This window comes from Thalassobaculum fulvum (assembly GCF_014652915.1).
Lineage (GTDB): Bacteria > Pseudomonadota > Alphaproteobacteria > Thalassobaculales > Thalassobaculaceae > Thalassobaculum_A > Thalassobaculum_A fulvum.
Map to the genome: position 1 here is coordinate 280,335 of NZ_BMZS01000009.1, position 54,936 is coordinate 335,270.

Sequence of the window (54,936 nt, forward strand, 5' to 3'; positions counted from 1 at the left end):
GGACGACATGACGCGCCTGCTCGGGCAGATCGTCACGCTGCTCGGCCAGTCGTCGGGCCATCGCCACGTGTTCGTCTCGGATCTCGAGTGGATGGTGCTGCCGGCGCTGATGGCCAGGCAGGCCCGGATCTGGCGGCGTCAGACCGAGAGCGGCGCGGTTCCGGTGATCTACGCGTCGTGGGCGCTGGTCGACACCGCCGTGGAGGCGCGCCTGCGGCAGGGGCAGATGCGTCTCAAGCCGAACGAGTGGCGTTGCGGCGACCGGCCCTGGCTGATCGACATGGTGGCGCCGTTCGGCGGGACCGACGCGGCGCTCACCGAACTGGCGGACCAGCTGTTTCCGGGCAAGACGCTGAATGCCTTGGTGAGCAGCGCGACCGGCGGCTTCACGGTCCGGGAGATTCGAGGCAAGTCTCCAGAAAAGTGATCATATGAGATGATCACCCGACGAATGTCGTCATACTTTTCGGGTGCTCTCCGATTGACAACCGGCGGTCCCGGCAAGGATGATCCCCGAACCGAAAAATGAAAACGGTTACACGGGGAGGAATTCGATGCGCAGAACGATCGCTGCCGCAGTGGCAGCGCTGGCCATCGGGCTGACCGGTGCGGCGGAAGCGAAGACCCTGAAGCTGCAGGCCAGTTCGGCGCCCGGCGACTGGGCGCACCGCTTCATGACCGAGGGCTGGCAGCAGAAGGTCGGCGTCATGAGCGGCGGCTCGCTGATGGTCGAGGTGCTGCCGACCAAGGCGGTGGTACCGCACAAGGAGACCATCGACGCGGTCGCCAACGGGATCCTGGACGGCGACCTGAACGCCGTCGCCTACTTCTCGGGGCGGGACCCGGCCTTCGCCCTGATGGGCGACCTGATCGCCGGCTACGACACGCCCGAAGAGGTCCAGACCTTCTGCATGGAAGGCGGCGGCAAGGAGATCCTGCAGAAGCTGTACGACAAGTACGGCGGCGGCAACATCCATGTCGTCGGCTGCGGCCCCTACGCCAAGGAGGCGCTGGTCGCCAAGGTTCCGATCCACGGCGTCGACGACTTCAAGGGCGTCAAGATCCGCTCGCCGGAAGGGCTTGCCGCCGAGGTCTTCAAGCGGGCCGGCGCCACGCCGGTCTCGCTGCCGTTCTCCGAGGTCTACACCTCGCTCGAGAAGGGCATCGTCGACGCCGCCGACGCCTCGGCCTACGTCAACAACGACGCCTCCGGCATGCACAAGGTGGCGCTCTACCCGCTGTATCCCGGCATCCATTCCATGGCGATCCTGCAGTTCGTCGTGAACAAGGACGTCTGGAACAAGCTGACCGACGCCGAGCGGACGATCCTCGAGACCTGGTACGTCGCCGCCTACGTCACCATGCGGCGTCAGGCCGACCTCCAGGACCGCGACCTCGCCGCCCGGGACAAGGCCGCCGGCAAGCTGACGGTCATCGACTGGTCGAAGGAAGAGCGGGCCAAGTTCCGCAAGATCGCGGTGAAGGCCTGGGAGGACTACGGCGCCAAGTCGCCGCTGGCCAAGGAAGCGCTCGACGCGCATCTCAGCTTCATGAAGAAGACCGGCCTCCTCGACTGAGGCTGCGTCCACCTGGCGTGACGGGGAGCCGGATTCCGGCTCCCCGTTCGACTCCGTGAAATCCGGTCGACTTCGGAGACCTCCATGGTCCGTTCCGTCACCTCGTCCATCGACACGTTCAGCCGATTCTCGGGGCTGGCGGTCGGACAGTTCTATCTCGTCTGCGCCGCGGTCACGATGTACGAGGTGATCGCACGGTACTTCTTCCACGCGCCGACGCAGTGGGCGTTCGAGATGGTCATGGTGCTGTGCGCCACGGCCTGGATGCTGTCGGTCGGGTACATCACCCAGCATGGCCGGCACATCGGCATCACGGTCTTCTACCTGATGGCGTCGCCGCGTACGCAATGGCGGTTGGACCTGTTCGCGCTGGTCGTCGGCGTCGTCGCGCTGTTCCTGCTGGCCGGCGACGCGATGGTCCGGTCGCTGGACTCCATCGACCTGGTCGAACGCGCCGGCAGCGCCTTCAACTCGCCGGAGCCGATGATGCTGAAGACCGCGCTGATGCTCGGCGCGGTGATCTATCTGGTGCAGCTTCTGGTCAACCTCCACAAGCACGTCGAGACCCGGATTCCCCGGCTGATCGTGGCGGTGATCGGCTGCCTGCTGGTGGCCCGGCTGCTGGTTCTGGTGATCGGGCACTACACCGGCGACACCGGCCTCTTCGGCTGGCTGAACGAAGCCGTCGCCTCGCTGGGCGAACTGCTCAACCCGCGGCAGGTCCTGAACCTGCGGGACTACGACATCGGCACCGTCAGCATCGGCATCGTCGTCGCCCTGATCGCGCTGATGATGACCGGCATGCCGCTCGGCGTCGTCACGCTGATCGTCTCGATCGTCTGCGCGCTGCTGTTCTTCGGCCCGCGCGGCCTGTACCTGGTTTCGACCAACGCCTACGGCCTGCTCGAGAACTACCCGCTGATCGCGGTGCCGCTGTTCGTGCTGATGGCGTCGCTGCTGGAGAAGGCCGGCATCGCCGAGGACCTGTTCGACGCGATGTCGATCTTCGCCGGCAACCTGCGCGGCGGCGTCGCGGTCCAGACCGTGGTTGTCGCGGTCATCATGGCCGCGATGTCCGGCATCATGGGCGGCGAGATCGTCATGCTCGGGCTGGTGGCGCTGCCGCAGATGCTGCGGCTCGGCTACGACCGCAAGCTGTCGATCGGCGTGATCTGCGCGGCCGGCTCGCTCGCCACCCTGATTCCGCCGAGCGTGGTCATGATCGTCTATGCGCTGTCGGCGCAGGTGCCGATCGGCGATCTGTTCATGGCGGGCGTGTTCCCCGGACTGCTGCTGGCGGCCTTCTATATCGTTTTCGTTCTGGTCCGCTGCACCCTCGACCACTCGCTGGCGCCAACCGCCCGGGAGGCGGCGGCGCGCCGTGGCGAGACCGTCGAGCTGTCGTCGAACCGCACCTTGGCGGTGATCCTGTCGATCCTGCTGATCGTGTGCGTGATGGGCTCGATCTACGGCGGCATCGCCTCGGTCACCGAGGCGGCCGGGGTCGGCGTGGCGGGCGCCGTGGTGGTCGCGGCCGTGCGGCGGCGCCTGACCTGGTCGATGCTGCAGGTCGCCGTGACCCAGACCATGTCCACGGTCGGTACCATTATCTGGCTGATCCTGGGAGCCGTCAGCTTCGTCGGGATCTACAACCTGGTCGGCGGCGGGGACTTCATGCGCAGCCTGTTCACCGGCCTCGACCTGCCGCCGCTCGGGGTGATCCTGGTGATGATGGGGATCCTGGTGATCCTCGGCACCTTCATGGAGTGGATCGCGATCCTGTTCATCACCGTGCCGATCTTCGCGCCGGTGGTCGAGACCATGGCGCCGGAGCTGGGACTCGACCCGGATGCCGCCAAGCTGTGGTTCGGCGTCCTGTTCGTCATGAACATCCAGATCTACTTCCTGTCGCCGCCGTTCGGACCGGCCTGCTTCTGGCTGAAATCGGTGGCGCCGTCGTACATCACCCTGCAGGAGATCTTCGTTGCGGTGCTGCCGTTCATCGCCCTGCAGATCGTCGGCCTCGGCCTGGTCATGGCGTTCCCGGAGATCGCGCTGTGGCTGCCGCGGGTCCTGAGCGGCTGATAGGAGACGAACCGATGTCGCACGATTCCTCCGAGGGGCGCGACGACAGCGCCATGTTCGGGGTCTGGCCGTCGCTGGTCGGCCTCGGCTTCGCGGCGCTGATCATGGCCGCGATGTTCAGCCTCGCGACCGGGTTCCGCTGACCGGCGTCAGGGGTGCCGGCGGACGAGGTCGTCGAACCCGACGATCTCGCCGGCGATCGCGCTGGCGGCGACCGTCGCCGGGCTGGCCAGCCACACCTTGCCGGGCCCGGACCGGCCCGGGAAGTTGCGGTTGATCGCGCTGATCGTGACCTGGTCCGGCCGCCGCGACAGGCCGGGGCCGCAGCCGGCGCAGGCTCCGCAGGCCGGCTGCAGGATCTCCGCCCCGACCCGACGGAACGTCTCGGTGTAGCCGCGCGCCCGGCAGTAGTCGCGGACCGCGACGGTGCCGTACTGCAGGAAGAACCGCACACCCGCCGCCACCCGCAGGCCGCGGCGCGCCGCCCAGTCGAGGACCTCGAAATAGGCGTCGAAGTCGGCGCGCTTGCCGGCCGTGCACGAGCCGCCGTAGGCGAGGTCGACGCGGACCGGCGCCTCGAGACCGTCGACCGGCACGCCGTTGCCGGGATCGCCGGGCCGGGCGAGCATCGGGGCCAGGGTCCCGCAGTCGACCGTCACCACGCCGGCGTAGCGGGCATCGTCGTCGCTCCGCATCCACGGTTCCGGCACGAAGTCGAGGCCGCGCCGCTCGTTCAGGAAGCGGACGGTCTCCGCGTCCGGCGCCACGATCCCGCTCAGCCCGCCGAGTTCGGCGGTCATGTTGGTGAGGGTGGCCCGCTCGTCGGTCGACAGCCCGGCGACAGCCGGGCCGGCGAACTCGAACATCTTGCCGACGCCCAGCCCGGCCCGGAGATCCGGCTGCGCCAGCAGGTGCAGGACGATGTCCTTGGCCATCACCCCGGGGGCGAGCCGCCCGGTCAGCTCGATCCGCAGGGTCTCGGGGACGACCAGCCGGGTCAGCCCGGTGGTCAGCGCGGTCGCCATGTCGGTGCTGCCGACCCCGTAGGCGAGGCAGCCGAGGGCGCCGTTGTGCGGGGTGTGGGAATCTGTGCCGGCCAGCAGCTGGCCGGGAAGCGCATAGTCCTCGATCATCACCGCGTGCGAGATGCCCTCGGAGCCCTCCTCGCCGACCAGATAGCCGTGGTCCCGGATCCCGTACTCGGCGACGAACGCCCGGTGGCCCTCGGACATCCGGCGGATACCGGCCAGGCGCTCGGCGCCGGCGCCGACCTCGGGGCGGTGGGCGTAGGAGTAGTGGTCCTCGAACGAGACGATGCTCGCCGGGTCGTGGAGGACCAGCGGCCGGCCGAGGGTCTCGTGCAGCATGTGGGCGCACATGGCCGTGTAGATGTCGTGGAAGTACCGCCAGTCGGGGCGCACGAACCCGGCCGAACCCGGATGCGGGTCCCAGGCGTCGTCCACGGTCGAGACGGCGTGGCGGGCGATGATCTTCTCGACCAGGGTGCGCGGCCGGTCGGCGCAGGCGGCAACCGGCCGAAGCCCGGCGGCGACCGACCGGCCGTAGCGCAGCAGGCCGCCGGCCCGCAGGATGCCCGCGGTCAGCGGGTCGCGGTCGGCCAGCAGCTCGTCGACGGGAATCGGTTCGCCGGACCGAATCCGCGGTAGCAGGCCGAGATCGGTCGAGGTGAACAGCCCGAGATTGTCGGCGTTCTGCCGGTAGATCCGCTCGAAGCTCTCGGCGATCACCAGGCGGATGCCGGCCCGCAGCTCGGCCAGTGGGCTGTGTTCGCGCGACGATCCCTTGCCGTACCGCTTGCCGCCGACGATCACCTCGAAACCGCCGCGGCGGATCGTGTCGCGGCCGATCGGCCGGCGCCCGCCGGTCTCGAAGCCGACATGGGCATGGCGGCCGAGCTCGTCGTCGTAGTGCACCAGAACCGGGATCGGGGTGATCTCGTCCGTCGAGATGTCCGCCCGCAGGGGGCCGGCCGACCGTTCGTCCAGGTCGCTGCCGGCCAGCTGCCGGTCGACCGCGGCGGGATCGACGCTGAGGTAGAGCGTGCGCCCCGTGAAGTGCAGGCTGGTCAAGGTCGTTCCCCCGATCCGGCGGCGGCCGATGCCGTTGCCGTGCGTCTGCCGAGTATAGGGCGGGGCCGCGGCGCGGGCAGCCGGGCCTGCCGGCATTTCGCACCTGCGAACGCAGCCTTGATCCAAGTCAACGCACCGCCCTACCGCCGCCTCTAAGTTGCCGCAATGCCCGCACCCGCGGGCGTTCCGGCTTATATTGGGGGTGTTTGACCATGCGAGCGAGTGACAGCACCATCAACGTGCTGGGCCTCGATTGGGCGGTCGGACTTCTGCTCGGTGTCGGCGCCGTCGTCAGTCTGTTCCTGATGGCGGGCGCACCGACCTGGGAGTTCGGCTTCCATGGAGCCCTGTTCTTCGCGTTCTTTGCCGGCGGCTGCTTCCTTCTGGTGAAGCGGCACTACGACTTCCGGGAGGGCCTGATCGGCGCCCCGAAGGCCGTGGACGGCGTCGCCTACAACGACGGACCGATCCGGCTTGCCGTCATCGCCGCGGTGTTCTGGGGCCTGGCGGGCTTCCTGGTGGGCGTCGTCATCGCCTTCCAGCTGGCGTTTCCGGCGCTGAACTTCGACCTGCCGTGGACCAATTTCGGCCGGTTGCGCCCGCTGCACACCTCGGCGGTGATCTTCGCGTTCGGCGGCAACGTCCTGCTCGCGACCTCCTTCCACGTGGTCCAGCGCACCTGCAAGGCGCGGCTGGCCGGCGAGCTGGCGCCGTGGTTCGTGGTGTGGGGCTACCAGCTGTTCATCGCGCTCGCCGGTACCGGCTACCTGCTCGGGATCACCCAGAGCAAGGAATACGCCGAGCCCGAGTGGTACGTGGACCTGTGGCTGACCATCGTCTGGGTGGTCTACCTGCTGGTGTTCCTGGCCACCCTGTGGCGCCGGCGCGAGCCGCACATCTTCGTGGCCAACTGGTTCTACCTGGCCTTCATCGTCACGATCGCGATGCTGCACATCGTGAACAACCTGGCGCTGCCGGTCTCGCTGACCGGCCCGAAGAGCTACCAGGTGTTCGCGGGCGTCCAGGACGCGCTGACCCAATGGTGGTACGGCCACAACGCGGTCGGCTTCTTCCTGACCGCCGGCTTCCTGGCGATCATGTACTACTACATCCCGAAGCGCGCCGAGCGGCCGGTGTACTCCTACCGGCTGTCGATCGTGCACTTCTGGGCGCTGATCTTCCTGTACATCTGGGCCGGCCCGCACCACCTGCACTACACCGCGCTGCCGGAGTGGTCGCAGACCCTCGGCATGACCTTCTCGGTGATGCTGTGGATGCCGAGCTGGGGCGGCATGATCAACGGCCTGATGACCCTGTCGGGCGCCTGGGACAAGCTGCGCACCGATCCGGTCCTGCGGATGATGGTGGTGTCCGTGGCGTTCTACGGCATGAGCACCTTCGAGGGCCCGGTCATGTCGATCAAGGCCGTGAACTCGCTCAGCCACTACACCGACTGGACCGTCGGCCACGTGCACTCAGGTGCGCTCGGCTGGGTCGGGTTCGTGAGCTTCGGCGCCCTGTACTGCCTGGTGCCGATCATGTGGAACCGCAAGCGGCTGTACTCGCTGCGGCTCGTCGAGTGGCACTTCTGGGTCGCCTCGATCGGCATCGTCCTCTACATCACGGCGATGTGGGTCTCGGGCATCCTGCAGGGCTTGATGTGGCGGGCCTACGACAGCCTGGGCTTCCTCGAGTACTCGTTCGTCGAGACCGTCGAGGCCATGCATCCGTTCTACGTGATCCGGGCCTGCGGCGGCCTGCTGTTCCTGGCCGGCGCCCTGATCATGACCTACAACCTGGTGCGGACCGCCCGTGGCGACGTGGAGAGCGAGGCGGGCGAACCCGCAGCGGCTCCGGCTGCCGCCGGCGCGGTGGGAGGCTGAGCCAATGGCAGTCATGGACCATCACGGCAAGATCGAGCGCAACTCGATCCTGCTGACGGTGCTGGTGCTGATCGTGGTCTCGATCGGCGGCATCGTGGAACTGGCGCCCCTGTTCTACCTGGAGAGCACGATCGAGAAGGTGCAGGGCATGCGTCCCTACACCCCGCTCGAGCTCGCCGGCCGGAACATCTACATCCGCGAGGGCTGCTACAACTGCCACAGCCAGATGGTGCGGCCGTTCCGCGACGAGAACGAGCGGTACGGCCACTACTCGCTGGCGGCCGAGAGCATGTACGACCGGCCGTTCCAGTGGGGCTCCAAGCGGACCGGGCCGGACCTGGCCCGGGTCGGCGGTCGCTACTCCGACGAGTGGCACCGTGCCCACCTGGTCGACCCGCGCTCGGTGGTGCCGGAGTCGATCATGCCCGGCTATCCGTTCCTGGCCGAGCGTGAGCTCCGGTTCGGCGACATCGCCGCCGACCTGAAGACCAACGCGGTTCTCGGCGTGCCGTACGACCAGGCCATGATCGAGGCGGCGGTGAACGACGTCCGGATCCAGGCCACGGTCGACGCCGACGGCGTCGAGGACTTCCAGGCCCGGTATCCCAAGGCCCAGGCCCGTGACTTCGACGGCGATCCGGCGCGGATCACCGAGCTGGATGCGCTGATCGCGTATCTGCAGATGCTCGGCACGCTCGTCGACTTCTCGGTCTACGAGCCGACCGCTGGCGACAACGCACGGTGAGGAGGCGGACATGACCTATCACGACGTCTCCGTGTTCGCGCAGTCCTGGGGCCTGGTGTTCCTGGTCGCGCTGTTCATGGCGGCCTGTGCCTACGCGCTCTGGCCGGGCAACCGCGCCCGGTTCGAGCGGGCCGCCCGCCAGCCGCTCGAGGAGGATTGATCGATGGCGCACGTCGCTGACAAGGACCCCGTCAGCGGGGTCGACACCACCGGCCACGAGTGGGACGGCATCAAGGAACTGGACAACCCGTTGCCGCGCTGGTGGCTGTGGGTGTTCTACGCCTGTGTCGTCTGGTCGATCGGCTACTGGATCGTGATGCCGTCCTGGCCGCTGGTCTCCAGCTACACCAAGGGGGTGATCGGGTTTTCGCAGCGCGAGAACCTGATCGAGGAGATCGCCGCGGCCAAGGCCGACCAGGCGCAGTGGCTCGACCGGATCAAGACCGCCTCGGTCGAGGAGATCCGGGCCGATCCGCAGCTGCTGGAGTTCGCGATGGCGGGCGGCCGGTCGGCGTTCGCGGTGAACTGCTCGCAGTGCCACGGCCAGGGTGCCGCCGGCTCCAAGGGCTATCCGAACCTGAACGACGACGCCTGGCTGTGGGGCGGCACGCCGGAGCAGATCCTGTTCACGATCACCCACGGCATCCGCAATGCCGACGACCCGGACGCCCGCTGGTCCGAGATGCCGAAGTTCGGCAAGGACGGGCTGCTGGACGCCAAGCAGATCGGCGACGTGGTGGAGCATGTGCTGGCGCTGTCCGGCCAGGACCACGACGCCGCCCGGGCGGAGGCCGGCAAGGCGGTGTTCGTCGAGCAGTGCGTGGCCTGCCACGGCGACGACGGCAAGGGCAACATCGAGCTCGGGGCGCCGAACCTGACCGACTCGATCTGGCTGTACGGCGGCGACCGTGCGGCGGTGACCGAGTCGGTGGTGAACGCCCGCTTCGGTATCATGCCGGCGTGGGGGTTGAAGCTCGACGAGGCGACCCTCAAGCAGCTTGCCGTCTACGTCCACGCGCTCGGCGGCGGGCAGTAGGGCGGCGGGCAGCAGACTCAGGCCCTGTGAGGAACGTGCCATGAATCTCGTGGAGCTGGCGAAGGCGGCAGAGGTCGGCGGGTCCCCCGTCGAACAGTCCGACGCCGCCGCGGTGAACCGGAAGGAGAACCGGCCGCTCTACAAGGGGCGGGAGCCGATCTACCCGAAGCTCGCCCATGGCACGTTCCGTCGCCTGAAGTGGATCGTGATGGCGATCGCCCTCGCGATCTACTACGTCACCCCCTGGATCCGGTGGGATCGCGGTGCGAACCTGCCGGACCAGGCGGTGCTGATCGACTTCCCGGCCCGCCGGTTCTACTTCTTCTTCATCGAGATCTGGCCGCAGGAGGTCTACTACCTGACCGGCCTGCTGATCCTGGCGGCGTTCTCGCTGTTCCTGATCACCGCGCTGGCCGGCCGGGTATGGTGCGGCTACGCCTGCCCGCAGACCGTCTGGACCGACCTGTTCATCATGGTCGAGCGGATGGTCGAGGGCGACCGGGCCGAGCGCATCCGTCTCGCCAAGGCCCCGATGTCCGCCGGCAAGCTGGGCAAGCTCGTCCTGAAGCACGGGATATGGCTGCTGATCGCGATGGCGACCGGCGGCGCCTGGGTGTTCTATTTCGCCGACGCACCCGCCCTGCTGCGCGACCTGGTCACCCTGCAGGCCGTGCCGGTCGCCTACATCACCATCGGCATCCTGACCTTCACGACCTACAGCCTCGGCGGGCTGATGCGCGAGCAGGTGTGCACCTACATGTGCCCGTGGCCGCGCATCCAGGCCGCCATGCAAGACGACGAATCGCTGATCGTCTCCTACAAGGACGATCGCGGCGAGCCGCGCATGCCGTTCCGCAAGGGCCAGGACTGGTCGAAGCGCGGCGACTGCATCGACTGCCGGCAGTGCGTGGCGGTCTGCCCGATGGGCATCGACATCCGCGACGGCCAGCAGCTCGAATGCATCGCCTGCGCGCTGTGCATCGACGCCTGCGACGACGTCATGGTCAAGATCGGCCGGCCGAAAGGGCTGATCGGCTACGACACCCTGCTCAACCACGACCGGCGCAAGCGCGGCGAGGCGACGCGGGTGCGATGGCTGCGGCCCCGCACCGTCCTGTACGCCGGCCTGATCGCCGTCGTCGGCCTGATCATGCTGATCGCGCTGACCACGCGCTCGACCCTCGACGTCAACGTCCAGCACGACCGGAATCCGCTGTTCGTGAAGCTGGCCGACGGTTCGATCCGCAACGGCTACACGGTCAAGATCCTGAACAAGGAGCACGCGACCGCCCATTTCAGCATCGTCTTCGACGGCCTGCCGGCGCACGAGGTGTCAATCGTCGGGTACGAGCCCGGCCGGACCACCGGCATCGAGGTCGCGCCGGACCGCCTGGCCGCCTTCCGGGTGTTCGTCGCGGTACCGGCCGATTCCTTGAAGTCCGACCTGACCGATATCAATGTGGTGGTCCGCGACGAGGACAATGATCGGGAGGCACGCAGCTCCTCCATCTTCCGGGGACCCGAGAAATGAGCATGCTTCCCGTGTCCGGCGATCCGCTTCCCGGGACCGGCGCCGCCGGCGGCTTCCGCATCACGGGCCGGCACGTGCTGGCCGCGATGCTGGTGTTCTTCGGCATCGTCATCGGCGTCAACGTCACCTTCGTGCACCTGGCGCTGAGCAGCTGGACCGGTCTGACCGACCACCAGAGCTACCGCAGCGGCATCAGCTGGAACCGCACGCTCGAGCGCGATGCGGCGCAGAAGGCGCTCGGCTGGACGGCCGCGGTCGACAGCCGGTTCTCGGGCGACGCGGTCGCGGGCGGCCGGCCGTTCGAGGTGACGGTGACGATCCGCGACCGCGACGGGCACCCGGTCACCGGCCTCGCCTTCGCCGGCGAGGCCCGGCATCCGGTTCTGGAGATCGACGACCGGTCGCTGACCTTCGCGGAGGCCGGCGGCGGGGTGTACCGGGGGACGGCGGTTCTGCCGTCCGCCGCCGACTGGGAACTGATGCTGGTCGCGACCCGCCCCGACGGCTTCGAGTATCGCATCGAGACCGTGGCCGCGGTCCGCTGACGGAGGCAGGAATGGCGCTGGAGGCTCCCGCGAACGACACGTCGATCGGGGGCGCATGCTGCTCGATCGGCGGGCTTGCCGGCCCGGCGGCGCGGGCGGCGACCGGCGCCGATCCGCGGGCCTATGTCGCGGTCGGCGACGACGGGGTCGCCCGGCTCGACGCCGTGGTCGAGACCCTGGAGTGCCCGTCCTGCGTGCCGTCGATCGAGGGCGTGCTCGGCCGCCTCGACGGCGTGCTCGCCGCCCGCGTGAACGCCAGCCAGCGCCGCATCCACCTGGAGTGGGACCCGAAGCGGGTCGATCTCGACCGGATTCTCGGCGGGCTCGACGATCTCGGCCACCGGATCGCCGCCTACGACGCCGGGCGGCTCGGTGGCAAGGGGGTCGACGAGATCGGCCGCGGCCTGTTGCGGGCGCTCGCCGTCGCCGGCTTCGCCTTCGCCAACGTCATGCTGATCTCGGTCGCCGTGTGGGCCGGCCTCGCCCAGGACATGGGGCCGGGCACCCGGGCGTTCCTGCACTGGATCTCGGCGCTGATCGCCATGCCGGCGATCGTCTATGCCGGCCGGCCGTTCTTCCGCTCGGCCCTGGGCGCATTGCGCGCCGGCACCACCAACATGGACGTGCCGATCGCCATCGGGGTGTCGCTGGCGACCGCGATGAGCCTGCTGGAGACCACGCGCAACGGCCCGCACGTCTACTTCGACGCGGCGCTCGGCCTGCTGTTCTTCCTGCTGATCGGCCGGTTCCTGGACCGCTCGCTGCGCGGCCGGGCGTTCGCCGCCGCCCAGAACCTGCTGGCCTTGCGCTCGGTCAGCGCGACCGTCATCGGCCCCGATCGCCGTACCGAGGTGCGTGCCATCGAGGCGGTCCGTCCGGGCGACGTGGTGGCGGTGGCGACCGGCGAGACCGTGCCGGTCGACGGCAGGGTCGTGGCCGGCCGGTCCGAGGTCGACGCCGCCCTGGTGACCGGCGAGAGCCTGCCGCAGCCGGTGGCCCCCGGCGCGATCGTGCACGCCGGCACCGTCAACCTGGCGGCCCCGATCGAGGTCGAGACCGCGGCCGCCGGCGCCGGCACCCTGCTGGCCGAGATCGCCGCGATGATGGACCGGGCCGGCCAGGCCAAGGCGCGCTACGTCCGGCTGGCCGACCGGGTCTCGCGGATCTACGCGCCGGTGATCCACGCGGTGGCGCTGGCCGCGTTCGCCGGCTGGATGGCGCTCGGCGGCGCCGACTGGCGAGAAGCGCTGATGATCGCGGTGGCGGTACTGATCGTCACCTGCCCGTGCGCCCTCGGGCTCGCGGTGCCGGCGGTGCAGGTCGGCGCGGTCGGCCGGCTGCTCAAGCGCGGCGCCTACGTGAAGAGCGGCGACGCCCTGGAACGGCTGGCCCGGGTCGATACGGTGGTGTTCGACAAGACCGGCACCCTGACGCTCGGCCGGCCGCGGCTGGAGGGTATCGACGGGGCCGCGGATACCCTCTCGGTCGCCGCCATGCTGGCGCGCCGCAGCACCCATCCGCTGGCGCGGGCGCTGGTCGCCGCCGCCGGCGAGGGGCCGGCCGCCGAGACCGTGCGCGAGGAGCCGGGCTGCGGCCTGGAGGCCGAGATCGACGGCGTGCCGGTCCGCATGGGCCGGCGCGACTGGGTCGGCGGGATTCCGGCCGCGGTTCCGCCGCATGCCGGTCCGGAGATCTGGCTGCGCCGGGGCGACACGGCGCCGGCGCGGCTGCGGTTCGTCGACGCCCAGCGCCCGGACGCGGCCGAGACGGTCGCCGGGCTCAAGGCGCGCGGGCTGACCGTGCTGCTGCTGTCCGGCGACCGGCTGGCGGTGGTCGACGACCTGGCCGACCGGCTCGGCATCGCCGACCGCCGCGCCGGGTGCCTGCCGGGCGACAAGATCGCCGTGCTGGAGCGGCTGGCGGCCGAGGGCCGCCGGGTGGCGATGGTCGGCGACGGCCTGAACGACGCGCCGGCCCTGGCCGCCGCCTTCGTCTCGGTGTCGCCGTCGACCGCGGCCGACGTCAGCCAGACCGCGGCCGACGTGGTGTTCCGCGGCGACGCCCTGTCGCCGGTGCTGGAGGCCTACGACGTCGCCCGCAAGGCGGACGCGCTGGTCCGCCAGAACGTCGGGATGGCGTTCGCCTACAATCTCGTGGCGGTGCCGCTGGCGATCGCCGGCATGGTGACGCCGCTGATCGCCGCGATCGTGATGTCGGTGTCGTCGCTGGCGGTCACCGGCAACGCGCTGCGCGTCCAGCGCGGCCGCTGAACCGAGGGGAGGTTGCCATGGTCGCCCTCGTGTACCTGATCCCGGCCGCCCTGCTGCTCGGCGGGTTCGGACTGGTCTGCTTCCTGTGGGCCCTGAAGACCGGGCAGTTCGAGGATCTCGACGGCGCCGCCTACCGGGCCCTGCACGACAGCCACGACGACCGCTACAAGGACGACCGGCTCGACTGACCGGCGGGGCCGGTCCTATGTGTGGCCCGGATGCGCCGGTACGTCTACTTGCCGCGCTGCCGGGACCACTCGATCAGGTACAGGACCCCCCAGATCGGCACCACGATCATGGCGCCGACCAGCACGTAGGACACGATCTCGCCCAGCGACCGGCTGACCCAGTTCAGCAGCGCGTCGAACCGCTCGAACACGCCGCGCAGGAGCTCCAGCGGCGTGATGTCGAGGACCGACAGCCCCCAGCCGACGAAGAACGAGATGATCAGCAGCTTGACGATCGTGCCCGGGGTGATCTTCGGCATGGACGCGGTCCGCGGAATTGAGGCGCTGGGGAGGGTCATAGCAGGCGGCGGCGGGGTCTGTCTGCATTCCGCCGGGGCGGGGGCTGCCCGGCACCGTCCGCCGCATCGACGGCGGAAGCCTGCCGGGCGATGCCTCGACCGTCGAGCGCCGGCGACCGGGAACGCCGGTGCCGGCCGTCAGGCGCCCCAGGTCCGGAACCGGCCGCAGTCGATGTGCACGAAGTTCGACCGCGTGTACCTGCCGACCCCGCCGAGCCGCAGGTCCATGGCCGCTTCGGCCACGGTCTTGACCCGCTTGCCCGGCACCCGGATGTCGATCGCCATGCCCTGCAGATGCAGGCTGCGCTTGGCCACGCCCGAGCTGTTGGCGCGCAACAGGGCGTTGGAGCGGGGCGAGCGATAGCCGCAGACGATCCCGACGCGGTCGGTGATGCCGAGTTCGACCGTCAGATCGTGCAGGAAGTCGAGCACTTCCACCTCGATCGGGTGGACCGAGCCGTCCCGGTGGTCGCGCAGGAACCGATTCATCTTGGCCAGCGCCTCGGGCAGGTACCGGCCGTTCTGATGGTAGACGATGTCGACCACCTCGCCGGTATGGAGGTGGCGGAGATTCAGCCGCCGCCGGACCAGCGCCGCCGGCATCCGCGGTTGCGCCTGAGCCACGCCGCCGAGCCCGGCGACCAGAGCGGCGGCCCCGAGGCCGGTGAGCAGCGAGCGCCTGGACGTCATACGGTGGTTCCGTTGCGGTTCCGCTCGATCATCGTCTCGAACTCCTTTCGGTCCGGTTCCGGGGCGACCGGGTCACAACCCGAGAGCCTTGGCCAGCAAGGCGTCGCGGCCGTAGACGTCGTCGCGGAATTCTACCGTTCCTCCCTCGCCGATCCAAGCCGTGAGGTAGGCGAGGTGCACGGGCACCGGTTTGCCGAGGTTGACGCGGGTGGTCGCCCCGGCCTCCAGGATCGCCTTGATCCGGCCCGCGTCCTGGCCGTCGGCCTCGAGCAGGGCCTCGGCCAGCGCCAGCGGCCTCTCCAGTCGGATGCAGCCGGAACTGAACGTCCGCACCGGGCGGTGGAACAGGGCACGGGCCGGCGTGTCGTGCAGGTAGACGTCGAATCGGTTGGGGAACATGAACTTCACCCGTCCCAGGGCGTTCTGGTCGCCCGGGCGCTGGACCAGGCGATAGGGAAAATTGCCCTTGCCGACGCGCGTCCAGTCGACGGCGGCCGGGTCGAGCTTCGCCGAGGCCTCCTGCCAGCCCTTGAACACATCGTAGCCGCCGGCCGGCAGGAAGCCGGAATCCTTGCGGATCTTGGGCAGCAGGTCCTCGATCGCGATCTTCGGCGGGACGGTCCAGGTCGGGTTGAACTCCAGGTAGCGGATCCGGTCGCTGAAGGTCGGGGTCTCGCGGTACTGCCGGCCGACGATGACCCGCATGGTCAGCCGGGTGGTGCCCTTCCTGACGTAGTCCAGGACGAAGCCGGCGAGGTTGACGAACACGTGGTCGTCGCCAAGTTCGTCCGGGATCCAGCGGAACCGCTCCATGTTGAGCTCGATCTGCCGGATCCGTTCCTCGACGGTCACGTTGAGGGCGGCGATCGTCCGCTTTCCGATCGCGCCGTCGGGGATCAGGCCGTGGCGGCGCTGGAACGCCCGGACCGCGATCTCGAGGGTCGGGTCGTAGTGGTTCGACGGCTCGTCCGGAAGCGTCAGGTCCCTGGTGGCGGCGAGCCGCCGGCGAACCGCGCCGACCCGCGGATCGGTCATGCCGGGTTTCAGCGTCTCGCCGGGCGCCACCGTGTTCCAGCCGCCGGCGCCCTCGATCGTCCGGTACTCGGCGAGCAACCGGCGAAGACGACGGTAGATCGGATTGGCGGGCGCCAGGTCGGCGATCGTCCGGGCCGGGTCGGGCGCCGAGGCCACGGCTTCGAGCAGCGCCTGCGCGTCGACGTCGCGCCGGTAGACGAACAGGTCCGGGTCGGCGCGCTGCGGCGCGATCCGGCCGGTCTGCAGGTCGACCAGGTAGTTCACCAGCGACGCCGTGACCGCCCGGTCGAGGTCGCCGGCGGATTCGGCTTCGGCAACGGCGTAGTCGTCCGCCGCGAGGGCCTCGCGGCCGGCGTCGTTCAGGGCCTGCACCACGGCCTCGCCGCGGGCGTTGAGGGTCGGTGGGGTCTGCTCCTCGGTCCAGGCCGGGGCGTCCCCCCGCGCGGCATGGAACGCCGCGACGATCCGCTCGGTGTCGAGATCCTGGGTGCGGGCTCCGGTGGTCGGCAACAGGGCGAGCGCCAGCGCCACGACGATCGCCCGCCCCATGCTGATCGGTCTTCCGGTCATGATCCTCCCGGTGTGCCGGTCGCGCGGCCCATCATTCCCGTCGCGGGGCTAACCGGCGTCCGGTTCGACCCCGTCGATCACCTGACGATAGGCGTGCCAAGTAGCATGGCCGAGCAGCGGGAAGGTGACAATCAGGCCGACATACAGGGTCACGATGCCGACCGCCGTCATCACCACGATCAGCCAGCCCCAGACCAGCATCGGCCAGAGGTTGGCCCGCACCGCGGCGACGCTGGCGATCATCGCGCTCACCGCGTCCATCTCGCGCACCATCAGCATCGGCACTGCGAACGCCGCGACGGCGAACACGCCGACGGCGATCACGCCGCCGGCGGCCGAGCCGACCGCCAGCATCCCGAGGCCCTCCGGCGTGAAGAACACCAGCTGGATCGACTGCTCGAAGCCCGGGAAGTCGCTGAGCCCGAAGAACAGCGCGTAGACCAGCTGGGCGATCCGTATCCAGGCCAGCAGCATCAGCATCAGCAGCGCCCCGAGGAAGGCGAGCTGGGCCGGCGAGCGGGTCTTCACGAACAGTGCGGGGCCGAGCCCGACCGTCTCGCCCGTGGCCAGCCGGCGGCTGGTCTCGTACAGGCCGACCGCCAGCATCGGCCCCACCAGCATGAAGCCGGCGGCCATCGGCATCAGCATGTACTGCATGTCGAGATGGAACAGGCTCCAGGTCAGCACCCCGCTGATCGCGGCGAACAGCAGGCCATAGGCCAGGCTGACCTGCGGGACCGCCCAGAGGTCGCGCCAGCCGGCACCGAGCCAGGCCCATGGTGCGTCGGGCTGCACGGTGTGCACCGCCGGCTCGGCGGCGGCACGACGCACGGGTATCGACTTCGCCTTGGCCATGCTTCCCTCCCTGGACCGGTCTACACGCCGACTCCCGAATCCATCAAATCAGACCGCTGTGCCCTGCGTTGGATCAATTCTAGCGTCGGATTTTGGCCGGACGGCGGAGCCATGGGCCCCGAGCGACGATCTTCGGCAATTCGGCGACCGGTTGCCAGCCCCGACGCGGAATCCCGGCGAAGGCACGTGGATACCGCGCCTGCTGTGTCCTTTGGGGAACAACCGGTTTTCGATTCGGAGGCTTTCCCCGTGTCTGGATTGGACTTTTTCGCTAAGTGCTGCATATTTCCCTGCGTGCCGACGGCCGGTTGGCCGGCGGTACGGCGGGAGGCGGGTTTCGCGTTCCCGATCGGATGTCGGGGGCCTGCCGTCTCAGAAACGAGGCGTGACAGATCACGAGAAGGAGACGCGCATGTTCACCAGAATGATCGGTGCCACCAAGCTGGCAGTGGCCGGCGCTGCGCTGCTCGGGTTGAGCGCGTGCGCGGGCTTCCAGCTCGAGAACGCCAAGGGCCTCTCGCCCTCCGGCGATGCGTTCAGCGCCGCGCTGTACAAGGAGTACATCCTCCTTTCCGAAATGGAGTTCGCCGAGGGCGACTACGCGGATTCCGACGAGTTCGCCGCCCGTGCGGTCGCGTCCGCCAACGGCAACCCGCCGGCGCCCGAGGAGCTCAGCGCCCGCAATCTTCCGGGTGCGGCCCAGGGTGAGCTGGCCGAGGCCCGCCGGATGCTGACCGAGGCTCTGGCCGCCGGTGCCGGCGCCGCCAATCCCGAGGCTGCCGCCATGGCTCAGGGCGGCTTCGACTGCTGGATGCAGGAGCAGGAAGAGAACTTCCAGCCGAAGGACATCATGTGGTGCAAGGACCGCTTCAAGGCGGCGATGGCCAAGCTGACCGTTCCGGCTCCGAAGGCCGAAGCGCCGAAGCCGGCGATCACCTTCGCCAACTTCACGGTGTACTTCGACTTCGACAAGTCGAGCCTGACGCCGGAGACCCAGTCGACCCTGATCGACGCGGCGAACGCCGCCGACGACATGGGCGCCGGCTCGATCACCGTGTCGGGCTATGCCGACCGCTCCGGTCCGGCCGCCTACAACATGAAGCTGTCGCAGCGCCGGGCCGAGGCGGTGGCCACGGAGCTGACCACCCTGATCGGCGCCAACGCGCCGGCCATGACCCTGCAGGCCTTCGGTGAGACCCAGAACAAGGTGGTGACGCCGGACGGTGTGAAGGAAGCCAAGAACCGCCGGGTGAAGATCGAGATCCGCAAGTGATCCCGACCTGAAACCGGTCGTGTGATCGGCGGGGCGGATGGGCGACCATCCGCCCCGTCGGCTTTTCGGGGCCCTGTTCTGTCGCCCTGTGGTGTTCTGTCGCCCTGTGGTGCTCTGTCACCCTGTGGTGCTCTGTCACCCTGCGGTGCCCGCCGCGCAGCGGCGGGCCACCAAGGACTACTGCAGGCGGCCGCGCTGCGGCGGCGGGTCGTCGAACTGCGGCTTCTCGGCGACCGGCGACGCCTGGTGATGGATCAGCTTCCAGCCGCGGGCGTCGAGCGCGAACAGGTTGGAGGCGACCAGGGTGCCTTCCTCGATCAGCTCGTAGCAGTACACCTGCGCGAAGTCGCCGTAGAGCAGGACCCGCGGCTGCCGGCATTCGATCGCCGGCGAGGCCGGGTTGCCGAACAGCCCGATCCAGCTGTCCATCACCGCTTCGCGGCCGAACAGCGGCTGCCAGCCCGGGTGGATGCACGACACCGGCAGGTGCCGCGACCACAGCTCGTCCATGCCCTTGAGGTCCTTGAGAGCGAAGGCGAGGTAGAACGCCTCGTTGGCGAACAGTACGGCCGCTTCCTGGCTCATCCGCTTCCTCTCGCCCGGTGGCCGCGCCCCGCGTCGGCTCCGGTGGCGGGACGCTAGCACGTTCCGGGAGAAGCGTCAGTCGGCACCATTGCCGGGCCGCGTCAGCCGGCGACCGGCGGCGGCGCCCAGCCGCGGACCCCGGGGTCGATCCGGAACAGGTCGCCGGCCTGCGGGTGCGCGGTCCGGTCGAGGCCGATGGCGGCCGTAGTCACCACCAGCCGGTCGAGGCCGGGGCCGGCGAACGCGCATTTCGTGACCTGCGGGGCCGGCAGGGCGATCGCCCGGTCGCGGCCGCCGTCGGCGCGGAACCGGGTGATCCGGCCGCCGCCCCAGTGGCAGACCCACAGCCCGCCCTCGGCGTCGGTCGCCATGCCGTCGGGGTAGCCGTCGCCGTCGCCGAACCGCACGAAGGCGCGCCGGTTCGACAGCGTGCCGTCGGCCGACAGGTCGAACGCCCAGACCGTCCGGCCGACGGTGTCGGTGTGGTACAGGGTGGCGCCGTCGGGCGAGACCGCCGGCCCGTTGGTGACGACGTAGGGGCCGTCCTGCGGGCTGGCCGACGGGCCGTCGGGGGCGAGCCGCCACAGCCGGCCGGTCGGCCCGGCCTCGGAATCGTCCATGCTGCCGAACCACAGCCGGCCGACAGTGTCGGTGGTGGCGTCGTTCAGCCGGTTGTCGGGCCGGTCGGCGTCGACCGCCAGCCACGGCCTCGGATCGGATCCGGGCGTCCACAGCGCCAGCCCGGACTTGAGGCCGAGCACGAAGCCGCCAGCCGCGCGCGGCACCACGAAGCCGACCCGCTCGGGCATCGGCCAGCTTGTCGTCGCGCCGTCCGACCAGCGCCAGCGGTGCACCGCCGGCTTCTTGATGTCGACGAACCACACGCAGCCGTCGGCCGGGTTCCACAGCGCCCCCTCACCGAGGACGGCGCCGAGCGGCCAGACGGTCTCGACCGCCGCGGGCATCGCCTCAGTAGGTCCCGCGGCCGCCCGAGCAGTCGAACACCGCGCCGGTCGAGAAGCTGGCCTCCTCCGACGCCAGCCAGGTCACCAGGGCGGCGATCTCCTCGACCAGGCCGAACCGGCCCATCGGGATCTTGCTCAGCATGAACTGGGTGAACTCCGGGGTCATCTGGTCGAAGATGTCGGTCTTCACCGCCGCCGGGGTGACGCAGTTCACGGTGATCGGGGTGTCGGCCAATTCCTTGCCGAGCGACTTGGTCAGCCCGATCACCCCGGCCTTGGCGGCCGAGTAGGCCGGCGCCTTCGGGTTGCCTTCCTTGCCGGCGATCGAGGCGATGTTGACGATCCGGCCGTAGTTGCGCGCCCGCATGTAGGGCACGACTGCCCGGCAGCACAGGAACACGCCGGTCAGGTCGATGTCGATGACCCGGCGCCAGGCGTCGACCGGGTACTCCCAGGTGGTGGTGTTCGGGCCGGTGATGCCGGCCGAGGCGACCAGGATGTCGATCCGGCCGAACTCGCGCTCGACCTCGGCCGCGGCCCGGTCCACCGCCTTGTCGTCGGTCACGTCGACCACGGCGGTGTGGATCCGCTCGTCGGGCAGGCCGAGCGCCGCCTTGCTCTCGTCCAGCTTGGCGCCGTCGGCGTCCCACAGGCTGACCGACCCGCCGCTCGCCGCGATGCGCTGGGCGATGCCGAGGCCGATGCCGCGCGCGCCGCCGGTGATGATGGCGCTGCGGCCGGAGAAGTCGTAGGCGACCATTGGAAGTCTTCCTCTCAGATCAGGCCGCGGCGGGCCAGGTTCCGCATCAGCGCGCCGGCGCCGAAGGTCCAGGGCGGGATCCGGTCGGCCCGGCCGACCCGGTTGACCAGCGCGCCGAGCCTGGCCGAGCGGATCGTCACCACGTCGCCGAGCTTGTGGGTGAAGCCCTGGCCGGGGGCGTCGCGATCCTTGGTCGGGGCGAACAGGGTGCCGGTCATCAGCACCAGCCCGTCCGGGTACTGGTGGTGCGGGCCGATGGCGTGGGCGGCCAGGTCGGCGACGTCGCGGCTGATCCGCTTCATCGACGAATGGCCGTCGAGCACGAACCCGTCCTCGCCCTCGACCCGCAGGTCGAGCTCGGCACTGCGGACGTCGTCCAGGCCGAAGCCGTCGTCGAACAGCCGGATGAACGGGCCGAGCGCGGCCGAGCCGTTGTTGTCCTTGGCCTTGCCGAGCAGCAGGGCGCTGCGGCCCTCGACGTCGCGCAGGTTGACGTCGTTGCCGAGGGTGGCGCCGGCGATCCGGCCGTCGGCGGCGATCGCCAGTACGACCTCGGGTTCGGGATTGTTCCACGACGAGATCGGGTGCAGGCCGACCTCGGCGCCGACCCCGACCCCGGCCAGCGGCGGCGCCTTGGTGAACACCTCGGCGTCCGGCCCGATCCCGACCTCGAGGTACTGCGACCACATGCCCCGCTCGATCAGGGCGTCCTTGAGCTGCATGGCCTCGTCGGAGCCGGGCACGATCTTCGACAGGTCGAGGCCGATCTGGCCGACGATCTCGCCGCGGATGGCGTCGGCGGCCGAGGCGTCGCCCTTGGCCTTCTCCTCGATCACCCGCTCCAGCATGCTCTCGGCGAAGGTCACGCCGCAGGCCTTGATCGCCTGCAGGTCCGACGGGCAAAGCAGCCAGGGCTTCGACGGGTCGCGCCGGTCGTGGGCGGAGTTGGCGAGGATCTCGCCGACCGTCCCGACCTCCTCGCCGGCCGCGTCGCGCGCCAATGCCGCCGCGTCCGGGCGGTTGATCAGCTCGGAGACGGTCGGGACGGCGGCGCTGATATCGACCACCCGGTCGCCGCGCAGGGCGACGACCGACGGACCGTCGGCATCGGGCCGCCAGACCCGGCCGACCAGGGTGGCCTGCCGCCGGTCCTCCGGCAGGCAGGCCTCCACGGTGAGGTTCAGCTCGGCCATCGCCGTCAGTCGGCGACCAGCTTCTGGGTCTGCTCGCCGAGCCCGGCGATGCCGAGATGCATCTCGTCGCCCGGCTTCAGGAACACCGGCTCCGGCTTGATGCCGAGGCCGACGCCCGGCGGCGTGCCGGTCATGATCACGTCGCCCGGATGCAGGCTGAACATCTGGCTGAGGTAGTGGATGATGTGCGCGACCGGGAAGATCATGGTCTTGGTGTTGCCGGTCTGCATCCGCTTGCCGTTGACGTCGCAGAACATGTCCAGGTCCTGCGGGTCGGCGACCTCGTCGGCGGTGACCAGCCACGGGCCGATCGGACCGAAGGTGTCGCACGACTTGCCCTTGGTCCACTGACCGCCGCGCTCGGCCTGGAACTCGCGCTCCGAGACGTCGTTGGCGACACAGTAGCCGGCCACGTAGCTCAGCGCGTCGGCCTCGGAGACGTACTTGGCGGTCTTGCCGATGACCACGCCGAGTTCGACCTCCCAGTCGGTCTTCTTCGATGCGCGCGGGATCCGGACCTCGTCGTTCGGACCCTGCACGGCGCTGGTCGCCTTCATGAAGACGATCGGCTCCTTCGGGATCGCCGCACCGGTCTCGGCGGCGTGGTCGGAGTAGTTCAGGCCGATGCAGATGACCTTGCCGATGCCGCCGACGCAGGCGCCGATGCGCGGGCTGCCGTCGACCTTCGGCAGGCTCTCGGGGTCGACGCCCTTCAGCTTGGCGAGGCCGCCGGCCGCCAGGGTGGCGGAATCGATGTCGGAGATCACGCCCGACAGGTCGCGGATCGCGCCCGCGGCGTCGAGCACGCCCGGCTTCTCCTGGCCGCGCGGGCCATAGCGCAGCAGCTTCATGGTGTTTCCCCCTGATTGCAGGTGTCTTGCACGGATCGCCGGGGGCCGCGGGCGCGGACCGGCAGGTCGCGCCGAGCCTCGCAAGCGGGGGGATTTTCGTCAAGCCGCGGAAGCGGGTCGGGCGGCGCCGGGTTCTCAGGTAATCATACGGATCGCCCGCCGCCGCTCGGCGCGGCCCGGGCGCCGTGTCGGCTGCCCGGACCGGAGCCGGCTGTCGTGCTCAGCCCCTGGTCGCGGTCGGCACGGTCGGAACCGAAGCCGCCGACGGCGCGTCCATGTCCGCCAGCCGGTCAGCACACAGCTGGGCTGCGCCGGCCACCACCCCATCCACGCCGGCCAGCGTCACCCAGCCGCCCTTGGCGATGAAGTCGTCGCGCGACCAGGACTGTTCCTTCTTCAATTTTGCCAGAGAGGTCGCGAAACCGTCGCTGCTCTTGAAGTTTGCGACGCAGATGTCGGCGGCGAGCTGCATGCGGCCTTCGGTGCGGGCGCTGTCGGCCATCTTGGTCGCCGTGCCGTTGGTCATCCAGCCGCCGACCGTGAAGCCGAGAACCATCGTGAGCACCGCGCAACCGGCGCAGGTCCAGAACCACAGTGTTTTCGAGGGTTGGAAATCATTCCACTTGCTGAACATCGGTGTGTCTCCTTCGTGAATATAATTTGTGATTTAGTGCGTTCTCGAGGCTATCAATAACAGACATTGTTCTGGAAGTCGAATTATAGAAAAAGTAAAAACAAAAGTATCGGAAATTTAGTGTTTGAATTCAGCGTGATGGATTGGGAAATATTTTTTTGGGACAATTTTGACCGATGGCGGCAGGGACGGAGATAACGCGGTCGATCGGCGGTGAATACGGCCGGCTGAACCCGTTCGGATCCACGAATTCCACACGAAACGAGCGCTGGCCTGCCGTGGCTCGGGCGATATGATCGCATTGGGCGATCATTGATCGGGGTGGCGATGACCGACGACAATCTTCACGTTCTCCTGCGCGCCCGGCCGGCTCCGGCGGTCACCGCCGGCCTGTTCGAGCCGGTGGCGGCGCCGATTCCGACGGTCGGCGAGGGGCAGTTCCTGATCCGCGTGGTGTGGCTGTCGCTGGAGCCGGCAATGCGCGGCTGGATCGCCGAGGCGGCGAACTACTCGAAGCCGGTGCCGCTGGGCACGCCGATGACCGGGTTCACGGTCGGCGAAGTGGTCGAATCGCGGCACCCGGACTACCCGGTCGGCACCGTCGTGCAGGGCCGGCAGGGCTGGCGGCGCTATGCGGTGTCCGACGGCACCGACATCGACCGCATCGTCGACCCGGCGGTGGCACCGATCTCGACGGCGGTGTCGGTGCTCGGGATGAACGGCGCCACCGCCTATGTCGGGCTGGTCGACGTCTGCCAGCCGCGGGCCGGCGAGACCGTGGTGGTGACGACCGCGGCCGGTGCCGTCGGCTCGATGGTCGGGCAGATCGCCAAGCGGCTCGGCTGCCGGGTCGTCGGGGTCGCCGGCGGGCCGGACAAGGTGCGGGCCTGTCGCGACGAGTTCGGCTACGACGCAGCCATCGACTACAAGGCGACGCAGGATCTCGGGGCGGCGCTCGACGGGGCCTGCCCGGACGGCGTCGACTGCTTCTTCGACAATGTCGGCGCCGAGCAGTTCGACCGGGTGCTGGAGCGGATCAACGTTGGCGCGAGGATCGCGATCTGCGGTACCATCGGCATGCCGTCGTTCCCGTTGCCGACCGGACCGCGGCCGAACCGGCAATTGCTGATCAAGCGCGCGCGGATGCAGGGCTTCATCATTCTCGACCACTACGATCGCTATGCCGCGATCATCGACCGGCTGACGCAGTGGCACCGGGCCGAGCCGTTCCGCTGGCGCGAGGACGTGACCGACGGGCTCGAGAACGCCGGCGCCGCACTCGAGCGGCTGCTGGCCGGGCGCAACGCCGGCAAGGCGCTGGTGCGGGTGGGGCCGGACCCATGAGCGCCAGGCCGATCCTGTACGAGCGCGCCGGCGCCGACGGCCTGTGCCCGAGCCCGGTGTGCTGGCGGACCCGGATCGCCCTCGCCCTGAAAGGGGTCGAGGCGGAGCGTCGGCCGATGCGGTTCGCCGATGTCGAGCAGTTGGCTGCGACCACCGGCAGCCGGACGGTTCCGGTACTGGCGGTCGACGGCAGAATGATCGTCGACTCCAACGCCATCGCCGCCCATCTCGACACCATGGCGCCGTCCGGCCCGCAGCTGATGGCCGGCGATGCGGCGACCGTCGGCGCCGACCTGGAGCGCGAGCTCGGGGCCCGGATCGGGCCGCTGGTCGGTGCCGACTTCCTGCGCCGGCTGCTGCCCGAGGACCGGGACTACTTCAAGCAGAGCCGGGAGGCTCGGTACGGCCGCAGCTTCGAGGAACTGGAGACGCTGCGGGCGGGCCTCGAGCTCGATCTGGCGTTCTCGCTCGGCCGGCTGGAGCCGCAGCTCGAGGCGAATCGCTACCTCGGCGGCGACGAGATCGCCTGGCCGGACATCGTCGTCTACAGCTACGTCGCCTGGATCGCCTTCGCCTCGCCGCGCTCGATGCCGGAACTCGTGAACCCGGTCCGCACCTGGTTCGAGCGGCACGACGCCGAATGGCGGGCGATCTGCCTCGAGCCCGCGATCCCGGGAGCGCCGGACGCGGAGCCGGCGCCGTGACCGACGCCGCCACGCCGGGGGGCTCGACCTCGGACATCGCGGCGCTCGGGATCGACTGGGGGACCACGTCGTTCCGGGCCTATCGCCTGGGCCGCGACGGAAGCGTTCTCGAGACGCGGCGGGCCGAGGCCGGAATCCGGGCGATCGACGACGGCGACTTCGAGGGAGCGTTCGAGCAGCTGGTCGGCGACTGGCTGGACGCCTCGCCCGCGGTGCCGGTGGTGCTGTCGGGCATGATCGGCAGCCGCCAGGGCTGGCTGGAGGCGCCGTACCTGGCGTGCCCGGCGGCGGTGGCGGACCTGGCGGCGGCGATGGTGCCGCTCGAGCTGATGCGCGGCCGGCGGGCGTTCCTGGCGCCGGGCCTGTCGACCCGCAGCGCCGAGGCTGTCCCCGACGTGATGCGCGGCGAGGAGGTGCAGATCCTGGGCGCGGTCGACCGGCTCGGCGTCGAGCGCGCCACGCTGTGTCTGCCGGGCACGCATTCCAAGTGGGCCCGGGTCGATGCCGGCCGGGTGGTCGGATTCTCGACCCACATGACCGGCGAGGCGTTCGAGGCGCTGCGCCGGCACACCATCCTGGGAGCGACCATCGAGCACGCCGCCTGGGACGACGCGGCGTTCCTGTCGGGCATCGACCGTTCGGGCGATCCCGGCGGCCTGCTGCACCATCTGTTCGGGGTCCGGGCAGCCGGGCTGTTCGGCGAGCTCGATCCGGCCCGGTCCGGGGCGTTCCTGTCGGGGCTGGTGATCGGGCACGAGCTGCGGGCGGCCGCCGGTGCGCCGGGCGGCAATCGGGGCGACGACCCGGTGATCCTGATCGGCGAGCCGGGGCTGGTGCGGCTGTACGGCCAGGCGCTCGGCCGTCTCGGCGTGGCGTCGCGCGAGGGCCCGCCGGACGCCGCGGCGCGCGGCCTGCACCGGCTGGCGAAGCACTTGAGCGAGGGCGGAACCCGGTGACCGCGATCTCTCCCTGGATGGAACGGCTGCCGCTGGTGGCGATCCTGCGCGGCGTCGAGCCGGACGAGGTCGTCGCGATCGGTGCCGAGTTGGTCGACGTCGGGTTCGCGGTGATCGAGGTACCGCTGAACTCGCCGGAACCGTTCGACAGCATCGGGCGGCTGGCGGCGGCCTTCGGGGACCGTGCCCTGATCGGGGCGGGAACGGTGCTGACGGCCGCGGCGGTCGACCGGGTGGCGGCGGCCGGCGGCGGGCTGATCGTGATGCCGCACGCCGACACCGCGGTGATCCGGGCCGCCAAGCGCGCCGGCCTGTTCGCGGTTCCCGGCTTCGCCACCCCGACCGAGGCGTTCTCCGCCCTCGACGCCGGGGCCGACGCGCTCAAGCTGTTCCCGGCCGAGGCGGCGCCGCCGGCGGTGCTGAAGGCGATGCGCGCGGTGCTGCCGCCCGCCGTTCCCGTCCTGCCGGTCGGCGGCATCCGCCCGGAGACCATGGCCGGGTACTGGGAGGCCGGGGCCGCCGGGTTCGGGCTCGGATCGGCTCTCTACAAACCCGGTGACGCACCTGCTACCGTGCGCGCGAAGGCGGTGGCCTTCCGGCAGGCGATCGACGCCCTGCGCGGAAGCATGACGGCCTGATCGTCTGGTCCTCGGAGGTCGGAGAATGCCGTCGCCACGCGTTGCCTTCCTGGGCACCGGCCTCATGGGCGCGCCCATGGCCGCGAACATCGCCCGGGCCGACCTGCCGGTGACCGCCTGGAACCGGACGCCGGAGAAGGCGGCGAGGCTGGTGGAGCACGGGGTGCGGGTGGCGGAGAGTGCGGCCGACGCGGTCGCCGAGGCCGACGTGGTCTGCACCATCGTCAGCAATGCCGAGTCGGTCGAGGACGTGCTGTTCGGGCACGGCGTGGCCGAGGCGATGCGGCCGGGGGCGATCTTCGTCGACATGAGCTCGATCCCGCCGAGGATCGAGAAGCGGCACGCCGAACAGCTGGCCGAGAGGGGGATCCGTCACCTGGACGCGCCGGTGTCCGGTGGCACCCGCGGCGCCGCCGAGGCCAGCCTCGCGATCATGGTGGGCGGCCGCAAGGACACCTTCGTCGCCGCCACGCCGGTGCTGGCCGCCATGGGCCGGGCGACCCGGGTCGGGCCGGACGGTGCCGGACAGCTCGCCAAGCTGTGCAACCAGGTGATCGTGGCGATCAGCGTCGGCGGCCTGTCGGAGGCCCTGCTGCTGGCGTCGGCCGGCGGCGCCGATCCGGCCGCGGTCCGCGAGGCGCTGCGCGGCGGTTTTTCCGAGAGCCGCATCCTGCAGGAGCACGGCCAGCGCATCCTCGACCGCAACTGGATGCCCGGCGGGCTGGTCCGCAACATGCTCAAGGACCTGGACGCGGTGATCGAGGAGGCCGAGGACTGCGGCCTGGACCTGCCGTTCGTCGGCCTCGCCCGGTCGCTGTACCAGTCGCTCTGCGATCGCGGGGTCACCGGCTACGACCACACCGCCCTGCTGCTCGAGATCGAGCGCCGCAACGAGCCGCACCGGGTCGGCGACAAGCCCGACGTCACGCCGATGTGACGATCGGCAGGGCCGGTGTCGACGGCCGCGAATCCCGGCCGGCAGTGTTTACCTGCGTATGCTATCCTGCTGGGACTGCGACCGGTATCCGGTGCAGGGGGAACGGGATGCCGTCGACGTCGGGGACATATGCCGGGCCGGAGTCGGACGAGCGCTACATTCGCGACCTGGTCGCGCGGGTCGAGCGCGAGTCGACGCCGCAGAAGGTGCGGCTGATGCGGTACTGGCTGTCGCTTCGCGACGGCGGCTATCCGGACTACCGGCGCTTCGACGCCTTGGACATCCCCGACCTGCTCGGCGACCTCGCGGTGGTCGAGGTCGAGCGCCCGGGTCCGCGCTTCCGGTTCCGACTGTACGGCACGCGGGTTGCCGAGATCCGCGGCCGCGACCTGACCGGCCTGTACATCGGCGACCCGGGCGTGTTCCCGCCGGACCTGAACCGGCTCTACCGGCAGAGCTATGTCGAGGTGATGGAGACCGGCCGGCCGGTGTTCAGCATCGTCCCCTACGAGCCGCATCGCCGGGTGGTCGGCAACTATCACCGTTTGCTGCTGCCGTTCACCGACAGCCGCCGCGGCCTGGGCACCTGCGACTTCATCCTGCTCAGCTTCCAGAGCGTGCCGCTCGGGCTGTCCTGACGGTCACCGCCGCGGCAGGCGATCCTCGACCAGGCGCGCCCAGAAGCTGGCACCGTGCGGCAGCAGGTCGTCGTTGAAGTCGTAGTCCGGGTGGTGGACGCCGGCGGTATCGCCGTTGCCGGCCCAGATGTACGCGCCCGGCCGCTGGTTCAGCATGTAGGAGAAGTCCTCGGCCCCCATCATCGGCTTCGGGTTGCGGTCGACCCGCTCCTTGCCGGCCAGCGCCTCGGCCACCTCGGCGGCGACCGCAGCCTGCGCCGGGTCGTTGATGGTCGCCGGGTAGCCCTTGAGGTACTCCAGCGTCCCGGTCGCGCCGAAGGTCGCGCACACGCCGTTCACGATGCGCTCGATCCGCTCCGGCAGGCTGGCCTGGACCTTCGGGTCGAACACCCGGCAGGTGCCGCGCAGCTCGACCGAATCCGGCACCACGTTGAAGGCGTTGCCGCCCTCGAACTGGGTGACCGAGATCACCAGCGCGTCCTGCGGCTCGATGTTGCGCGAGGTGATGGTCTGCAGCGCCATCACCAGATGCGCGCCGACCACCACCGGGTCGATGCCCTGGTGCGGCATGGCGCCGTGGCTGCCGCGGCCCTGCACCTTGATGATGAAGTTGTCGCGGGCCGCCATCATCGGACCCGGCGACACCGCGAAGCTGCCGACCGGAATGCCGGGGATGTTGTGCATGCCCCAGACCGTGTCGCACGGGAACCGGTCGAACATGCCTTCCTGGACCATCTTGTCGCCGCCGCCGAGGCCCTCCTCGGCCGGCTGGAAGATGAAGTTCACGGTGCCGTCGAAGTTCCGGGTCTCGGCCAGGTACTTGGCGGCGCCCAGCAGCATGGTGGTGTGGCCGTCGTGGCCGCAGGCGTGCATCACGCCGTCATTGGTCGAGCGGTGCTCGCGCGGGCCCTCGCCACGTTCCAGGATCGGCAGGGCGTCCATGTCGGCGCGCAGGCCGATGCTGGCGCTGCCGGTGCCGCATTTCAGCACCCCGACGATGCCGGTGCCGGCGATGCCGCGGTGCACCTCGATGCCCCACTCGGCCAGCTTGGCGGCGACCACGTCGCTGGTGCGGTGCTCCTTGAATCCGAGCTCCGGATGGGCGTGCAGGTCGTGCCGCCACTCGGTCATCTCGTCGGCGAACTCGGCGATGCGGTTGACGATCGGCATGGCTGTCTCCTCAGGCGCGCTTCAGCTCGCGCTCGACAAGGGTCGACCAGTAGCTGGCGCCCTGGGCCAGCAGCTCGTCGTTGAAGTCGTACTCGGGGTGGTGGACCGGCGCACTGTCGCCGTTGCCGGCCCAGATGTAGGCGCCCGGTACGAGGTTCATCATGTAGGCGAAATCCTCCGAGCCCATCAGCGGCCGGCAGTCGGTCCGGACCGTCGAGGCGACCGCGCCCGCCGCCTCGGCCGCCACGGCGGTCGGTCCGGCGGCGTTCACGGTGACCGGGAAGACCTGCCGGTAGTCGATCTCGGCGCTGGCCCCGTAGGCCGCGCACACCCCGTCCACGATCCGGCGGAACCGGTCGGGCAGCGAGGCGTGGATGTCCGGATCGAGGGTCCGGCAGGTGCCGCGCAACACCACGCTGTCCGGCACCACGTTGAAGGTCTCGCCGGCGTGGAACTCGGTGACCGAGACCACCAGCGCGTCCTGTGCCGGGACGTTGCGGCTGGGGATGGTCTGCAGGGCGATCACCAGGTTGGAGGCGACGATCACCGGGTCGATGCCCTGGTGCGGCATGGCGGCATGGCTGCCGCGGCCCTGGATGCGGATCTCGAAGGTGTCGCCGGCGGCCATCACCGGCCCTTCCATCACCGCGAAGGTGCCGACCGGGATGCCGGGCATGTTGTGCATGCCGTACACCCGCTCGCATGGGAACTGCTCGAACAGGCCGTCCTCGACCATCTTCTTCGCCCCTCCCACGCCCTCCTCGGCAGGCTGGAAGATGAACCGCACGACGCCGTCGAAGTTCCGGGTCTCGGCCAGGTACTTGGCCGCCCCCAGCAGCATGGTGGTGTGGCCGTCATGGCCGCAGGCATGCATGACGCCGGCGTTGGTCGAGGCGTAGGGCTTGCCGGTGCGCTCGTCGATCGGCAGGGCGTCCATGTCGGCGCGCAGGCCGATGGCGCGGTCGCCCGACCCGGCCCTGAGCACCCCGACGACGCCGGTCCCGCCCAGGCCGCGATGGACCTCTATCCCCCACTCCGCCAGCTTGGCGGCGACCACGTCGCTGGTCCGGGTTTCCTGGAAGCCGAGCTCCGGATGGGCGTGCAGGTCGCGGCGCCACTCGGTCATCTCCGGGGCGAACTCGGCGATGCGGTTGACGATCGGCATGGGGGGCTCCGGGTTGCGGATGGGCGGGTTGCGGAGTATCGAGCGGTCGACGCTTCACTGCAACCCGGGACCCGGTGCCGACCGATGCGCGAGCCTGGCATTCCGACCGTCGTCACCGACCGGCTGACCCTGCGGGCCTTCACGCCGGCGGACCGCGAGGCCTATGCCGCGCTGCGGGCCGACCCGGAGGTCGTGCGCTACCTGCCGGGTGGCGAGGCGCTGGTGCCGTTCGCGGCCGAGATCGCCGACTCGCGCATCAGGTCGTTCCGGGAGGGCTGGGCGCGCGGCTACGGGGTCTGGGCGGTCGAGGAGACCGCGACCGGTGCGTTCGTCGGCCAGGCCGGGCTGGCGTCGATGGAGCGCGCGTCCGAGGTCGAGGTGCTTTACGCCCTGGGTAGGCCGTTCTGGGGCCGCGGCTATGCCCGCGAGGCGGCGGCGGCAGCGCTGCGCTTCGGGTTCGAGACCGTCGGGTTGGACCGCATCGTCGCGTTCGTGGTGCCCGAGAACGAAGCCTCCGCGCGGGTGCTGGAGGCGGTCGGCCTGCGCTCGATCGGCGACACCGACTACAATGGCTTCACGGTCCGCGGCTTCCGGATCGAGGCCGAGGACTGGCGGGCCCGGGGGGCGGCATGACCTTCGTGGTTCGCCCGGCGGTGGAAGCCGATGCCGAGGCGCTGTCGGCGCTGGCCGAGGCGTTCCATGCCGAGCACGGCGATCCGACCGGCTTCCTGACCGCGGAGGCGATCCGGCGCGACGGGTTCGGCGACGATCCCGAGTTCCGGGTACTGGTGGCGGCGGGGCCGCAAGGCCTGCTCGGCTATGCGTTGTTCTACGACGCCTACGAGCCGGCCTATGCCGCCCGCGGGGTCTACATGGCCGACCTGTACGTGAGCCCGGGCGTCCGGGGGCAGGGGCTCGGCCGGCGGCTGATCGCGGCGGTCGCCGGGCACGCCCGGCGGTACGGTCGGCAGTATGTCTGGTGGGTGGCACGGGCCGACAACACGCCGGCGCACGGCTTCTACCGGAGCCTCGCCTCGGTCGAGCTCGACACCAAGGCGTTCGCGGTGACGCTGGCGGACTTCGAGGCGCTGGCCGACGAGCATGCGCGCGGCCCGGCGACCTGAGCGCTCGCCCGTTCGGCGATGTTCACCTTCCGATCGGCCGTGGTTAACGATTGGTTAATATTCGTGTTCTGTTCCGCAGCGGCGGACGGTCAGCCGCGATCGATCAGGTGCAGGTACGAGCCGAGCACGCGACCGTGCCGCAGACCGACGTCGCCGAGCTCCCCGCCGCCGGCGTCCACGGCGGCGAACGGCCGGTCGGCGGTGCCTTCCCGCCCGATCGTGGAGTAGTGGAACTCGTGCCCGCGCAACACGGTGCCGCGGGGACCGAACGGGGTCTCGACCCGGGTGGTCACGCGGCGGTAGCCGAGGTTCAGGCGGCGCCGGTCGAACCGGGTCTCCAGCGGCAGCAGCCCGGCCATCCGGTGGGCGGTTCCCCCGGCGTCGACCAGGGCCTCGCCGAGCGCCATGAAGCCGCCGCACTCGCCGTACACCCACGCGCCGCGTGCGGCCGCACCCCGTACCCCGTCCAGGAACCGCCCGGCGGCCGCCAGTCGACCGGCCTGCAGTTCGGGATAGCCGCCGGGCAGCATCACGGCGTCGGCCGACGGATCGGGCGCCTCGTCGGCCAGCGGCGAGAAGAAGCTGAGGGCGGTTCCCGCCGCCTGCCAGCCGTCCAGCAGGTGCGGGTACAGGAAGCCGAAGGCGTCGTCGCGGGCCACCGCCATGCGGGCGCCGAGCGGCGGCAGCGGCCCGGCCCGGCCGGCGGCGACACCGGCCGGCCGGGCCAGCGCCCGGACCGCGTCCAGGTCGACATGGGCCTCCGCGAGGGCTGCCAGCCGGTCGAGCCAGTCGGCGAGCGCCGGGTCCTCGCCGGCCTGCACCAGCCCGAGATGCCGCGACGGCCGGTCGATCGCGGCGTCGCGCGGGATCGCGCCGGCGACCGGCAGGCCGAGCGGCTCGAGCGCCCGCCGCAGAATGTCGGCGTGGCGGTCGCCGCCGACCCGGTTCAGCAGCACGCCTGCGACCGGCACCGCCGGATCGAAGCTGCGGAAGCCGTGCACCAGGGCCGCGACCGAGCCGGCCTGGCGGGCGGCGTCGACCACCAGCAGTACCGGCCAGCCGGTGCGCCGGGCCAGCGCCGCCGTCGAGCCGTCGTCGACCGCGCCCGCCGCCGGCGCGCCGTCGAACAGCCCCATGACGCCCTCGACCACCACCAGGTCGCCGTCCCGGGACGCCACCAGGCCGTCCAGCAGGCCGGGGCGCATCGCCCAGCCGTCGAGATTGACCGAGGTCCGGCCGGTCGCCGCCTCGTGGAACCGCGGGTCGATGTAGTCGGGGCCGACCTTGGCCGGGGCGACCGCCAGGCCGCGGCGCGCGAAGCCGGCCATCAGGGCGGTCGCGACCGTGGTCTTGCCGGCGCCGGAGGACGGGGCGGCGACGATCAGCCCCGGACTGGATCGGGGTGTGGCTCCGGGCGCGGTCACCCGGTCCGCCGCTCCCGCCCGCGGCCGAGCGGGTCGGGCTCCAGCACCCGGCCCTCGGTCAGGGCGCCGAGCCAGTCGAGGCCGGCGCGCAGCCGGGCGACCGGGCCGACCACCACCACGCAGGGCGGCGCCATGCCGGCGGAAGCGGCGTCGGCGTGGGCGGCGGCCAGCGTGGTCTCCAGCACCCGCTGGTCGGGCAGGGCGGCGTTCGAGACGATCGCCACCGGCGTGTCGCCGGCCCGGCCGCCGTCCATCAGCCGCCCGGCGATGGTCTCCAGGTGCTTCATCGCCATGTAGATCACCAGCACCGACGGCCCGGCGGCGAGGGCGGCCCAGTCGACGCCGGTGACCTCGCCGGTCGCGTCGTGGCCGGTGACGAAGGTGACGGCGTGGTTGGTGTCGCGGTGGGTCACCGGGATGCCGGCATAGGCGAGGCCGCCGATCCCGGCGGTGACTCCCGGCACGATCCGGAACGGCACGCCGGCGGCGACCAGCGCCAGCGCCTCCTCGCCGCCGCGGCCGAACACGAACGGGTCGCCGCCCTTCAGCCGCAGCACCCGCTTGCCCTCGCGCGCCAGCCGGACCAGCCGCAGCGAGATGTCGGCCTGTTTCGGCGACGGCTTGCCACCGCGCTTGCCGGCGTATTCCAGCTCGGCCTCCGGCCGCGCCAAGCCGAGCACGCCGTCGCTGACCAGGGCGTCGTAGACCACCGCGTCGGCGTTCTGCAGGGCGTGCAGGGCATGCAGGGTCAGCAACCCGGGATCACCCGGGCCGGCGCCGCACAGCCAGACATGGCCCGGCTCGAAGGCCGGCGGGGAATACGAGGTCCGCTCCATGCCGGAAACCTACCCGCGCAGCGGCGCCGGGCCTAGCCCCGAGGCGACCGGGTGGGCCGGGAATGCGGCATGCGGGTTTTCCCCGTGATCCGTCCATAGCCGTGCCGATATTGCTGATTATATCGGAGCGGATATAATGCCGGCGCTGAAGCCGCTGAGGTTCGTCGGTGACGCCCGGAGGAGGCTTGATGCCTTCTCCGCGCATGCAAAGCAGCAGGCCGGTTACCAGTTGTACCGGGTGCAGACGGGCAGGCCGCCGGCCGATTTCAAGCCGATGCCGTCCATCGGTCCGGGTGTCGAGGAATTGAGAGTCTGGGATAGCGAGAACCGGACCTACCGGGTGATCTACACCGCCAGACTGATGGACGCCGTCTATGTCCTGCACGCGTTTCGGAAGACGTCGCAGAGGACGGAGATGAGAGACATCGAGCTGGCCAGGCGACGCCTGAAGGAGCTGTTGAGCGGAGGCAGGCCGTGAAGATCGAGACCTACGAGACCGCCTTCGATCTGATCGCCGATACGCCCGAGGAGGCGGCGCACATGCGGGCGCGCGCCGACCTCATGATACAGATTCATGACATCATCGAGCGCAACGGCTGGACGCAGCAGGAGGCTGCGCGGCGCTGCGGGGTCAGCCAGCCGCGGATCAACGCCCTGATGCGAGGCCATTTCGACAGGTTCTCGCTCGACGCCCTGGTGAAGATGGCGGCGGCGCTCGGCCAGCGAATCACAATCGAGCTCAGTGACCGGGACGCGGCGTAGCGGGCGGGCTCAGGGCCACGCTTCGGCAGCGGCCGAAACGTAACGGCGGCAAGCGTGAGATCCTGCGGGCGATGAACGAACCGCAGGGGCGAGCGATGCAGGGCAATGGTTTGACGTTCGAGGAACTCAACGACGGGTTTGTCGTGGCCATCAACATCGAGGCGCGGCCCGGCGAGGAGGACGCCGTCGGCGCGATCCTCGCCGGCCTGGTCGCGCCGACCATGGCGGAGCCCGGCGTGAAGCTGTTCCGGCCGTACCGATCGCCGAAGAACCCAGGCCACTTCTTTCTGATCGAGCTGTACCGCGACGAGACCGCCTGGGGTGCGCACCAGGAGACCGAGCACTTCAAGACGGCGATCGCCGAACTGGTCCCGCGGGCGTCGCGGCGCGAGCGCGTGCCGTTCGTTCCCTACACGTCGGCCTGATCGCGGGCGGCTGTCCCGGCGCGGCCGGGCGCGCTACAACCGCGCCATGGCCCGCAAGCCCGAAGGACCCCTGCGGCGCGGCTGGACGACCGGCGCCTGTGCGACCGCCGCGACCAAGGCGGCGTACACCGCGCTGCTGACCGGCGCGTTCCCCGACCCGGTGTCGATCCGGTTGCCGAAGGGCGAGCAGCCGGCTTTCGCGCTCGCCCGCGAGGCGCTCGGCGACGGCTGGGCCTCGGTCGGCATCGTCAAGGACGCCGGTGACGACCCGGACGTCACCCACGGCGCCACCGTGATCGCCACCGTCCGGCGCGGCGCGGCGGGCAGCGGCGTCACCTTCCGGGCCGGCGACGGGGTCGGCACGGTGACCTTGGCCGGCCTGCCGGTACCGCCCGGCGAGCCGGCGATCAACCCGGTGCCGCGCCGGCTGATGCGCGAGGTCGTCGCCGAGGTGGCGGCGGCGCACGGCGATGCCGGCGACCTCGAGATCGAGGTGTCGGTGCCCGGCGGCGAGGCGTTGGCCGCGAAGACCTGGAACCCGCGGCTCGGCATCGTCGGCGGGCTGTCGATCCTCGGCACCACCGGCGTGGTCGTGCCGTTCTCCTGCGCCGCCTGGATCCACTCGATCCACCGCGGCATCGACGTGGCCCGGGCGACCGGACTGCCGCGCGTGGTCGGCTGCACCGGCTCGACCTCGGAGGACGCGGTCAGGCGTCGGCACGACCTGCCGGAGACCGCCTTCCTGGACATGGGCGACTTCGCCGGCGGGCTGCTGAAGTACCTGCGCGACCACCCGGTGCCGCACCTGACCCTGGCCGGCGGCTTCGCCAAGTTCGCCAAATTGGCCGAGGGCCACCTGGACCTGCATTCCGGGCGCAGCCAGGTCGGCATGGACTGGCTGGCCGGACAGCTCGCCGATCTCGGGGCCGGCGACGACCTGGTGGCGGCGGCGCGGACCGCCAACACCGCGGCCGAGGTGCTGGCGCTGGCGACCGCCGCCGGCATCCCGATCGCCGACCGGATCGCCGAGCAGGCCCTCGCCACCGTGCTCGAGGCGCTGCGCGGCGCGCCGGTCGCGGTCGAGCTGCTGGTGGTCGACCGCGAGGGCCGGGTGGTCGGAGAGGCCGGTGGCTAGGCGGGTCCTGATCCTGGGCGGCACCGAGGAGGCGCGGGCGCTGGCGGCCGCCCTGGTCGAGGGCGACGTCGCCGATCCGGTGACCGCGCTGGCCGGCCGCACCGCCGAGCCGGCGGCGGTGGCCGGCGACGTCCGGGTCGGCGGCTTCGGCGGGCCGCAGGGGCTGGCCGGGCATCTTCGCGACGGCGGCTATGCGGCGCTGGTCGACTCTACGCACCCGTTCGCCCGGCAGATCTCGGCGCACGCCGCGGAGGCGGCACGGCTGGCCGGCGTGCCGCGGCTGGCGCTGGTGCGGCCGGGGTGGGAACCGGGCGAGGGCGACCGCTGGCTGCCGGCCGACAATGAGCATGCGGCTGCATCTATGCTCGCCGGACTCGGTCTGCCGGACGGCGCGACGGTGTTCCTGGCGCTCGGCCGCCAGCGGGTGTCGGCGTTCGCGGCAGTGTCCGGCCTGCGGTTCGTGCTCCGGACCGTCGACCCGGTCGCCCCACCCTGGCCGGGCTGTCGCATGGTCGCCGGCCGCGGCCCGTTCGACATGGCGGCCGAGCTGGAGCTGCTGCGGCGCGAGGGCATCGCCGCGATCGTCTGCCGCAACAGCGGCGGCGCCTCGGGGCGGGCCAAGCTGGAGGCGGCGCGCGAGCTCGGCCTGCCGGTGCTGACGATCCGCCGCCCGCCGCCGCCGGAACCGCCGGTGGCCGGGAGCGTGGCGGAAGCGGTGGCGTGGGTTGGAGAGGTGCTTGGGCGGTAGCTGCCCGTCGCTTGGTGGGTTCCGGCTCTACGCGGCTGCGCCGCTTCGGCCGGAATGACGTCAACGTGGGTTGGCGCCTCTCCCCTTTCTGACGTCATTCCGGAGCGGACCGCCCGGGGCGGGACGCATCCGGAACCCAGCGCGCGACGGGTGTGTGCCGTCCTACGCCACCAGCCGCTTGCGCAGCCTGACCGCGCCGCTGGCCTCGATCCCGGCCTCGACCCAGCCGGCGTCGCGGTAGATCCGCTCGGCCCGGGTGCCGGGCGAGGTGACCAGCCAGGCATGGCGGTGGCCGCGGCGCAGCAGGCCGTCGCAGCACTTGCGCAACAGCGCCCGGCCGATGCCGCGGCCCTGGGCGGCGGGGTGGACGTAGACCGCGGCGATCTCGGCGCTGACCGGGTCGGCGGCGGCGAAGCCGTGCACCTGGGCGCCGTCCGACCAGACCCACACCCGGTTGTCGGCCAGCATGCCGGTGGCGGTCTCGACGAAGCGCTCCCAGTCCTCCCGGAACCGGTGCTCGTCGACCGAACTCCAGATCTCGTACAGGCGGGGGAAATCGGACTCCGAGGCCGGCCGCAGCAGGCCCCGTCTCGGCGTCGGCATGATGGCCTCGGGCTGGCTTGTCAGTCCCCGGCGGTGCGCCGGACCGGCCGCAGGATATGGGCGTGGGCGCCGTCGTAAAGGGCGGAGTCCCGGAAGCCGTGGGCGTCCAGAGCCGGACCGATCAGGATCAGCGCGGTGCGGGTGATCTTGGCCTCGCGCACCTTGCCGGCGATGTCGGCGAGGGTGCCGCGCAGGATCTGCTGGTCCGGCCAGCCGACCCGGTAGACCACGGCGACCGGGCAGTCGGTGCCGTAGTGCGGCTCCAGCGCCCGGCGCACCTCGCGCAGGTTGCGGATCGACAGGTGGATGGCGAGCGTCGCCCGGGTGCGCGCCAGGTTCTCCAGTTCCTCGCCCGCCGGCATCGGCGACGACTTCATCGCGGTGCGGGTCAGGATCACGGTCTGCGCCACCTCCGGCACCGTCAGCTCGGTGCCGAGGGCGGCGGCGGCGGCGGCGAAGGCCGGCACCCCGGGGGTGATGTCGAACGGGATGTCGAGCTCGCGCAGCCGGCGGATCTGCTCGGCGATGGCGCCGTACAGCGACGGGTCGCCGGAGTGCACGCGGGCGACGTCCTTGCCCTCGGCATGGGCCGCCTCGATCAGCGCCAGGATCTCGTCGAGGGTCAGCGGGGCGGTGTCGACCACCCGGGCGTCGGCCGGGGCGTGCGCCACCACCGCCGCCGGCACCAGCGAGCCGGCGTACAGGCAGACGGGGCAGCGCGCGATCAGGTCGCGGCCGCGGATGGTCAGCAGGTCCGGGTCGCCCGGCCCGGCGCCGATGAAGTGCACGGTCATGTCTCGTCCTTGCCTTCGGGCGTTGCGTTGCGGGCCAGCACCGAGCCGGCCTTCCCGGCATAGCCGCGCGGCGTGTAGACCCAGGTGCCGCCGTCGCCGCGCGCCACCGCACGGGTCGCCGAGGAGCCGACCAGCACCACCGTCAGCATGTCGACGGTCTCCGGGTCGAGGTCGGCGAGGGTGGTGACGCTCACCGTCTCCTCCGGCCGGCCGAGCGAGCGGGCCAGCACCACCGGAGTGTCGGCCGGGCGGTGCTCCAGCAGCATGGCGCGGGCGGCGTGCAGCTGGGTGCGGCGGCGCCTGGAGACCGGGTTGTAGAACGCCACCACGAAGTCGCCTTGCGCCGCGGCCCGGATCCGGCCCTCGATCGCTTCCCACGGGGTCAGCAGGTCGGACAGCGAGATCGTGCAGAAGTCGTGACCGAGCGGGGCGCCGATCCGGGCGGCCGCCGCCTGCAGGGCGGAGATCCCGGGCGCCACCCGGATCTCGACCCGCCGCCAGTCCGGCCGGTCGGCCCGGTCGAGCAGCTCGAACACCAGGGTCGCCATGGCGTAGATGCCGGGATCCCCTGACGAGACCAGGGCGACGGTCCGCCCGGTCGCGGCGAGGTCGAGGGCGGCGCGCGCCCGCTCCTCTTCGGCGCCCAGCGGGAAGGCGTGGCGCTCGGCGTGGGCGGCGGCCGGTCCGAGCAGATCGAGATACAGGTCGTAGCCGACCAGGTCGTCGGCGGCGGCGACCAGGGCGTCGACCTCCGGGGTGCGCCAGTCCGGGGTGCCGGGGCCGGTGCCGACCACCGCGACCAGCCCGCGGGCCCGGCCGACGGTGGCGGCGTCGATCGGCGCCGGCGCCTCGGCGACCGCGCAGGTGGCGCGGGCCGAGCGGCGCTTCTCGACCGCCAGCTTGGCGTCCGGTCCGGCGGCGGCCAGCGCCGCGCCCTCGGCAACGCCGTGGCAGCCGACCTCGCGGAACACCACGTCGGACGGGTTGGCGAGCCGTGGGGCCTCGGTCTCCAGCCGGCCGGCGTCGAAGAACCGGGCCGGCACGCCGAGTCTAGATGCAACTGCATGGACTGCCGGCTCGTCGGCCTTCAGGTCCAGCGACACCACGCAGGCGACCGATTCCGGCGCCAGCCGCGCCTCGGCCAGGGTCGCGCGCACCAGGTTCCACAGCTCGTCCGGGTCGCAGCCGCGCTCGCAGCCGACCCCCAGCGCCAGCGCCGCCGGGTGGTAGACGAGGCGGTCCAGCCGGTCCTCGACCCGTCGTGTGCTGGCGACCAGGGCGACGGTGCCGTCCGCGGCCTGCGGGATCGCCGACGCCTCGACCCACGGCAGATGGCCCTCGGCCCGGGCCGAAGCACCCTTCAGCAGGGCTGCCGCCGCCTCCTTGTGGCGGTGCGGGTTGGCCAAGGTCCAGCCCGGCGGCGGCGCATCCAGCGCGACGCCGAACCGAACGTCGCTGGCGGTGGTGATCGCCGGCCGGGCGCCGAGCGCCTCGGCGATCGTTCGGGCCAGGTCGTTGGCGCCGCGGTGGCCGCCCAGCAGCGGCACCACCGCCGAGCCGTCCTCGGCGACCGCCAGCACCGGCGGCTCCTCGGCCTTGTCGGCGAGCAGGGGGGCGAGCGCCCGCACCGCGATGCCGGCGGCCCCGACCAGCACCGCCGGCCGGCCGTCGCGGAACGCCGCGCGCAGGGTCTCGGCGACCCCGGCTGACGGCTCGACCACGCGGCCGCCGGTGGCCTCGGCGATCCGCCCGGCGGTCGCCCGGCCGGAGGCGGTGACGCTGATGATGTCCGGCGTCACGACCAGGCCTCGCCGCGGCGGTGGATCAGGATGGTGGAGAAGTACGGGGCGCCGTCGCTCTCGACCGCGTCGAGCGGCAGGATCCGCTCGGTTCCCATGGTCGCGCGCTCGACGTAGCGGGCACGGTCGGCGAGGCCGAGCCGGTCGAGCAGGGCGCGGACCCGCGGGAAGTGCCGGCCGACCTTGATGATCGCCGCCGCGTCGACGCCGTCGAGCCGGGCCGCCAGCACCTCGTCGGCGAGCGGGGCGGGCAGCACCGCCAGGGTGTCGTTGCGGGCCGCCAGCGGGCTGCCGAGCCGGGCCGCGCAGGCGGTCAGCGACGACACGCCGGGCACCACCTCGACCCGGTGGCGCTCGGCCAGCCGCCCGAACAGGTACATGAACGAGCCGTAGAAGAACGGGTCGCCCTCGCACAGCACGGCGACCGACCGGCCGGCGTCGAGGGCGGCGCCCAGGTACCCGGCGGCGACGTCGTAGACCGCCTGGGCCGGGGCCCGGGCGACCGTCATCGGGATGCGGATGGCGTATTCCTCGACGCCGTCGGGCAGGTGCCCGGCGACGATGGCGCGGGCCAGGCTGTCGCCGTCCTCCAGCGCCGGGTAGGCGACGACGTCGACCGCGCGCAGCAGGCGCAGCGCCTTCAGGGTCAGCAGCTCCGGGTCGCCCGGCCCGACGCCGAGCCCGTACAGGGTTCCGCTCACTCGGCCGCTCCATAGGGTTTCGCCAGGCGCCACTGGGTCACCGGCATCAGCGGGCGCCAGCCGCGATATGGGCCGACCGGCTCCGCGCGCTCGACCGCGATCCGCACCAGCTCGCCGCCCATCTCGGCGTGCTTCGCCAGTAGCACCGCCTCGCTCTCCAGGGTGACGGTGTTGGCGACCAGCCGGCCGCCGGGCTTCAGCGCCGCCCAGCAGGCCTCGATCACGCCCGGCTCCGAGGCGCCGCCACCGACGAACACCGCATCGGGCGGCTCCAGCCCGGCCAGCGCGGCCGGGGCGGTGCCGTCGACGATCTTCAGGCCCGGCGTACCGAGCCGCTCGGCGTTGGCCGCGATCATCGCCCGTCGCTCCGGCCTCGGCTCCAGGGCGATCGCCCGGTTCAATTCATGCGATCGCATCCATTCCACGGCAACCGACCCGCAACCGGCCCCGACGTCCCACAGCAGCTCGCCGGGATGCGGGGCCAGGGCGGCGAGGGTGACGGCGCGGACCTCGCGCTTGGTCATCCGGCCGTCATGGGCGAAGGCGTCGTCCGGCAGGCCGGCCAGGGTCGACAGCGTCCGGGCGTCCGGGCCGGCGGTCACGGTGACGGCGACGGTGTTGAAGTCCTCGCCCGGAGCGTGGGTCCAGGCGTCGGCACAACCGTCGAGCCGGCGCTCGGCCGGGCCGCCCATGTGCTCCAGCACGGTCATCGCGCTCGGCCCGAAGCCGCGCTCGGTCAGCCGGGCGGCGACGGCGGCGGGCGTGGCGGCGTCCTCGGACAGCAGGATCAGCCGGGCACCCGGCTGCAGATGCGGCTCCAGCAGCGCCAGCGGCCGGCCGTGCAGGGTCAGCAGCCGGGTGGTGTGCTGCGGCCAGCCGAGCCGGCTGCACACCAGGGTGCGGGCCGAGACACCCGGGATCACGACCATCTCGTCGAGCGGGATGCGGCGGGCCAGGGTGGTGCCGATGCCGAAGCAGAACGGGTCGCCGGTCGCCAGCACGCAGACCCGGCGAGGCTTCAGGCTCTCGATGGTCTCGACCAGGGCGCTGAGCGGCGACGGCCACGGGATACGCCGGCGGGAGTCGCCGGCCGGCAGCATCGCCAGATGGCGATCGCCGCCGATCAGCACCTCGGCCTGGTCGACCAGGGCGCGGGCCGCCGGCGACAGCGCCTCGATCCCGTCCTCGCCGATCCCGACGATGCTCAACCAGGGTGTCATGGTCAGATGCCCTCCCGGGCCAGCGCATTGACCGCCGCCGAGGCGATGGCGCTGCCGCCGCGCCGGCCGAGCAGGGTCAGGTAGGGCAGCCTGGTGGATGCCAGTGCATCTTTCGACTCCGCGGCGCCGACGAAGCCGACCGGGAAGCCGAGGATCGCGGCCGGCGGCGGGGCGCCGTCGGCGATCAGCTCGAGCAGCCGGAACAGCGCGGTCGGGGCATTACCGATCGCCACCACCGCGCCCGGCAGGTGCGGCACCCAGAGGTCGACGGCGATCGCCGAGCGGGTCAGGCCGGCCTGCTTCGCCATGTCCGGGACCCGCGGGTCGTCGAGGGTGCAGATCACCCGGTTGCCGGCCGGCAGCCGGGCGCGGGTGATGCCGGCCTCGACCATGCGGGCGTCGACCAGGACCGGCGCGCCGGCGGTCAGCGCCTCGCGGCCGGCCACGACGGCGCCCGGGGCGAACCGCAGGTCGGGGGCGATCTCGACCATGCCGCAGGAATGGATCAGCCGGGTCGCCACGCCGCGCTCCGCCGGGTCGAACCGCGCGAGGTCGGCCTCGGCGGCGACGATCTCGAACGACCGCCGGGTGATCTCCTGCGGGTCGGTGATCCAGTCACGCGCCATGGGATGGCTCCGCGATCGGGTGCGGGGCGCCCCTGTGGGTCCCGGCTCTCCGCGGCTTCGCCGCTGCGGCCGGGATGAGGGAGGAGAGGAGGCATCCTCCTTCAGTCCTCATCCCAGACCGACGTGCCGAAGGCGCGGCGGATCCGGGACCCACGCAGCGCCAAGATGTCGGCCTCTGAAACACGGGCCGTCACTCGCTGCCGAGCTTGTACCCGGTCTTCAGGGTCTTCGGCCCGAGCGGGTGATCGGCGTGCGGGTAGGGGTGGTGATGGTGATCGTGGCCGTGGGAGTGTCCGTGCCCATGGTCATGATCGTGCCCGTGATCATGGGAGTGGTCGTGGTGGTGATGGCCGTGCGCATGATCATGGTCGTGATGATGGTGGTGCCCATGACCATGATCATGGCTATGCCCGTGCCCATGATCGTTGTCGTGCGAGTGGCCGCCGCTGCCGATGCCCTCGACGTGGTGGTGGTGGCTCTCTTGCGGCAGGCCGATCTCGGCCTCGAAGCCCAGCACCTGCTCGCGGTACTTGCACATCTGGCAGTTCATGTTGCCGGTGCCCTCCAGGATCTCCTGGATGCGAGCCTCGAAGGTGCGCAGCACCATCTCGTGGTCGTTCAGGTACGGCGCCTTCACGAACTCGATGTCGGGGTGGCGGGCGGCGACCACGTCGGTCAGGTCGTAGATCCGCTGCACCAGGATGCCGGTGAACAGGAAGTACGGGAACACCACGATGCGCTTGAAGCCGAGCCGGGCGGCGTGCTCCAGCCCGGGCTCGACCAGCGGGAAGGTGACGCCGGAATAGCAGGTCTCGCCCCAGCCGAAGCCCATGCCCTCCCACAGCAGGCGGGTGACCTTGGCGACGTTGGAGTTGGCGTCCGGGTCGCTGGCGCCGCGCCCGACCACCATCAGCAGCGTGTCCTCGCGCTTCACCCCGTCGCCGGCCGCCTTCAGCGCCTGCTCGATGCGGTCGCCGGCGGCGTGCAGCATGCGGGTGTCGATGCCGAGCTCGCGGCCGTAGCGGATCGAGAAGCCGTCGTGCCGGGCGGCGTAGGTGTTCAGCACCGACGGGATGTCGTTCTTGGCATGGCCGGCGGCGAACAGCATGCCCGGCACCGCCAGCACGTCGGTCACCCCCTGTTCGCGCAAGGCATCCAGCCCGGTGCGGATGATCGGGGTGGCGAATTCCAGATAGCCGTAGTCGACCGGGTAGCGGTCGGCCAGCCGTTCCTTGAGTTTGTGGGCGACCGCGGCGAACTCGTCCACCGCCCCCTGGTCGCGGCTGCCGTGGCCGCAGATCATTACGCCGAGCTTGCTCATTCTCATCCCTCCGACCGCTGACAACGCGCCGGCGGGACGAGGCGGACAGGCCGCATCATCGCCCGGTACTGGTTGCCGCGGATATCGCTTGCGATATATCCGGCCCCTCGAGGTCATCGCGGGGCGCCCGTCACGACTGGCGTGTCCCGGGCCGTGGACCGTGTTTCTAGACCCCGAAGCTGGAGGACCGCAACCATGCCCGCTATGCCGGAACCGACCATCGCTGCCGGTCACGCGTTCTTCTTCGGGCTCGGCTACACGGCGCTCAGGCTGGCGCGTCGGCTGAAAGCCGCGGGCTGGCGGGTGTCCGGCACGGTGCGCGATGTCGGCAAGGCGTCGGCGCTGGCGGCGGCGGAAGGCATCGACGTGCGGGTGTTCGACGGCAGCGCGCCGATGGCCGAGGGGGCCTTCGACGGCGTCACCCACGTGATCGATTCGATTCCGCCGACCGCCGAGGGCGCGCCGCCGCTGCTGCACCACGCCGCCGACCTGCGGGCCTGCCCGAGCCTGCGCTGGGTCGGCTACCTCTCGACCCCGGCGGTGTACGGCGACCGCCAGGGCGGCTGGGCGCGCGAGGACGAGGCGCCGACCCCGGGTTCGGCCCGCGGCGAGCGGCGGGCCGCCGCTGAGCGGGCCTGGCTGGCGGCGTTCGACGGCACGAGCGTGACGGTGCAGGTGTTCCGGATCGCCGGGATCTACGGCCCCGGCCAGGGCCGCAACCCGATCGATGGGCTTAAGGCCGGCAAGGCGCGGATCATCGAGAAGCCGGGCCAGGTGTTCAATCGAATCCATGTCGACGACATCGGCACCGTCCTGCTGGCCTCGATGGCGCGGCCGCGGCACGGCGGCATCTACAACGTCGCCGACGACGAGGCCTGCCCTCCGGGCGACCCGATCCGGTTCGCGGCGGAGCTGATCGGCGTCGAGCCGCCGGCGCCGATCGGAATCGACTCGGCCGAGCTCAGCGACATGGCCCGCAGCTTCTACGCCGAGTGCAAGCGGCTCGACACCGCGCGCCTGCGCGACGAGCTTGGGGTGGCGTTGAGCTATCCGACCTATCGCGAAGGGCTGCGGGCGATCGCGGCGGGCGCGGAGTGAGGGGTTTTGGCGTGACTGACCGGTAGGTCCCGGGTCTCGCTGCGCTCGCCCGGGATGAGGCGAGTTTGGGGATGGTCACACAAAGGCCTCATCCCGGCCGCAGCCCCGGATCGATCCGGGGCGGAGAGCCGGGACCCACGCGCGGGCCGGCGCCGGGCGTCAGACCCGCTTCGCCACCTCCTCCAGCATTACCTCGGTCGCGCCGCCGCCGATCGCCTGCACCCTGGCGTCGCGGACCATGCGCTCGATCGGGGCCTCGCGCATGTAGCCGAAGCCGCCGTGGAACTGCTGGCAGTCGTACATCACCCGGTTCACCAACTCGCCGCAGTACGCCTTCACCATCGACACCTCCTTGACGCAGTCGCGCCCGAGGGTGTCCAGCCAGGCCGAGTGGTACAGCAGCTGGCGGCCGGCCTCGACCTCGGCCAGGCGCTGGGACAGGCGCTGGCGGATCGCCTGCTTGTCCCACAGGGTGCCGCCGAACGCCTTGCGCTGGCGCACGTAGTCGACGGTCATCTCCAGCGCCTTCGACGCCTCGCCGAGCGCCTGGGCTCCGAGCACCAGCCGCTCGTTCTGGAAGTTGCGCATGATCGCGTAGAAGCCGCGATGCACCTCGCCGAGCACGTTGGCGTCGGGCACGAAGCAGTCCTCGAACACCAGCTCGGCGGTGTCGGAGCTGCGCCAGCCCATCTTGTCGAGCGCCCGGCCGACCCGGAACCCTTCCATGCCCTTCTCGACGATGAACATGGTGACCGAGCGCGAGCGCGGATCTTCTGCGTCAGTCTTGGCGGCGACGAAATACAGGTTCGCGTTCACCCCGTTGGTGATGAACATCTTCGAGCCGTTCAGCAGCCAGCCGCCGCGGGTCCGGACCGCCCGGGTGCGGATGCCGGCGACGTCGGAGCCGGCGTCGGGCTCGGTCACCGCCACCGCCGTGATCAGCTCGCCCGAGACGATGCCCGGCATCCAGCGGTCCTGCTGCTCCGGCGAGCCGGCGTTGGCCATGTGCGGCGACGCCATGTCGGTGTGCACCAGCACGGTGATGGCGAAGCCGCCGAAGGTCGAGCGGCCCAGCTCCTCCGCCAGTACCATGGTCGCCAGCGTGTCCATGGCCGAGCCGCCATAGGCCTCCGGGTAGCGGATGCCGAGGAAGCCGAGCTCGCCCATCTTGCGCAGCACCTCGCGCGGCGTAGTGCCGTCGCGTTCCCACTGCTCGCCGTGCGGCAGCACCTCGGCCTCGACGAAACGGCGGATCTGGCGGCGCAGCTCGTTGTGCTCGTCGCCGAAATACGGGCTCTCGGTCATGCGGTCCTCCGGTCGGGCCCGCGGTCGTCCCCACGGTCGGCCCCCTGGGCGGAAATCTCGATCTCGATCAGCACGGTGTCGCCGTCGACGGCCTCGCCGGCGTGGCGGTGCACGGCGGCGACGGTGCCGGCGGCCGGCGCCTTCAGTTCCTGGAACAGCTTCATGGCCTCGACCACGGCGACGGTCTGGCCGGCGGCCACCACGTCCCCGACCGCGATCCGGACCTCGACCAGCTTGCCCGGCATCGGCGCGCGGATCCGGCTGTCACCGGCCGTGGCGTCGGTGTCGGCCGGCGCCCGGCCAGGACGGGTGAGCACGACCTCGGCGCCGCCCGGCAGCCACACCCGGTCGCCGTCGACCGTGAGCCGGACCCGGTGCCGGCGCCCGGCCTCCTCGTAGCTCAGCACGCCGTCGCACCACGACAGGTCGGTCGCGTCGAGGGCCGTGGCACCCGCGATCTCGACCCGGCGGCGGTTGCCGCGGCCGGCAAGCGTCGCCTCGTCCGGCGCGGCGCCGTCGACCGCGGCCAGCCAGTGGCAGGCGCCGCTGCGGCCGGCCGGCTCGGTCACCCGCCACGCCCCGAGCGACCGCCAGGGCGGCGCGGTTCCATTGCCGTCGCTCGACTGCGCGAGGGCGTGGGCCAGCACGGCCTCGCCGACGGCGCGGCAGCCGGGCGTCGGCGCGGTCCAGCCGTCCGGAAAGCTCTCGGCCAGCAGCGCGGTGGTGTGGCTTGCGGCGCGGAAGCGGTCGAGGTCGAGCACCTCGGCCAGGAACGCCCGGTTGGTCCGGATCCCGTCGACCCGCAGGCCGCCGAGGGCGCCGCGCAGCCGGCGGCGCGCGGTCTCGCGGTCGGCGCCGTGGGCGATCAGCTTGGCCAGCATCGAGTCGTAGTGCGGGGTGACGGTCGAGTCGTCGGCGATGCCGCTGTCGACCCGGATGCCGGGGCCGGCGGGTTCCAGATAACCGGTGATCGTGCCGGTCTGCGGGCGGTAGCCGGCGGCCGGGTCCTCGGCGGCGATCCGGGCCTCGATGGCGTGGCCGTCGCAGTGCAGCTCGTCCTGCCGGAAGCCCAGTTCCTCGCCGTCGGCGATGCGGATCTGCCATTCGACCAGGTCGATGCCGGTGACCGCCTCGGTGACCGGGTGCTCGACCTGCAGCCGGGTGTTCATCTCCAGGAACCAGGCCCGTTCGCGCTCGACGTCGTAGACGAACTCGACGGTGCCGGCGTTGCGGTAGCCGATGTGCCGGGCCAGGGCGACCGCCTGGTCCAGCATGGCCTGCCGGGTGGCGGCCGGCAGGTTCGGCGCCGGCGCCTCCTCGACCAGCTTCTGGTTGGCGCGCTGGACCGAGCAGTCGCGGTCGAACAGGTGCACGACGTTGCCGTGGTGGTCGGCCAGGATCTGGACCTCGACATGGCGGGCCCGCTCGATGCAGCGCTCCAGCAGCACGGTGTCGTCGCCGAACGCCGCGCGGGCCTCGCCGCGGGCCAGGGCCAGGGCATCGGCGAACGCCCCGACCCCGTCGACCCGACGGATGCCGCGGCCACCGCCGCCGGCGCTGGCCTTGATCATCAGCGGAAAGCCGATGCGGGCGGCCTCGACGGCCAGCACCGAGTCGTCCTGGTCGCGGCCGTGATAGCCCGGCACCACCGCGACGCCGGCCAACTCGGCCGCGACCTTGGCGGCGGTCTTCGAGCCCATGCGGGCGATCACCTCCGGGCTCGGGCCGACGAAGGTCAGCCCGGCCTCGGCGCAGGCCGCCGCGAAGCAGGCGTTCTCGGCCAGGAAGCCGTAACCCGGATGCACCGCGTCGGCGCCGGTGGCGCGGGCGGCGGCGACGATCGCGGCGACGTTCAGGTAGCTCTCGGCCACGGCGGCGCCGCCGATCCGCACCGCCTCGTCGGCGAGCGCCAGGTGCGGCGCGTCGCGGTCGGCGTCGGAGTACACGGCCACCGCGCGCAGGCCGAGGCCGCGGCACGCCCGGGCGATGCGGGCCGCGATCTCGCCGCGGTTGGCGATCAGGACCGAGCGGATGCTCATTTGCCGGACCGCCACGGCGGCAGCTTCTTCTCCAGGAAGCACCGCACGCCGGTGCGGCCGGGCTCGCTCTCCCAGCCGTCGGCCAGCCGGTCGGCGGTGTAGATCATGCTGTCGGCGATGGCGTGGCGGGCGACGTAGTCGATCAGCTTCTTGGTGTCGGCCACCGCATTGGGCTCGGCCTCCAGGTGGTCGGCGACGACGGCCTCGACCCGCGCGTCCAGGTCGGCCGGGTCGACCGCCTCGTGCAGCAGGCCGATGGCGGCGGCGCGGTCGGCGTCGAACAGGGCGCCGGACAGCATGGTGGCGCGGCTGTTGGCGACGCCGATGCGCTTGACCACGTAGGGCGAGATGTTGGCCGGGATCAGGCCGAGCCGCACCTCGGTCAGGCCGAAGCGGGCGCCGCGGGCGCCGACCGCCACGTCGCACACCGAGATCATGCCGACCCCGCCGCCATAGGCCGGGCCGTTGATCCGCCCGATCAGCGCCTTCGGCAGGCTGTACAGATCGAGCAGCATGCGGGCCAGCTCGCCGCTCTCGTAGATCTGCTCGGACCGCGAGCGCTCCAGGTTCCGGGCGAACCAGGTGATGTCGCCGCCGGCGCAGAAGCTCTTGCCGGTGCCGGTCAGCACCACGACGCGAACCTTGTCGTCGTTGCCGAGGGCGTCGGCGGCCCGGCGCAGCTCGGCGATCATGGTGTCGTTGAGGGCGTTGTGGCGCTCCGGCCGGGCCAGGGTGACGCGGGCGACGCCGCGGTCGTCGGTCTCGACGGTCAGGGTCTCGTACGTCGTCATGGGATCTCCGGGCGGGTGCTACGGGCGGCAGGGTCTACATGCGGAACACGGGGGTGCGGCGCGGCGGCTCGGCCGGCACGCCGCAGACGATCTCCAGGCACAGGCCCAGCACGTCGCGGGTCTGCGCGGGCTCGATGATGCCGTCGTCCCACAGCCGGGCGGTGGCGTAGTACGGGTCGCTCTGCTCGGCGTACTGGGCGCGCACCTTGCCCTCGATGGCGGCCAGCTCGGCGTCGGTGGCGGGCGCCGCGCCGTGCCGGGTGCGGCGCAGCTCCAGCATCACGTTGCTGGCGATGTCGGCCGACATGGTGGCGACCTCGGCGGTCGGCCAGGCGAACAGGAAGTGCGGGCGGAACCCGCGGCCGCACATGCCGTAATTGCCGGCCCCGTAGGAGCCGCCGACGATCACCGACAGCTTCGGCACGGTGGTGGTCGCCATGGCGTACACCATCTTGGCGCTGTGCTTGGCGATGCCGCCGCGCTCGGCCTCGGTGCCGACCATGAAGCCGGTGATGTTGTGCAGGAACAGCAGCGGGATGCCGCGCTGCTCGCACAGCGTGACGAAGTGCGCACCCTTCAGCGAGGCGGTCGAGAACAGCGGGCCGTTGTTGCCGAGGATGCCGACCGGATAGCCGTGGATGCGCGCGGTGCCGCACACCAGGGTCTCGCCCCATTCCGGCTTGAACTCCTGGAACTCGCTGGCGTCGACCAGCCGGGCGACGATCTCGCGGACGTCGTAGGGCTGCCGGCGGTCCTGGCTGACCACCCCGGTCAGCTCGTCCGGGTCGAACAGCGGCGGCCGGCTCGCCCGGCGGTTCGCCGGCTGGGTGCGGTGCAGGTTGAGCTCGCCGACGATGTCGCGGGCCAGCGCCAGGGCCTGCGGCTCGTCGGCTGCCAGGTGGTCGGACACGCCGGACACCCGGGTGTGCATGGCGGCCCCGCCCAGGGTCTCGCCGTCGACCTCCTCGTCGATCGCCACCTTGACGATCGACGGGCCGCCGAGATGGATGCGGGCGTTGCCGTCGACCATGATCACCTGGTCGGACAGCGCCGGGATGTAGGCGCCGCCGGCGGTGCAGCCGCCGAACACCACCGAGATCTGTGGCAGTCCCATGGCCGACATCCGGCATTGCCGGTGGAAGGTGTTGCCGAAGTGGTCGCGGTCCGGGAACACCCGGTCCTGCTCCGGCAGGTAGGCGCCGCCGCAGTCGACCAGGTACAGGCAGGGCAGCCGGTTCTGCTCGGCGATCTCCTGGGCGCGGATGTGCTTCTTGACGGTCTCGTGGAAGAACGAGCCACCCTTCACGGTGGCGTCGTTGGCGATGATCACGATCGGCTGGCCGGCGACCGTGGCGATGCCGGTGACGATGCCGGCGCTGTTCACGTCGCCGCCGTACAGCCCCCAGGCGGCCAGCGGCGACAACTCCAGGAACGGCGTGTCGGGGTCGATCAGGCGGTCGATGCGGTCGCGCACCAGCAGCTTGCCGCGGGCCTCGTGCCGGTCGCGCAGGTGGTCCGGGCCGCCGCGGATCGCCGTCGCCATGCGCTCGCGCAGCCGGGCCAGCAGGGCGTCGTAGCCGGCGGCGTTGGTCCGGAAGGCGTCGGAGCGGGGGTCGACGCGGCTGGTCAGCGGGGCCATGGCCTATGCCTCCGGTCGGCCGAGCAGGCCGTGCAAGGCCAGGTCGGCATAGCGCCGGGCCAGCCGGTCGACGTCGCCGCGCGCCGGGTCGAACCACTCCAGCGAGGCGTTCATGGCGCCCAGCAGGAACAGCCGGAAGGTGGCGGTGTCGACCGAATTGCGCACCGTGCCGGCGGCCCGGGCGCGGTCGATGATGGCGTCCCAGAGCGCCTCGTAGCGCTGCCGGGCCGGCAGGTTGGCCCGGCGGACCTCGGGCGGGAGCTGGCCGAAGATCCGGACGTTGGCCGAGGTGTAGTCCGAGTAGGCCAGGAACGCCTGCAGGTGCTGGCGGATCGCGGTCGTGAGCAGGCGCTCGGGCGAGGGGCCCTGCGGGAGCGCGGCGACCGCCCGCTCGACCGCCTCGTGCACGAGCGCGATGCCGATGTCGAGCACGGTGGCGACGATCTCGTCCTTGGAGCGGAAGTGGTAGTACAGGCTGCCGGCCTTCAGCCCGGCCTCGTCGGCGATGTCGCGCAGCGACACCCCGGCATAGCCGCGATCGCGGAACTGCCGGGCGGCGACGTCGAGGACGCGCTGGCGGGTGTCTTCGGCCTTCGAGATCGCAGTCATCTAACAAACGTTAGATAGATTTATACGGCAGGTCAACGGACTGCGAGACCCCGGCCGAGGCCGGCGCTACCATCGCCGCTTCCGTCGACTGCCGTTCGCCGCACCGAGAGGACCCATGACCGCTTTCGCCGACATCGACACCCCCGCCGTCCTGGTCGACCTCGACGTCGCCGAGGCGAACGTCAGCCGGTTCCAGGCCTATTGCGACCTGCACGGTTTCCGGAACCGGCCGCACATCAAGACCCACAAGCTGCCGGTACTGGCGAAGCTGCAGACCGCGGCCGGCGCCGCCGGCATCACCTGCCAGAAGATCTCCGAGGCCGAGGCGATGATCGCCGAGGGCGGCGTGACCGACGTGCTGCTGACCTACAACATCGTCGGGTCGGCCAAGCTGGCCCGCCTGCGGGCGCTGGCGGGCCGGGTGCGGCTGTCGGTGGTGGCCGACAGCGGGGAGGTCGTGAAGGGGCTCGGTGCCGCCTTCGCCGATGCGCCGGACCCGCTGACCGTGCTGGTCGAGTGCGACACCGGGGCGCACCGCTGCGGCGTCGCCTCGCCGGCGGCGGCACGCGACCTCGCGCTCGAGATCGAGGCGACCGACGGCCTGCGGTTCGGCGGGCTGATGACCTATCCGCCGGTCGGCGGGACCGCGGCGGTGCAGGCGTTCATGGTCGAGGCGACCGGGCTGTGCGAGGCCGCCGGCCTGCCGGTCGAGCGGATCTCGAGCGGCGGCGCGCCCGACATGTGGCGGGCCCACGAGGCGCCGATCGTCACCGAGTACCGGACCGGCACCTACGTCTACAACGACCGCTCTCTGGTCGAGCGCGGCGTATGCACGTGGGCCGACTGCGCGCTGACCGTGCTGGCGACCGTGGTGTCGGTGCCGGCGCCAGACCGGGCGGTGATCGACGCCGGCACCAAGGTCCTGACCTCGGACCTGCTCGGCCTCGACGGCCACGGCCACGTGCTGGGCCGCCCGGACCTGCGCATCGATCAGCTGTCCGAGGAGCACGGCCGGCTGGTCGCGGACGGACCGGTCGGGCTGCGCGTCGGGGATCGCGTGCGGATCGTCCCGAACCACTGCTGCGTCGTCTCGAACATGGTCGACAGCGTGGTGGCGGTCCGGGGCGAGCGGATCGAAGGGCCGCTGGCGGTGGCCGCCCGCGGCCAGGTCCGGTGACCGGCGCGGGCCCTCGACCGACGACCTAAAGCCGGGGTTCCGTCGATTTCCCCGTGGACCCGCCACGACACGTTATCTAACATATCAGGTATAAAATCTCAGAAAGCCCACCGATATCAATCTCCTAAGGGTTGTTTTCGGCAAAGGGCGTGGTCGTGCGCCGTGCAAGGCGGCGTCGCTCAGAGGAGGAAATCCCCATGACGAAAGTGAAGTTCAGCCGTCGCCAGGTGCTCGCCACCACGGCCGCGACGGCTGCCGCATTGGCCATGCCCTACGTCCGGGGCGCACACGCCGCCGGCAAGGTGACGGTCGGGTTCTGGGACCACTGGGTGCCGGGCGCGAACGACACCATGACCAAGCTCTGCCAGCAGTGGGCGGACAAGAACAAGATCGAGGTGCAGATCGACTACATCACCTCGCAGGGCCAGAAGAACCTGCTGACCGCCGCCGCCGAGATGCAGGCGCGATCGGGCCACGACATCCTCGCCCTGCCGACCTGGCAGCCGAACGACAAGGCTGCGGCGCTCGAGCCGGTCGACGACATCATGGGCGAGCTGATCAAGCAGAACGGCGACGTCAACGACACGGTCAAGTATCTCGGCCGCAAGGAAGGCCACTGGATCGCCGTGCCGGCGACCACCGGCAGCCAGTTCAAGGGGCCGTGCTCGCGCATCGACCTGCTGAAGAAGCACGCCGGCATCGACGTCCAGGCCATGTACCCGGCCGGCGCCGAGCCGCAGGCCGACGGCTGGGACATGGAGACCTTCGTGACCGCGGCGGAGAAGTGCGCCGCCGGCGGCAACCCGTTCGGCATCGGGCTCGGCGTCACCTCGGACTCGGTGGACGGGGTCGGCGCGTTCTTCAGCTCGTTCGGCGCCAACCTGGTCGACGAGAAGGGCGACATCCACGCCCGGTCGGACAGTGTCCGCGAGGTCATGGAGTTCATGAAGCGGCTCGGCAAGGTGCTGCCGCAGGACGCCGCGGCGTGGGACGACGCCTCGAACAACAAGTTCCTGGTGTCCGGCCAGGGCGCGATGATCCTGAACCCGCCGAGCGCCTGGGCGGTCGCCAAGCGCGACGTGCCGGCGGTCGCCGAGCAGTGCTGGACCCACGGCATGCCGAAGGGACCGGCCGGCCGCTACGGGCCGTACCTGCCGTATTTCTGGGGCATCTGGGAGTTCGGCACCAACAAGGCGGCGGCCAAGGACCTGCTGGTCCATCTGTCGCAGCCCGACAATGTCGGCCAGCTGGTGGCGGCCAGCGGCGGCTACGACCTGCCGTCCTTCGCCAACCTGACCAAGTTCGACACCTGGGCGAACGAGGCGCCGCCGAAGGGCACGCTGTTCCACTACCCGGATCCGTACCTGCAGCAGATCAAGTCGATCGCCGGGGCGCCGGCGCCGGCCAACATCGCCTTCCAGATCTACAACCAGGGGCTCCAGACCAAGATGGTGGTCCGGTACCTCCAGGGCGAGAAGCTGGACGACGTGCTGTCCTGGGCGGAGTCCG

General features: G+C 71.3%; 56 protein-coding genes (2 of these 56 running past the window's edge). 29 read left to right on the plus strand and 27 right to left on the minus strand.

Annotated features, from left to right (window positions below; translation table 11 throughout):
- From IE246_RS19440 to IE246_RS28190, 4 genes are all read left to right on the plus strand, one after another.
- Nucleotides 1–427: the 3' portion of a toxin-activating lysine-acyltransferase gene (locus tag IE246_RS19440; protein ID WP_189992742.1), read on the plus strand. 224 nt of this gene lie to the left of the window's left edge; 427 of the gene's 651 nt are visible here — the last part of the coding sequence; its start codon lies off the left edge, out of view; its stop codon occupies nt 425–427.
- Nucleotides 428–554: 127 nt separating this feature from the next.
- Entirely contained in the window at nt 555–1,577 is a 1,023-nt protein-coding gene (locus tag IE246_RS19445) for a TRAP transporter substrate-binding protein (protein WP_189992744.1), read from the plus strand.
- Nucleotides 1,578–1,661: 84 nt separating this feature from the next.
- Nucleotides 1,662–3,662: a TRAP transporter large permease subunit gene (locus tag IE246_RS19450; RefSeq protein ID WP_189992746.1), complete on the plus strand. Its 2,001-nt coding sequence runs from the start codon at nt 1,662–1,664 to the stop codon at nt 3,660–3,662.
- Between the two features lie 14 nt (nt 3,663–3,676).
- Nucleotides 3,677–3,805: a hypothetical protein gene (locus IE246_RS28190; RefSeq protein ID WP_268245286.1), complete on the plus strand. Its 129-nt coding sequence runs from the start codon at nt 3,677–3,679 to the stop codon at nt 3,803–3,805.
- Between the two features lie 6 nt (nt 3,806–3,811).
- On the opposite strand, the gene IE246_RS19455 is transcribed toward IE246_RS28190, so the two are convergent.
- The gene (locus IE246_RS19455) at nt 3,812–5,752 is read right to left on the minus strand and encodes an aconitase family protein (RefSeq protein WP_229837385.1); all 1,941 of its coding nucleotides are present in this window, start codon (nt 5,750–5,752) and stop codon (nt 3,812–3,814) included.
- A gap of 212 nt (nt 5,753–5,964) precedes the next feature.
- On the opposite strand from IE246_RS19455, the gene ccoN reads away from it, so the two are divergent.
- The 8 genes from ccoN to ccoS are packed head-to-tail and all read left to right on the plus strand — an operon-like array spanning nt 5,965 to nt 13,950.
- Complete coding sequence (gene ccoN, locus IE246_RS19460) at nt 5,965–7,635, plus strand: cytochrome-c oxidase, cbb3-type subunit I (RefSeq protein ID WP_229837386.1); 1,671 nt, start codon at nt 5,965–5,967, stop codon at nt 7,633–7,635.
- A 4-nt stretch (nt 7,636–7,639) separates the two neighbouring features.
- Nucleotides 7,640–8,380 (plus strand): cytochrome-c oxidase, cbb3-type subunit II, encoded by a 741-nt coding sequence (gene ccoO / locus IE246_RS19465; protein ID WP_189992750.1) that lies wholly within the window; start codon nt 7,640–7,642, stop codon nt 8,378–8,380.
- A 10-nt stretch (nt 8,381–8,390) separates the two neighbouring features.
- Nucleotides 8,391–8,540: a cbb3-type cytochrome c oxidase subunit 3 gene (locus IE246_RS19470; protein WP_189992752.1), complete on the plus strand. Its 150-nt coding sequence runs from the start codon at nt 8,391–8,393 to the stop codon at nt 8,538–8,540.
- Between the two features lie 3 nt (nt 8,541–8,543).
- Entirely contained in the window at nt 8,544–9,416 is an 873-nt protein-coding gene (gene ccoP, locus IE246_RS19475; RefSeq protein WP_189992754.1) for a cytochrome-c oxidase, cbb3-type subunit III, read from the plus strand.
- 40 nt (nt 9,417–9,456) lie between these two features.
- Nucleotides 9,457–10,947, plus strand: coding sequence for a cytochrome c oxidase accessory protein CcoG (gene ccoG / locus IE246_RS19480; RefSeq protein WP_189992756.1), 1,491 nt, complete (start codon nt 9,457–9,459; stop codon nt 10,945–10,947).
- Nucleotides 10,944–11,492, plus strand: a complete 549-nt coding sequence (locus IE246_RS19485) for a FixH family protein (protein ID WP_189992759.1) — start codon at nt 10,944–10,946, stop codon at nt 11,490–11,492. The genes ccoG and IE246_RS19485 overlap by 4 nt, the downstream gene beginning before the upstream one ends.
- A gap of 11 nt (nt 11,493–11,503) precedes the next feature.
- Nucleotides 11,504–13,762, plus strand: coding sequence for a heavy metal translocating P-type ATPase (locus IE246_RS19490; RefSeq protein WP_189992761.1), 2,259 nt, complete (start codon nt 11,504–11,506; stop codon nt 13,760–13,762).
- Between the two features lie 17 nt (nt 13,763–13,779).
- Nucleotides 13,780–13,950, plus strand: a complete 171-nt coding sequence (ccoS, locus tag IE246_RS19495) for a cbb3-type cytochrome oxidase assembly protein CcoS (RefSeq protein WP_189992763.1) — start codon at nt 13,780–13,782, stop codon at nt 13,948–13,950.
- A gap of 44 nt (nt 13,951–13,994) precedes the next feature.
- Here ccoS and IE246_RS19500 read toward each other — a convergent pair whose 3' ends face one another.
- The 4 genes from IE246_RS19500 to IE246_RS19515 form a co-directional block, all read right to left on the minus strand.
- The gene (locus IE246_RS19500) at nt 13,995–14,249 is read right to left on the minus strand and encodes a DUF6460 domain-containing protein (protein ID WP_189992765.1); all 255 of its coding nucleotides are present in this window, start codon (nt 14,247–14,249) and stop codon (nt 13,995–13,997) included.
- 177 nt (nt 14,250–14,426) lie between these two features.
- Nucleotides 14,427–14,978 carry a peptidoglycan L,D-endopeptidase MepK gene (mepK, locus tag IE246_RS19505; protein WP_229837387.1) on the minus strand — a complete coding sequence of 184 codons (552 nt, stop codon included), beginning with the start codon at nt 14,976–14,978 and terminating at the stop codon, nt 14,427–14,429.
- A 72-nt stretch (nt 14,979–15,050) separates the two neighbouring features.
- Nucleotides 15,051–16,583, minus strand: a complete 1,533-nt coding sequence (locus tag IE246_RS19510; RefSeq protein ID WP_189992767.1) for a L,D-transpeptidase family protein — start codon at nt 16,581–16,583, stop codon at nt 15,051–15,053.
- Nucleotides 16,584–16,631: 48 nt separating this feature from the next.
- A complete protein-coding gene (locus IE246_RS19515) occupies nt 16,632–17,438 on the minus strand; it encodes a DUF2189 domain-containing protein (RefSeq protein WP_189992769.1) in 807 nt (268 codons plus the stop codon).
- 412 nt (nt 17,439–17,850) lie between these two features.
- Here IE246_RS19515 and IE246_RS19520 point away from each other — a divergent pair, with 412 nt between their 5' ends.
- Nucleotides 17,851–18,711 carry an OmpA family protein gene (locus IE246_RS19520; RefSeq protein WP_189992771.1) on the plus strand — a complete coding sequence of 287 codons (861 nt, stop codon included), beginning with the start codon at nt 17,851–17,853 and terminating at the stop codon, nt 18,709–18,711.
- A 177-nt stretch (nt 18,712–18,888) separates the two neighbouring features.
- Here IE246_RS19520 and IE246_RS19525 read toward each other — a convergent pair whose 3' ends face one another.
- The 6 genes from IE246_RS19525 to IE246_RS19550 form a co-directional block, all read right to left on the minus strand.
- On the minus strand, nt 18,889–19,296 hold the full coding sequence (locus IE246_RS19525) for a nuclear transport factor 2 family protein (protein WP_189992773.1): 408 nt from the start codon (nt 19,294–19,296) through the stop codon (nt 18,889–18,891).
- A gap of 101 nt (nt 19,297–19,397) precedes the next feature.
- Nucleotides 19,398–20,261 carry an SMP-30/gluconolactonase/LRE family protein gene (locus IE246_RS19530; protein ID WP_189992775.1) on the minus strand — a complete coding sequence of 288 codons (864 nt, stop codon included), beginning with the start codon at nt 20,259–20,261 and terminating at the stop codon, nt 19,398–19,400.
- A gap of 4 nt (nt 20,262–20,265) precedes the next feature.
- A complete protein-coding gene (locus IE246_RS19535) occupies nt 20,266–21,021 on the minus strand; it encodes an SDR family NAD(P)-dependent oxidoreductase (protein ID WP_189992777.1) in 756 nt (251 codons plus the stop codon).
- A 14-nt stretch (nt 21,022–21,035) separates the two neighbouring features.
- Nucleotides 21,036–22,214, minus strand: coding sequence for a fumarylacetoacetate hydrolase family protein (locus IE246_RS19540; RefSeq protein ID WP_189992778.1), 1,179 nt, complete (start codon nt 22,212–22,214; stop codon nt 21,036–21,038).
- Nucleotides 22,215–22,219: 5 nt separating this feature from the next.
- Complete coding sequence (locus IE246_RS19545) at nt 22,220–23,065, minus strand: fumarylacetoacetate hydrolase family protein (protein ID WP_189992779.1); 846 nt, start codon at nt 23,063–23,065, stop codon at nt 22,220–22,222.
- A 220-nt stretch (nt 23,066–23,285) separates the two neighbouring features.
- A complete protein-coding gene (locus IE246_RS19550) occupies nt 23,286–23,699 on the minus strand; it encodes a hypothetical protein (RefSeq protein ID WP_189992780.1) in 414 nt (137 codons plus the stop codon).
- A 327-nt stretch (nt 23,700–24,026) separates the two neighbouring features.
- On the opposite strand from IE246_RS19550, the gene IE246_RS19555 reads away from it, so the two are divergent.
- The 6 genes from IE246_RS19555 to IE246_RS19580 all read left to right on the plus strand — a co-directional run bounded on the left by IE246_RS19555 (nt 24,027) and on the right by IE246_RS19580 (nt 28,916).
- Entirely contained in the window at nt 24,027–25,043 is a 1,017-nt protein-coding gene (locus tag IE246_RS19555; protein ID WP_189992781.1) for an NADP-dependent oxidoreductase, read from the plus strand.
- Nucleotides 25,040–25,747, plus strand: a complete 708-nt coding sequence (locus IE246_RS19560; RefSeq protein WP_189992782.1) for a glutathione S-transferase family protein — start codon at nt 25,040–25,042, stop codon at nt 25,745–25,747. The genes IE246_RS19555 and IE246_RS19560 overlap by 4 nt, the downstream gene beginning before the upstream one ends.
- Complete coding sequence (locus tag IE246_RS19565) at nt 25,744–26,703, plus strand: 2-dehydro-3-deoxygalactonokinase (RefSeq protein ID WP_229837388.1); 960 nt, start codon at nt 25,744–25,746, stop codon at nt 26,701–26,703. Before IE246_RS19560 ends, IE246_RS19565 begins: the two co-directional genes overlap by 4 nt.
- The gene (locus tag IE246_RS19570; RefSeq protein ID WP_444545908.1) at nt 26,700–27,341 is read left to right on the plus strand and encodes a 2-dehydro-3-deoxy-6-phosphogalactonate aldolase; all 642 of its coding nucleotides are present in this window, start codon (nt 26,700–26,702) and stop codon (nt 27,339–27,341) included. The genes IE246_RS19565 and IE246_RS19570 overlap by 4 nt, the downstream gene beginning before the upstream one ends.
- Nucleotides 27,342–27,366: 25 nt before the next feature.
- Entirely contained in the window at nt 27,367–28,278 is a 912-nt protein-coding gene (locus IE246_RS19575) for an NAD(P)-dependent oxidoreductase (RefSeq protein WP_189992785.1), read from the plus strand.
- A gap of 107 nt (nt 28,279–28,385) precedes the next feature.
- Nucleotides 28,386–28,916, plus strand: coding sequence for a PAS domain-containing protein (locus IE246_RS19580; protein WP_189992787.1), 531 nt, complete (start codon nt 28,386–28,388; stop codon nt 28,914–28,916).
- A 3-nt stretch (nt 28,917–28,919) separates the two neighbouring features.
- Here IE246_RS19580 and IE246_RS19585 read toward each other — a convergent pair whose 3' ends face one another.
- Both IE246_RS19585 and IE246_RS19590 read right to left on the minus strand, forming a co-directional pair.
- Nucleotides 28,920–30,086, minus strand: coding sequence for a M20 aminoacylase family protein (locus IE246_RS19585; protein WP_189992789.1), 1,167 nt, complete (start codon nt 30,084–30,086; stop codon nt 28,920–28,922).
- Nucleotides 30,087–30,096: 10 nt separating this feature from the next.
- Complete coding sequence (locus tag IE246_RS19590) at nt 30,097–31,251, minus strand: M20 aminoacylase family protein (protein ID WP_189992790.1); 1,155 nt, start codon at nt 31,249–31,251, stop codon at nt 30,097–30,099.
- A gap of 84 nt (nt 31,252–31,335) precedes the next feature.
- Here IE246_RS19590 and IE246_RS19595 point away from each other — a divergent pair, with 84 nt between their 5' ends.
- On the plus strand, nt 31,336–31,884 hold the full coding sequence (locus tag IE246_RS19595) for a GNAT family N-acetyltransferase (protein ID WP_189992791.1): 549 nt from the start codon (nt 31,336–31,338) through the stop codon (nt 31,882–31,884).
- Nucleotides 31,881–32,375 (plus strand): GNAT family N-acetyltransferase, encoded by a 495-nt coding sequence (locus tag IE246_RS19600; protein ID WP_189992792.1) that lies wholly within the window; start codon nt 31,881–31,883, stop codon nt 32,373–32,375. Before IE246_RS19595 ends, IE246_RS19600 begins: the two co-directional genes overlap by 4 nt.
- Before the next feature lie 89 nt (nt 32,376–32,464).
- On the opposite strand, the gene IE246_RS19605 is transcribed toward IE246_RS19600, so the two are convergent.
- Together IE246_RS19605 and cobA are read right to left on the minus strand one after the other, a co-directional pair.
- On the minus strand, nt 32,465–33,799 hold the full coding sequence (locus tag IE246_RS19605; RefSeq protein ID WP_189992793.1) for a cobyrinic acid a,c-diamide synthase CobB: 1,335 nt from the start codon (nt 33,797–33,799) through the stop codon (nt 32,465–32,467).
- On the minus strand, nt 33,796–34,635 hold the full coding sequence (cobA, locus tag IE246_RS19610; RefSeq protein WP_189992794.1) for a uroporphyrinogen-III C-methyltransferase: 840 nt from the start codon (nt 34,633–34,635) through the stop codon (nt 33,796–33,798). The genes IE246_RS19605 and cobA overlap by 4 nt, the downstream gene beginning before the upstream one ends.
- A 136-nt stretch (nt 34,636–34,771) precedes the next feature.
- Here cobA and IE246_RS19615 point away from each other — a divergent pair, with 136 nt between their 5' ends.
- From IE246_RS19615 to IE246_RS19635, 5 genes are all read left to right on the plus strand, one after another.
- The gene (locus tag IE246_RS19615) at nt 34,772–35,113 is read left to right on the plus strand and encodes a type II toxin-antitoxin system RelE/ParE family toxin (protein WP_229837389.1); all 342 of its coding nucleotides are present in this window, start codon (nt 34,772–34,774) and stop codon (nt 35,111–35,113) included.
- On the plus strand, nt 35,110–35,397 hold the full coding sequence (locus tag IE246_RS19620; protein ID WP_189992795.1) for a helix-turn-helix domain-containing protein: 288 nt from the start codon (nt 35,110–35,112) through the stop codon (nt 35,395–35,397). The genes IE246_RS19615 and IE246_RS19620 overlap by 4 nt, the downstream gene beginning before the upstream one ends.
- Nucleotides 35,398–35,468: 71 nt before the next feature.
- Complete coding sequence (locus IE246_RS19625; protein ID WP_189992797.1) at nt 35,469–35,822, plus strand: putative quinol monooxygenase; 354 nt, start codon at nt 35,469–35,471, stop codon at nt 35,820–35,822.
- Nucleotides 35,823–35,868: 46 nt separating this feature from the next.
- Entirely contained in the window at nt 35,869–36,957 is a 1,089-nt protein-coding gene (locus tag IE246_RS19630; RefSeq protein WP_189992799.1) for a cobalt-precorrin-5B (C(1))-methyltransferase, read from the plus strand.
- Entirely contained in the window at nt 36,950–37,705 is a 756-nt protein-coding gene (locus IE246_RS19635; protein ID WP_189992801.1) for a cobalt-precorrin-6A reductase, read from the plus strand. The genes IE246_RS19630 and IE246_RS19635 overlap by 8 nt, the downstream gene beginning before the upstream one ends.
- Nucleotides 37,706–37,867: 162 nt before the next feature.
- Here the strand turns inward: IE246_RS19635 and IE246_RS19640 are convergent, their stop codons facing one another.
- The 7 genes from IE246_RS19640 to IE246_RS19670 form a co-directional block, all read right to left on the minus strand.
- The gene (locus IE246_RS19640) at nt 37,868–38,308 is read right to left on the minus strand and encodes a GNAT family N-acetyltransferase (RefSeq protein WP_189992803.1); all 441 of its coding nucleotides are present in this window, start codon (nt 38,306–38,308) and stop codon (nt 37,868–37,870) included.
- 20 nt (nt 38,309–38,328) lie between these two features.
- Nucleotides 38,329–39,102, minus strand: coding sequence for a precorrin-4 C(11)-methyltransferase (cobM, locus tag IE246_RS19645; RefSeq protein WP_189992805.1), 774 nt, complete (start codon nt 39,100–39,102; stop codon nt 38,329–38,331).
- Nucleotides 39,099–40,901: a precorrin-3B C(17)-methyltransferase gene (gene cobJ / locus IE246_RS19650; RefSeq protein WP_229837390.1), complete on the minus strand. Its 1,803-nt coding sequence runs from the start codon at nt 40,899–40,901 to the stop codon at nt 39,099–39,101. The genes cobM and cobJ overlap by 4 nt, the downstream gene beginning before the upstream one ends.
- A complete protein-coding gene (gene cobI / locus IE246_RS19655) occupies nt 40,898–41,602 on the minus strand; it encodes a precorrin-2 C(20)-methyltransferase (protein ID WP_189992806.1) in 705 nt (234 codons plus the stop codon). The genes cobJ and cobI overlap by 4 nt, the downstream gene beginning before the upstream one ends.
- A complete protein-coding gene (cbiE, locus tag IE246_RS19660; RefSeq protein WP_189992808.1) occupies nt 41,599–42,822 on the minus strand; it encodes a precorrin-6y C5,15-methyltransferase (decarboxylating) subunit CbiE in 1,224 nt (407 codons plus the stop codon). Before cbiE ends, cobI begins: the two co-directional genes overlap by 4 nt.
- Before the next feature lie 2 nt (nt 42,823–42,824).
- Nucleotides 42,825–43,448, minus strand: a complete 624-nt coding sequence (locus IE246_RS19665) for a precorrin-8X methylmutase (RefSeq protein WP_189992810.1) — start codon at nt 43,446–43,448, stop codon at nt 42,825–42,827.
- A 190-nt stretch (nt 43,449–43,638) separates the two neighbouring features.
- Entirely contained in the window at nt 43,639–44,769 is a 1,131-nt protein-coding gene (locus IE246_RS19670) for a sirohydrochlorin chelatase (RefSeq protein WP_189992812.1), read from the minus strand.
- A 195-nt stretch (nt 44,770–44,964) separates the two neighbouring features.
- On the opposite strand from IE246_RS19670, the gene IE246_RS19675 reads away from it, so the two are divergent.
- Nucleotides 44,965–45,867: a Rossmann-fold NAD(P)-binding domain-containing protein gene (locus tag IE246_RS19675; RefSeq protein ID WP_229837391.1), complete on the plus strand. Its 903-nt coding sequence runs from the start codon at nt 44,965–44,967 to the stop codon at nt 45,865–45,867.
- A gap of 159 nt (nt 45,868–46,026) precedes the next feature.
- Here IE246_RS19675 and IE246_RS19680 read toward each other — a convergent pair whose 3' ends face one another.
- The 5 genes from IE246_RS19680 to IE246_RS19700 are packed head-to-tail and all read right to left on the minus strand — an operon-like array spanning nt 46,027 to nt 52,250.
- On the minus strand, nt 46,027–47,172 hold the full coding sequence (locus IE246_RS19680; RefSeq protein WP_189992813.1) for an acyl-CoA dehydrogenase family protein: 1,146 nt from the start codon (nt 47,170–47,172) through the stop codon (nt 46,027–46,029).
- On the minus strand, nt 47,169–49,211 hold the full coding sequence (locus tag IE246_RS19685; RefSeq protein WP_189992815.1) for an acetyl/propionyl/methylcrotonyl-CoA carboxylase subunit alpha: 2,043 nt from the start codon (nt 49,209–49,211) through the stop codon (nt 47,169–47,171). The genes IE246_RS19680 and IE246_RS19685 overlap by 4 nt, the downstream gene beginning before the upstream one ends.
- Nucleotides 49,208–50,002: an enoyl-CoA hydratase-related protein gene (locus tag IE246_RS19690; RefSeq protein ID WP_189992817.1), complete on the minus strand. Its 795-nt coding sequence runs from the start codon at nt 50,000–50,002 to the stop codon at nt 49,208–49,210. The genes IE246_RS19685 and IE246_RS19690 overlap by 4 nt, the downstream gene beginning before the upstream one ends.
- 34 nt (nt 50,003–50,036) lie before the next feature.
- Nucleotides 50,037–51,641 carry an acyl-CoA carboxylase subunit beta gene (locus IE246_RS19695; protein WP_189992819.1) on the minus strand — a complete coding sequence of 535 codons (1,605 nt, stop codon included), beginning with the start codon at nt 51,639–51,641 and terminating at the stop codon, nt 50,037–50,039.
- Between the two features lie 3 nt (nt 51,642–51,644).
- On the minus strand, nt 51,645–52,250 hold the full coding sequence (locus IE246_RS19700; RefSeq protein WP_189992821.1) for a TetR/AcrR family transcriptional regulator: 606 nt from the start codon (nt 52,248–52,250) through the stop codon (nt 51,645–51,647).
- Between the two features lie 115 nt (nt 52,251–52,365).
- Here IE246_RS19700 and IE246_RS19705 point away from each other — a divergent pair, with 115 nt between their 5' ends.
- Nucleotides 52,366–53,427: a D-TA family PLP-dependent enzyme gene (locus tag IE246_RS19705; RefSeq protein WP_189992822.1), complete on the plus strand. Its 1,062-nt coding sequence runs from the start codon at nt 52,366–52,368 to the stop codon at nt 53,425–53,427.
- A 197-nt stretch (nt 53,428–53,624) separates the two neighbouring features.
- On the plus strand, nt 53,625–54,936 hold the 5' portion of the coding sequence (locus tag IE246_RS19710) for an ABC transporter substrate-binding protein (protein ID WP_189992823.1). The gene runs 26 nt beyond the window's last position; the window shows 1,312 of its 1,338 coding nt (coding positions 1–1,312); its start codon is at nt 53,625–53,627; its stop codon lies beyond the right edge, outside the window.

What these genes read in the sequence shown, in the direction of transcription:
- IE246_RS19445 (WP_189992744.1), top strand. Translation starts at nt 555, where the DNA reads ATGCGCAGAACGATCGCTGCCGCAGTGGCAGCGCTGGCCATCGGGCTG.
- IE246_RS19450 (WP_189992746.1), top strand. Translation starts at nt 1,662, where the DNA reads ATGGTCCGTTCCGTCACCTCGTCCATCGACACGTTCAGCCGATTCTCG.
- IE246_RS28190 (WP_268245286.1), top strand. Translation starts at nt 3,677, where the DNA reads ATGTCGCACGATTCCTCCGAGGGGCGCGACGACAGCGCCATGTTCGGG.
- ccoN (WP_229837386.1), top strand. Translation starts at nt 5,965, where the DNA reads ATGCGAGCGAGTGACAGCACCATCAACGTGCTGGGCCTCGATTGGGCG.
- ccoO (WP_189992750.1), top strand. Translation starts at nt 7,640, where the DNA reads ATGGCAGTCATGGACCATCACGGCAAGATCGAGCGCAACTCGATCCTG.
- IE246_RS19470 (WP_189992752.1), top strand. Translation starts at nt 8,391, where the DNA reads ATGACCTATCACGACGTCTCCGTGTTCGCGCAGTCCTGGGGCCTGGTG.
- ccoP (WP_189992754.1), top strand. Translation starts at nt 8,544, where the DNA reads ATGGCGCACGTCGCTGACAAGGACCCCGTCAGCGGGGTCGACACCACC.
- ccoG (WP_189992756.1), top strand. Translation starts at nt 9,457, where the DNA reads ATGAATCTCGTGGAGCTGGCGAAGGCGGCAGAGGTCGGCGGGTCCCCC.
- IE246_RS19485 (WP_189992759.1), top strand. Translation starts at nt 10,944, where the DNA reads ATGAGCATGCTTCCCGTGTCCGGCGATCCGCTTCCCGGGACCGGCGCC.
- IE246_RS19490 (WP_189992761.1), top strand. Translation starts at nt 11,504, where the DNA reads ATGGCGCTGGAGGCTCCCGCGAACGACACGTCGATCGGGGGCGCATGC.
- ccoS (WP_189992763.1), top strand. Translation starts at nt 13,780, where the DNA reads ATGGTCGCCCTCGTGTACCTGATCCCGGCCGCCCTGCTGCTCGGCGGG.
- IE246_RS19500 (WP_189992765.1), bottom strand. Translation starts at nt 14,249, where the DNA reads ATGCCGAAGATCACCCCGGGCACGATCGTCAAGCTGCTGATCATCTCG.
- mepK (WP_229837387.1), bottom strand. Translation starts at nt 14,978, where the DNA reads ATGACGTCCAGGCGCTCGCTGCTCACCGGCCTCGGGGCCGCCGCTCTG.
- IE246_RS19510 (WP_189992767.1), bottom strand. Translation starts at nt 16,583, where the DNA reads ATGACCGGAAGACCGATCAGCATGGGGCGGGCGATCGTCGTGGCGCTG.
- IE246_RS19515 (WP_189992769.1), bottom strand. Translation starts at nt 17,438, where the DNA reads ATGGCCAAGGCGAAGTCGATACCCGTGCGTCGTGCCGCCGCCGAGCCG.
- IE246_RS19520 (WP_189992771.1), top strand. Translation starts at nt 17,851, where the DNA reads ATGTTCACCAGAATGATCGGTGCCACCAAGCTGGCAGTGGCCGGCGCT.
- IE246_RS19525 (WP_189992773.1), bottom strand. Translation starts at nt 19,296, where the DNA reads ATGAGCCAGGAAGCGGCCGTACTGTTCGCCAACGAGGCGTTCTACCTC.
- IE246_RS19530 (WP_189992775.1), bottom strand. Translation starts at nt 20,261, where the DNA reads ATGCCCGCGGCGGTCGAGACCGTCTGGCCGCTCGGCGCCGTCCTCGGT.
- IE246_RS19535 (WP_189992777.1), bottom strand. Translation starts at nt 21,021, where the DNA reads ATGGTCGCCTACGACTTCTCCGGCCGCAGCGCCATCATCACCGGCGGC.
- IE246_RS19540 (WP_189992778.1), bottom strand. Translation starts at nt 22,214, where the DNA reads ATGGCCGAGCTGAACCTCACCGTGGAGGCCTGCCTGCCGGAGGACCGG.
- IE246_RS19545 (WP_189992779.1), bottom strand. Translation starts at nt 23,065, where the DNA reads ATGAAGCTGCTGCGCTATGGCCCGCGCGGCCAGGAGAAGCCGGGCGTG.
- IE246_RS19550 (WP_189992780.1), bottom strand. Translation starts at nt 23,699, where the DNA reads ATGTTCAGCAAGTGGAATGATTTCCAACCCTCGAAAACACTGTGGTTC.
- IE246_RS19555 (WP_189992781.1), top strand. Translation starts at nt 24,027, where the DNA reads ATGACCGACGACAATCTTCACGTTCTCCTGCGCGCCCGGCCGGCTCCG.
- IE246_RS19560 (WP_189992782.1), top strand. Translation starts at nt 25,040, where the DNA reads ATGAGCGCCAGGCCGATCCTGTACGAGCGCGCCGGCGCCGACGGCCTG.
- IE246_RS19575 (WP_189992785.1), top strand. Translation starts at nt 27,367, where the DNA reads ATGCCGTCGCCACGCGTTGCCTTCCTGGGCACCGGCCTCATGGGCGCG.
- IE246_RS19580 (WP_189992787.1), top strand. Translation starts at nt 28,386, where the DNA reads ATGCCGTCGACGTCGGGGACATATGCCGGGCCGGAGTCGGACGAGCGC.
- IE246_RS19585 (WP_189992789.1), bottom strand. Translation starts at nt 30,086, where the DNA reads ATGCCGATCGTCAACCGCATCGCCGAGTTCGCCGACGAGATGACCGAG.
- IE246_RS19590 (WP_189992790.1), bottom strand. Translation starts at nt 31,251, where the DNA reads ATGCCGATCGTCAACCGCATCGCCGAGTTCGCCCCGGAGATGACCGAG.
- IE246_RS19595 (WP_189992791.1), top strand. Translation starts at nt 31,336, where the DNA reads ATGCGCGAGCCTGGCATTCCGACCGTCGTCACCGACCGGCTGACCCTG.
- IE246_RS19600 (WP_189992792.1), top strand. Translation starts at nt 31,881, where the DNA reads ATGACCTTCGTGGTTCGCCCGGCGGTGGAAGCCGATGCCGAGGCGCTG.
- cobA (WP_189992794.1), bottom strand. Translation starts at nt 34,635, where the DNA reads ATGGAGCGGACCTCGTATTCCCCGCCGGCCTTCGAGCCGGGCCATGTC.
- IE246_RS19615 (WP_229837389.1), top strand. Translation starts at nt 34,772, where the DNA reads ATGCCGGCGCTGAAGCCGCTGAGGTTCGTCGGTGACGCCCGGAGGAGG.
- IE246_RS19625 (WP_189992797.1), top strand. Translation starts at nt 35,469, where the DNA reads ATGAACGAACCGCAGGGGCGAGCGATGCAGGGCAATGGTTTGACGTTC.
- IE246_RS19630 (WP_189992799.1), top strand. Translation starts at nt 35,869, where the DNA reads ATGGCCCGCAAGCCCGAAGGACCCCTGCGGCGCGGCTGGACGACCGGC.
- IE246_RS19640 (WP_189992803.1), bottom strand. Translation starts at nt 38,308, where the DNA reads ATGCCGACGCCGAGACGGGGCCTGCTGCGGCCGGCCTCGGAGTCCGAT.
- cobM (WP_189992805.1), bottom strand. Translation starts at nt 39,102, where the DNA reads ATGACCGTGCACTTCATCGGCGCCGGGCCGGGCGACCCGGACCTGCTG.
- cbiE (WP_189992808.1), bottom strand. Translation starts at nt 42,822, where the DNA reads ATGACACCCTGGTTGAGCATCGTCGGGATCGGCGAGGACGGGATCGAG.
- IE246_RS19665 (WP_189992810.1), bottom strand. Translation starts at nt 43,448, where the DNA reads ATGGCGCGTGACTGGATCACCGACCCGCAGGAGATCACCCGGCGGTCG.
- IE246_RS19670 (WP_189992812.1), bottom strand. Translation starts at nt 44,769, where the DNA reads ATGAGCAAGCTCGGCGTAATGATCTGCGGCCACGGCAGCCGCGACCAG.
- IE246_RS19675 (WP_229837391.1), top strand. Translation starts at nt 44,965, where the DNA reads ATGCCCGCTATGCCGGAACCGACCATCGCTGCCGGTCACGCGTTCTTC.
- IE246_RS19680 (WP_189992813.1), bottom strand. Translation starts at nt 47,172, where the DNA reads ATGACCGAGAGCCCGTATTTCGGCGACGAGCACAACGAGCTGCGCCGC.
- IE246_RS19685 (WP_189992815.1), bottom strand. Translation starts at nt 49,211, where the DNA reads ATGAGCATCCGCTCGGTCCTGATCGCCAACCGCGGCGAGATCGCGGCC.
- IE246_RS19690 (WP_189992817.1), bottom strand. Translation starts at nt 50,002, where the DNA reads ATGACGACGTACGAGACCCTGACCGTCGAGACCGACGACCGCGGCGTC.
- IE246_RS19695 (WP_189992819.1), bottom strand. Translation starts at nt 51,641, where the DNA reads ATGGCCCCGCTGACCAGCCGCGTCGACCCCCGCTCCGACGCCTTCCGG.
- IE246_RS19700 (WP_189992821.1), bottom strand. Translation starts at nt 52,250, where the DNA reads ATGACTGCGATCTCGAAGGCCGAAGACACCCGCCAGCGCGTCCTCGAC.
- IE246_RS19705 (WP_189992822.1), top strand. Translation starts at nt 52,366, where the DNA reads ATGACCGCTTTCGCCGACATCGACACCCCCGCCGTCCTGGTCGACCTC.